This is a genomic window from Pokkaliibacter plantistimulans (genome assembly GCF_003194385.1).
Classification (GTDB): domain Bacteria; phylum Pseudomonadota; class Gammaproteobacteria; order Pseudomonadales; family Balneatricaceae; genus Pokkaliibacter; species Pokkaliibacter plantistimulans.
The window spans coordinates 1-50,591 of record NZ_LAPT01000093.1 but is presented as its reverse complement, the minus strand read 5'-3'; the positions used below and the strand labels follow the sequence as shown (position 1 = coordinate 50,591).

The window sequence follows — 50,591 nt, the reverse complement described above, 5'->3', positions numbered from 1 at the left end:
CGGTGCAGTTGGCGTCCAGTATCGGTGTGGTCTGGTTTGATCAGGCCGATGACGCCGAGCAGGTGGTGCAGCAGGCCGACAAGGCCATGTATCGGGCCAAGGAGAATGGTAAGGATCAGGTGGTGTTCTGGGGCTCCTAACAGGTCGTTGATAATCTATCTGCGTTGCCGAATACCGCGTCAAAAACAGGCTCACAGCCAAAGGCTGAACGTGCTTTAGCATGGCCCAGAAGGGGCGAGCGGAGCGAGTCAAATACTCACTTAGTTCACTTAACTCCGCTTTTTCGCCTGCTTCTTGTGCCCTTGGGTATTTCCTTGTCTCGGCTGCCTCGATAACGTTTTTCAACGACCTGCTGAACAACAGTGACAGAACGACGAGAGCACCTCTCTGCACAAAACGATGTGTAAGTATTTGTTTCAATCTCGCAATAAGCAAGTCTATCTACGGTTCAGTTGACCCTAATCGGGCGATTTTTTTTCATTTCCTCCCGCAGCGCATCAAAAATTAATACATAGCTGTTTCAATCTGCTGTCACCGCGCCCCATGCCGTTGAGTTACATCCCGCAAGCCTTATCCATATCCCTTAGCAGGCTGACGATGCTGCAACTGCTGTTCATATAGCAGGCATCGCTTGCGACGGAATGTCAGAACAGGAACACGACCCTAACTCATCAAGGAGCGTAACCCTATGAAAATCGAACTCTACGACAAAATCGCGCTGGTCACCGGCTCAACAGCGGGCATTGGCTATGCCATTGCCAGAGGGCTGGCTGCCACCGGTGCCGAAGTGGTGATCAATGGCCGCACCCAGGCTCGGGTGGATGAAGCGGTGGCCAGACTGAAAGAAGACGGCTATGGTCGGGTAACCGGAGTTGTGGCCGATGTGTCCAATGCGGATGGCTGCAGGGAGCTGATCCATCAGGTGCCGCACGCCGACATTCTGATCAACAACATGGGTATCTTCTCACCGCAGGGCTTCTTCGACATCAGCGACGAAGAATGGGAGCAGTTTTTTCAGGCCAATGTCATGAGTGCGGTGCGGCTGTCACGCTATTACGCCCAGCTCATGCAGAAGCAGCACTGGGGACGGATACAGTTTCTGTCCAGCGAGTCCGCATTGCAGATCCCGGTGGAGATGGTGCACTACGGCGTTACCAAGACCGCACTGCTGGCCGTGTCACGCGGACTGGCGGAAACCCTGAGTGGCAGCGGCGTAACTGTTAATGCAGTATTGCCCGGCCCGACCAAATCGGAAGGGGTCAGCGTATTTCTCGACAAAATGGCAGCCGAACAGGGCGTTAGTGTCGCGGAGATGGAGGCCTCCTTCATCAGGGAGCACCGCCCCACCTCGCTGATCGGGCGCTTTGCCAGCGTGGAAGAAGTCGCCAATCTGTGTGTTTATCTGGCCTCTCAGCAGGCTTCGGCCACCACCGGCGCTGCCATGCGCGTGGATGGTGGTGTAGTGCGCAGTATCGCCTGATACCTGACGTTCGGCAGGGCAGCAGGCTATTACGGGGCAGCCATACCTGCCCCATTCGTTCTCTCGGCTTTAAAGGAAAGAGGGCCGTCAACGATGTCACCACTGCAGCATGCTTCAACTCACCACCCCATCCCTGCGCGGATGAAATTCACACTGTTTTATCTGTCCCTGCTGTCGGTGACGCTGACAGCCTGCAGCAACCAGCCTCCCACCGCTTCGTCGCCCCCGTCTTTCGATGATCAGTACACAGAGCTGAAATCGGACTTCAAAGTCAGTGATGCCCGCCACTATGGCTGCGACCAGATAGACCAGCAGGTACTGCAACACGTGCTGGACAGCGGCGTCAGCGTGACCCAGCAGGATGTGGATGAGCAGTTCACCACCACCGGCTGCACTATTCATGGCTCATTGCGTCGTAATGGCCAGCCGCTGGGCTTCAGTTTTGACTATGGCGGTGTGCTGCAATTAAGCGACGGCTCGCTGCTGGCCTGTGGCGACGGCTGTTGCAACGATGCCTTCGACTATTGCTCGTGGAATCCGCACTGAGTGCGGTGTGCGCGGAGCTGTCGGCGATAACCACTCACGATGATAACAACCGCGGAAGTAGCTGATTTGCACCGCCAGCGTTCGTTTGTTACGGTACCCCGCCGCACACAGATCAATGCCACGTACGGCAGCACGGAGCACACAACACCAGGGAGACAGTGATGTTACTCGTTGACAAGGATGGTTGGGTCAATAGCCCTACCGTAGAAAAAGCCGAATACCCCGCCATCGAGCATGGCCCGATAGGCCAGATCAATGCCATTGTGCTGCACCGCACCGGTGCGCCAACCGCCCGTTCCACATTAGCCGCCTACAGTAACAAAACCGCAGGCGCTCATTTCCTGATCTCGGAAACCGGCAAGATTTATCAGACCGCCAGCCTCGGTCAGAAGTGCTGGCATGTCGGCCAGCTTCGCAGCCGTTGCGAAAAGGCGCACTCCTGTAGTGACGAGGAGGCCCGAAAAATCACGGATATACTGAACCGGAAAAATACCGGCTGGAGTAAGAAGTTTACTCTGATAAGCCGCATGGAGGCCGCAAAGCCTTACCCTCTTCGCTTCCCTAGCAACAACGACTCCATAGGCATCGAAATCACCGGCACACTGGCTGACAGTAGCCATCGGTATGAAACACCTAATGACCTGCAACTCAAGTCGGTGTACTGGCTGCTCGATGGCCTGATCAGCAAATACGGCGTTACGCTTGAAGACATCTATGCACATGGTCCTATCGCGCACAAAGACGAGAACGAGTCGGAAGGGACCAGTACCCTGACAGCCTACAAAGTCCACAAAGGCAGTCATTAATATGAAAAGCGCCTTCATAACGGGCTTTGTACTGATGGTCACAGTGGCAACTGGCTGTGCAGCATCAGGTACCGTGACCAATCAGAGCAATCCGTCGCTGCAGTTTTCCCGGATAGCAAGCGACTTCAAGGTCAGCAACAAGAATGGTTACGACTGCCCTACCCTCACCCCGGACGTGCTCCAGCACATACTTGCCCGAGGTAAAGAAGTGGATCAGACCGAACTGCACGACTACTTCTCGTATTCTGGCTGCTCGATAACAGGGTCCATGCTGCTAAACAGGCAGCAGGTTACATTCAGCTTCGACTATGCCGGGCTATTCCGACTGTCGAACGGCCTGCTGATTGCCTGCACCAGTGACTGCTGCGGCGATCCGGATTATCCCTACTGTGGCTGGGATACTGACATCGGTAATCAGGAGTAATCCCCCCATGACGGCATGGCCGTGGTGAGCCATGTCCACCACGGCCACCTCCTTTACCCGGCAACCTCCTTCACCCGACACCCTCATTTCACTTTTCACTTGCAGCCAACATCATTCCCCGCTGGAATAATGAGCAGTTTTTACGGCCTGATGATGGTTTTAGCTTATGTCCAAACGCCTGATGCCTTCTCTCACCGCGCTGCAATGCTTCGAGGCGGCGGCCCGGCATCTTAGTTTTACCCGCGCCGCGGAAGAGCTGCATCTGACGCAAAGCGCAGTCAGCAAGCAGGTGGCTCAGCTGGAGGAAATGCTCTGCCATAACCTGTTTGAGCGCATCCGCCGACGGCTGCACCTGACCCCGGCAGGTGCGCTGTATCTGTCTGAGGTGAACAAGATCCTCACGCAGGTGGATATTTCCAGCCGCTATATCCTCACCTACGGCGGCGAGTCGGAAGTGCTGCGCGTGGCCACCCAGCCGACCTTCGGTGCGCGCTGGCTGATCCCCCATCTGAAAGACTTCAACAAGCGCTATCCGAATATTCATCTGGATATTCGCAATGAGCTGGAGCCTTTTGATCTGCAACAGGCCAGAGCGGACATTGCGTTTTTCTATGGTCAGGGCACCTTGCCCGGCGCAACCTGCATTGAGCTTTTTCATGAAGAAGTCGTGCCGGTCTGTGCGCCGGAACTGCTGGCCGAACAGCCCTGCCACAATGCTGCCGACCTCAGCCAGATGACGCTGCTGCAATGTGCCTCACGGCCAGAGGCGTGGCACGAGTGGTTTCTGTCGCAGGCACTGACCGCGCACAACAGCTATCACGGCCCGCGCTTCGACACCTTCTACATGTGCATTCGTGCCGCACAGGCGGGATGCGGCGTGGCGCTGATTCCGCGCTATCTGGTGGCGGAGGAGCTGAGCGAAGGCAAACTGCTGATCCCGGTGGATCACCCCATGCCCAGCAGTGGCGCCCATTTTATCGCCCATGCCGAGCAGGCAGCAGAAGTCCCCAAGGTGAAAGCCTTTGTAGAGTGGATTCTGGCCCGCATTATCAGCGAACGCTCCGGCAAGGTCTGATGCGAAACAGGTACAATCACCCACATCTCAACTTTAAGGAATGAAGTCCGAAATATTATTCGCTTGTACGGACAGGCTGATTCGCCGTTAATAGGCTCATTCCTTCCCCGGACCTCGGGAACCTACATCCACGCAGCACCGCACCGGACACAATACCGCTGAGCGGCGCGCGAAAAAGAACGATCTGGAGATTAGCAAACCATGACTGGCGTTAACTTCAAGAACCCTGACCTGATCCGCGCTGACTTCTCCCGCGCCATGTCAGACATGTACCGTGATGAAGTGCCTCTGTACGGCACCCTGCTCGATCTGGTGGCCGAGGTTAACGACAGCGCCATGAGCAATGACCCCGGCATCGCAGAAAGCCTGCGCAAGACCGGTGAACTGGAGCGTCTGAACGTTGAGCGTCATGGTGCTATCCGTGTCGGTACGCCTGCAGAGCTGGCGACCATCGCCCGTCTGTTCGCGGTGATGGGCATGTCTCCTGTTGGCTACTATGACCTGACGCCTGCTGGTGTACCGGTGCACTCCACCGCTTTCCGTGCCGTGCACGAAGCCTCGCTGCAGATCAGCCCGTTCCGCGTATTCTGCTCACTGCTGCGTCTGGAGCTGATCGACAGCGAAGCACTGCGTGCCTTTGCCAAAACCACACTGGAAAAGCGCTCTATCTTCACTTCACGCGTGCTGGAACTGATCAGTCAGGCGGAAGCCGATGGCGGTCTGAACGATGCTGATGCCGAAGAGTTTGTGCAGCAGGCACTGGAAACTTTCCGCTGGCACAGCAGCGCCACCGTGTCACTGGACGAATACCAGCAGCTGCTGAAGCAGCACCGCCTGATTGCCGATGTGGTGGCCTTCCGTGGCCCGCACATCAACCACCTGACGCCACGTACTCTGGACATCGACAGTGTGCAGGTCGGCATGCCGAAGAAAGGCATTACTCCCAAAGCCGTTATCGAAGGCCCACCCAAGCGCAACTGCCCTATCCTGCTGCGCCAGACCAGCTTCAAGGCACTGAACGAAGCCATTACCTTTATCGGTGCCAATGGCGCCGAACAGGGCAGCCACTCTGCCCGCTTTGGTGAGATCGAACAGCGTGGCGTGGCGCTGACCCCCAAAGGTCGTGCCCTGTATGACCAGCTGCTGGATCAGGCCCGTGAAGAACTGGGCGATTTCCCCAATGAAAATAACGCTGTGGACTACATGGCGATTCTGGAACGGGTTTTCGTAGCCTTCCCCGACAGCTACAGCGAACTGCAGCAGCAGGATCTGGCCTACTTCCGCTACTTCGCCACTGAACAGGGCATGGCCGCCAGTGACAAGGCAGGTAAAGATCTGGCCGCACTGATGGCTGCAGGCTATGTGCAGATTGAGCCGCTGGTGTATGAAGACTTCCTGCCGGTCAGTGCTGCGGGCATCTTCCAGTCCAATCTGGGTGATGATGCGCAGGCTCACTACAGTGCCGACGCCAACAAGGATCAGTTTGAAGCCGATCTGAGCCGCAAGACCCTGAACGAGCTGGCGCTGTATGCCGAAACGCAGCAGCGCTCGCTGCAGGAATGTGCCGCAGCACTGGGCGTGAGCCTGTAATTTCTCACCGCCTTGCCCTTCTTGCTTTAATGAAGAAGGGCATTTTCTGTCTTTAGCGGCTTGGTTACCCCCTCTCCCTAAATCCCTCTCCCGCCAGGGGCGAGGGACTTATCCGTGCAATCCCCAGCTACTGAGTCAACCTGTCAGCTACGGTCTGAATCACAGGCGGTTTCTGGTTGGCCACTACAAGCTTGGAGGATCACACCGTGTTAGCTCCCCTTGCCCCTTGCGGGCGAGGGACTTATCCGTGCAATCCCCAGCGACTGAGTCAACCTGTCAGCTAAACCAGAAGATTGAATACTTTTCGTGAACTCCTTTGCTGGCAACGATACCCGAGCTTGATGGACACACCGTGTTAGCTCCCCTCGCCCCTTGCGGGAGAGGGGCTGGGGGAGAGGGGGAAACCAACAAACCACCCATCACACCGAACGGGTAATACCACCATCCACCCGCAGATTCTGGCCGGTGATATACCCTGCGCCTTCCGATGCCAGAAAGCTGATCACCTTGGCAATCTCTTCAGTCTTGCCGTAACGCTGCATGGGAATACGACCCCGGAACTCTTCCTTCTCCGGCAGGCTGTCGATAAAGCCCGGCAGTACGTTATTCATGCGCACGTTGTGCTCGGCATACTGATCAGCAAACAGCTTGGTAAAGGCCGCAAGGCCAGAACGGAACACACCGGAAGTAGGAAACCCAGGATCAGGCTCGAAGGCGGCGAAAGTAGAAATATTGATGATCACCCCGGACTTCTGCCTGACCATGATCGGCGCCACCAGACGGGTCGGACGAATAGCACAGAGCAGGTACACCTCCATACCGCGATGCCAGTCTTCATCGGTCAGCTCCAATACGGGTGCACGCGGCCCGTGACCGGCGCTGTTGACCAGCACATCGATGCGGCCCCAGGCGTTCATCACTTCATCCACCAGTCGCTGCAGATCCTCATTACTCTGGTTGGAGCCTGTCACACCGATTCCACCCAGCTCTTTAGCCAGCGCTTCACCCTTGCCGGACGATGACAGGATGGCCACGCGGTAGCCTTCTGCAGCCAGCTGACGGGCAGCACCGGCACCCATGCCACTGCCACCGGCTGTGACGATAGCTACTTTCTGCTCAGACATGATGAAACTCCTTAGTAAGTGATGGGCTATATAAAATCAGCATTGGGCGACACTCACCAATCACAAATTCAGCCTTTAGACAGTAGAATTCCTACTGTCACATCCACGCAAAAAGAGCACAGGGCGTCGCATGAAGAAATGGGGAACAAGACAGGGGCCGTTGCCAACGCTCAACTATCTGATTGCGCTTGAGGCCACCGCAAGGCTGGGCAGCTTTCGTGCTGCCGCGGAAGAAATGCACCTGACGCAGGGCGCCGTGGCTCAGCAAATACGCGCACTGGAAGCTGAACTCGGCTGCCAGCTGTTTGACCGGCTGCCGCGCGGGCTGGAACCCAATACCATCGGCAAGGAATACGTGCACCGCCTGCGGCTGGCCCTTGGCATCGTCGAAGAGGCCACCCGTGAGGTGCTGACGCAAGACCTGCCGCGCCACCCGGACCAGCTGATTCTCAGCACCACGCCTGCCTTCGCCAGCCGCTGGCTGATTCCGCGTATGTCACGGCTGGCACAGAGCCATCCGGCCCTTTCCATCATGATTGATGCCTCCGATATCAGCCGCCCGCTGCATGGCAAAGGCCGGGTGGATATGGCCATTCGCTGGGGCAAACCGCCTTTTGCCGCAGGCCATGCACGGTTTCTGCTGCCCGGCCGGGCGACACCGGTATGTTCACCTCACTTTCCTGACCATCAACGCTGGCAGACGCCTGCCGATCTGGCTCAGGTGCCGCTGATTTCTGACAGCCATCACAACTGGCAGCGCTGGTTTGCCGCCTATGGTGACCCTGGCACCAGAATCAACGGCCCGGCGTTCTCATTGACCAATCTAGCGCTGGAAGCCGCCGAACAGGGGCTGGGCGTGGCGCTGGTGCCGCAGCTGTTTGCTGATGCCGCCGTCCGTAACGGCAGTCTGGTGCGGGTGCTGGGAGATCAGTATCAGCTCGATACCGAGGCGGGGTTTTATATCCTGACGGGCGAGCCGATCAGAGAAGGTTCTGCAGCCAGTCAGTTTGTCGACTGGCTGCAGGGAGAGGCCCGGTTGGCCTCGGTGTAACGGCAGGCGCTTAGCGGTTTACATGGACATAAACAGACTGACCATGACGCTGGGTCGGCAGATAGAGGCGGCCCTGTTTCTCGAAATACTGCACCCCGTTGATCATCACGGCGACGGCGCCGGGCGGCAGTGTGGTCAGCACCTCTCCAAATTCACCCTGATCACGCATCATCGGCGCGCGCGGACGCTGGGGTTCATCGACCACCACATACACCGCGCGCACCGGGTCATAGAGATACCAGTTCACACTGTCATGGAAGTAGACATGATGGTTGATCTCGTGGCGCTCCATGCGGCTGATATCCAGACGCTTGTAGACATGCCCCACCGGCGGCTGATCCATAGGTGGGCGGCCCATTGGTTCCGCCGACACGGTGGCTGACGCTGCCAGCACGCTGGCTGCCAGACACAAAGGAATAATGGCTTTTTTCATATCAGAGTCCCTTTTCAGGCGGGTGCCGTTGCACCCTCGTCTGTCCATAACGCTAGGGCTTTTGCAGGTAAATACCAATTGGAGGAGTGGTTCAGGGTGTTACCCAACTGTCACCGCCCATGGCACCACGGGCCAACCCGTACACAGTTGTCCCGTGGTGTGGGCACAAGTGCTGCAGACTATTGCGCAGCGGGGCTGGCGCCGGTGGGCGTGTCGCCTTTTTCCTCTGATTTGCCTGCGGGATTGCTGGCCATCAGGGGTGGTGTCACCGCTTCCGGTTTGGCAGGTTCCTTCGGTTTGGCTGCCGGGCCGGGGGGCACAGGCGTATCAGCCGGTGCAGTGCTGCCCCCGGTGGGTTTATCACCCTGCTCTGCCTGATCCACAGTGCGGCGGATGATCTGCGGCACAAAGCGCTCGCTGAAGCCCGACACAAAAGACCAGAACAGCAGCTTGGCGATCTCCCGGCCCGACGACGGATAACTGTGCTGTATCCAGTTCATAAAGCCCGGCGCATCCGCGACCGGCGGATCAGGGTAATGCGGGAACATATCGCCCTGCACGATCTGGCCGACAAACATCAGCATCAGAATCAAGGCGAAGATGCCGCCATTGATAGGAATCAGCGTGATCGACACCCAGGACGACGACAGCACCTTCATTTCATCCAGCGTAATCTTCGGCAGGCGCTGCTGAATACTGACAAAGCCCCCCAGCAGCCCGCACATAAACACCATGATCACCAGAAAGGATTTGTCTTGCTTGACCGCCGTATCAATAAAGAAGTACAGGCTCACTCCCAAAAAAAACAGCGTCGCCATGGTGAAGATAACCAGCCGCTTGGTCAGGCTCTGCATGTAGGTCTGCCGCTCCATTGCTTCATTCATAGTGCACCCTCTCTCCGCTCCAGCCATTAACGGGTTATGCACCCAAAGTTCAAGAATGGTACAGAAAGACAGATTGCGCGAGGTGCGGTGCACAATAAATAGTCAGGTTAGAATGGAGTGAATAGTCAGGCCGGTGAGTAACGAATCAGTAGTCGCTTAAGTTTATATAGTGATAAACAACGAAGGCGCATAGGCAGACGCATACAGCGCAATAGTGCCGAACAGCCCGAACGCCACCATAAAAGCACGGTAGCGTTTCTTTCTGACCCGAAAAGCAGATAGCACAAAAACAAGGCAAAGCACGGGCAATATCCACCACCATGCAATGGTATTGAATACAAACTGGGAATAGCCGGACTGGCTTACACCGAAACTATTCCACGCTTGATTGAGACTGGTTCCAAAACCATGCTGAACAGCGTAAATAAAATAGCCCTGAACCAGAGCCAGAAGAAAAAGAATCAGGGCAATACAAAGCGACACCAGTTTAGACTTCATGCTCAGATACCAGAGAAGTCACACTTCCCGTCGTTATTTGCCTTATTAATATCTTCCAGAACAATGTCGTACTGGACTTCATCAATTCTGTCTTTAAGCTTATTTAATGAGGAAATTATTTCTGACATACCGCTACAACGGGCCTTCTCATAGCTGGATTCTTTCAGTTCTGAATCTATACTCCCAATAATATAAGCAGCCAGAACAAATTTGTTTATTCCAACAGTCACTCTATCATCTTCGCGCCAGGGCATATCTTTCATCTTCAATACAACTTTTACGCTATCACTCTTTTCGGCAAAGGTGATTAGTTTTGAAAGAGCACGCGCTCCTGCATCTGAAACAGGGTCAGCCCGATAATCGGCAATTAAACTATGCGCCTGATCGATAGAAGGTACTTCGTCAGTCGTCTGACTTTGTAAAACAACTCTTTCGATAGGCTTCTGACTTTTATCGGGCAGCTCAGTATTTGCCTGAGCATAGAAGGCAGGAGTTAGTAAAAAAAGGGTGAGTAAGAATATTCTCATAACCATGTTCTCACATAAGACAGAAGTCATTGGTTTTACTGGCTTCACGCCCGGTTACGGGCAGAAAGTGCGTGGCCAAAATTAGCGATAAAAAAGCACAAACCAAGTTCTTTGCGTCCCATTTATAAACCGCTTGTTATATGGCATTTAACACTCTAAACCATCGCGCTAACTCTTTAACCTTACGATCACTCTGAGTTAATCGTTGCTCATGCGCATTGAGCAATTTCAACATATCAATTAAACCTGTTGGATGCTCAGTTGTTTGCGCAACACCTGCAAACTGAAGAGCTAAGATACAACAAGAATCGAATGCGTATTCGTCGGTTTGCTCAAGTGCTAATTCCAAAGCTGGCAATATAGATCTAAAAGCATCTTCACAATCTACATTCACAACAGTATTATCTCGCCAGTCTGAGATAGCCCATTCATTACGACTCAAATCTTCTAAGGCTTTTGCTAGGGCGATTCTAGATTCACCGATTTTGAACATTGTCATTCCATATAACACAGAGTGCAGCGGCAGCTTATGGAGTGGCTTTTTGTGCTAGTGCTAGCGTAGCGATAAGCAAAAAAAGCCACAGAATAAACTGTCCGACTGACACGTAATATTATGCATTTTTAAATTTTTCCAACAGTTGTGCTGCCTTTACAACTATTTGCGATATAGTCTCGGCGGTGCATATAACCGAAACCTGTGAGCTGGCCTCACCGCATAATTTCGTTATTTTCCAATTCGCACCGTCCCTGAATATATAATGCAGACCATTTAATCTTTTTATTCCATCGGGCATTACTTCTTCATCAGCACTTATCATGACTGATTCATCTAATGACCAGACGCGGACTTTTGCATCATAACCCATGTCTCGAAACTTAGATTCAATTTCATCTAAATCAGTCAAGCTACACCTCATGAAGTAGAATGCCTAAATCAGATGGACCGTAGGCGTCACCTGAATTTTCTTGTTAGCTGCTTCTGCTTGCATGCGAAATTTAGCAAAATAGGCAACCATTGGATGAGAGTCTTCTTGCATTTCCTTAACTTTAGATTTCCCTAGCTTTCTGTGAAGGACACCAATAACTCTTAACAATGGGTGCTCAGACTTGATGCAATCATGAGCTGAGATATTCAATGATTCAAAGCACATAATTTTAAAATCATAACTACTGAACTCACCCGGCTCATACAGACTACCTTTAGTTCTTTCTGCATCGTTTACAGCTTTATGAGTTAAGCAATCAGTTGGGGTGAGTTCATGAAAATATGCTCCTTGCTCCCACCACGAATCAAATTCAGTAAAATTCACTTCTTGATTTCCATCAATTACAACCCAACTTCTAGCAATTTCATCTTGCCGTCTATATGCGATTGTAAAAATTTCGATTCTGCCTTTGATCGAGTCAGCGAAATTTTCTTCTATTCGTTTCTTCAGTTTTGACCATTGCATGAGATTTACTCTTGGCCACTAACGCTAAGCTAAACAGCGAGCGTTAGCTAATCCGGTGGAGGCCACACTTTTGAGGCCGGAACGTATTTGAGCAGCTTGTTATAAGGTACTTGCACCATATTAATTTGTTCTATTCATTTCCTTTGCTCGATCATAGCAAGCACCACACAACAAAGTTACACCAGCGAACTCTTCGGATTCACCATTCCATTCTCCGTCAGTGCTATTAACCTTATCCTCGCAAGCATTACACCATGAATCTGATCGCTCATTGCCTGGCTCCGATTTAGCCGACCAAAACCCTCTGGGATTTCCATCTCGCAGGCTTTGAACAATATGTTGGCAAACATACGTCGCTTGTTGTTTTCCGTGTGTAAAACATTCAACAAATTGCTCTTCTTCATCCATATCTCGAAAGCCTTATAACGCCGAGTACAGCGGCAGTTTGTGGAGTGGCGTTTTGTGCTAGCGTAGCGATTAGCACAAAAAGAGCCACGGAACAAACTGTCCGGCTGGCACGAATTGTTAGTTGCACCTTACTTAAACTGTGCTTCATATGCTGCAACATGCGCTGGGAATAGCTGACCGTATACAGTGCTTTCTATGCCAAGCACATTCACCTGAATACATTGCTCACCCATTTCTCTGGAATAATCTTCAATTCCAATTCCACCCACAGGCTCTAGAGTAATTCCAGTTTCAGTCATGATGCTTAAATTAAGATCTTTGATACCGGAATGGTCCTGCGCCTCAAACAATGACTGATACTTTGAGTATTCTTCGGTAGGTATTAGCTCACCGAAAGCAACCCCCATAGAAGGATCTCCGCTCTCTAGGAGAGTTTCTCCAATCATTTTATTCTTTGCAATTAGTTTAAACTTCATAGTCAACTAACGCCTACAACAGGGGCTGGCAAACGCGCAGCGTTTGACAGTCCCTTTGCTTGTAATTGTTATGTTTTTGCATCTCTTTTCTCTATAGCCTCGATGGCCCCTTTCGGAAGAGCCCCATAAATTTCAGAAACCTCATTTGGTTTTGAAATCATATAGTCAGTTACGAGATTTACTAGTACAAATAAACTACCCGCCATTTCTGGATTGTCAGTTTCAATTTGTCCTGGGTGTACGGCGTTATTCCCAATTACACGGACGGCATCAAGAGCTTGCTGTACCTGAACTGGAAGCCCATTTTGCACAAGCAGCCGAATATCGTCATTTATGTTTTTGCCCGCGCCTCCAAGGTGGACACATAATTTTTGTATGCCGAGGCGCAATAAAGCCGAAGCCCCGCGGGGAGATTTTGTTAAGATCGCGGCGGCTTCTTCGTAATCTTTTAGAACCTCTGGTGGCATGTCTTTATTTGGCATTGGGGCGCTACCTCTGTGCGGATAGACCATATCTTGGTAATGCCAAATTGTCAGGTCGCCGCAATGGACGCATCTGCTAACAGCAAGTGGATACTGTCCAGAGCTATTGTTGTATGGCCCAGTGGCATCTTCTCGATAGGCCCAATTTCTTTGTTGTGCATAAGCACCACAATTAGGGCAAGTAAATCCGTCTTTTCCACACTCGGGTGCTACATATTTCACGATGGATCCTCGTCAAACATAACGCCTAAAGCAACGGCGCGAAGCGTCCGATTGCCTTTTCTTGTTAAGACTTTTAGCCAAGCAACTCTTCAATTTCACGAGCTATGTCATCGTCGATTGAGCTAGATACATTAGCCATCTCTTGAGCACCTTGCGCCTTACTAAAAGAGTCAACCTCTAATTCATTAAGCTTAAAGTAACCATATGTAAACTGACCTTTTACGCTATCATTAACCGCCGTGTATTTGATCATCGTCTGAGCATTTCTAATGGTTACATCATAAGAAAGATGATCGAAGTAGCTGTCTACATTTGGATGAATAAATTTATAGTTTCCACTCAAAAACGGTTGAGTAGAGAAATCTGCTTGCCCTGATATAAACGAAATATCGTCATTTTTAATTGACATGTTGCACCTTTTGCAGGCGACACTTAAATTATCTATTCGAAACATGAACTTCTTAAATTCAGGCCTTCCTTTTGGCAAGACATGCTCAATATCTAAAACCATATTAAACTCACCATTTGAGCTTTTTCTACAGTAACAACATTGTTCTCCTTGCACATTACGATAGAAGTTTTTTATTTTTCGTTTCAACGGTATTAGGTGGCTAGAATTCCATATGTCTCCACCCTCTGATATTGCAAGCTTAATGGCATTTGTGTCCGCTTCCGTCAGATTAAGTCCATTCATAATTTATCCTTACGGGACTCAATTTTTAATGCTAAATCACGAACCCCTGAGATAGTATCTATTTGCTTTCTGCTGTAGCTAATGTTCTCAAAAGATTCTATCTTTGCCAGTACTTCATCGATTGTAGTCTTATCCTCTCCTAGGTCATTCAATACACTAATAAAGTAATTCGATAAATATCTGCTTTCAGGCGTTATTACCCCAAACATCGACCACAGCATAGATTCTAAGTCATTATATTTATGATCGAGCCGCGAGAATTTCCCAGATTCAGACTTGTAAACGGTTACCGAGTCATCAGTATTTTCTGCACCAGAAACTATAAGAGGTGAATAGTGGCGATTACAAAATTTGTTTGATAGTAAGGAAAGAGATCAAGAATCTTACCTAGATACTCTTTTTGCCAAGAGGGATGAAGGCTATTCTCAGGCTCATCAATCAGAACAATTGTTCTGTCATCAATAACTGATGAAAGATAAATCACTGAGGTTATAAATGACAATTCTCCTGAGCTAGCTCTGTTAAGTGCAATTTCCTGTTCATTCTTTCGTAAAAATATATCTATCGACTTTAATACGCCAAGCCTTCTAAGCTTTGATTCAAGTGCGATGAACCTAGAAAATAGAGACTTATTTACTTTATCGAAACTAAAATCATCAAATTCCAACCAAAGTATATCGTCTCTGTAGCCTCCATATCTCGTGCCTAGATTAAATTATTTTGAAACAAGCGATTCAATGTCATAAATTTCTTCTTCTGAAAGATCATCTGTTTCCTGTAGAATATATCGATCTAGTTTCTTTAGACCTTTAACATGAATTCCAATAGCGCTGGAGTAACCAACATAAGAAAGAATTTGAGAAACATTCTTAAGTTGAACCATATTTCCATTGGAAATATTTTCAATTGCTTTTTTTATTGTATTTTTTGATATATTTCTACCTGATCTTTCTCCAAGAAAATGGAATTGAGAACTTCTTGGTGTAAATTGATTATGAATTGAGTTGGCAATAGCAACTACTTTATGCCCACTAGACAGATATCTCCTGGCTAATTTATTGAGAAGGCGGCTCTTTCCGCTCCCATTTTCTCCAATGAAGATAGAGGTTCTGGCAGAGCCTTCAAAAACATTATCGATATAAATATCATCCATCATTTTTGGTGATCCATCATGATAGTTTCCAGAGTCTTAACGCCCAAAGCAGCGGCGCGTTTACGCGTCCGACTGCCTTTGCTTGTTAGGCTTTTTCTTCGAACTGAATTGAACTATCGTCATGGAATCCGAGACCAAGTTAAGTATTTTTTCCTGCTTTTTAGTGAGAATGTTTTCGGATACGCCCTTTAATGTATCTAGAAGACCTAGCTGATTTTCCATAAATTCAGATTCGGCAATCTTCTGTTTTATAATGCTCGCCACTTCCTTGGGCTTGTATGCCTGCCCTTCTGTAGGCTCACTACACCAAATTGGATCAGAGGTGGTGTCATCAAAATAGATATAATGTTGCTCATTGTCGTCATAAATGGACGGGCAATCACTTACGTCTGCCAGTCTTAGCAAGTCTAAATCAGGCTCTTTTTTATAGAGTTCTGTTCGATCAAAAAGCATTGGGCAAGCATAATAAACTAACGCACCATCGTTTCTATTGAGGTTATACAGAAGCTCATGTTGAGAAAAACCTGTTTTTACATTTTTTTGCGTATCAAGCGAAACTCGATAGTGGGGTCTAGAGGTAACTTGAGTCGGCGTGTGACGCATTCTTTTTTGTAACGTTTTTACTACCTTATACTGAAGGAAGTACCCAAAGAAGAAATTTGAAAGGTTGTATCCATCATTTCTAGCACTGTTCTTTAGCTTGTTGAAAAGCTCATCTTCGCTTAGCTCACTGCTAACGAAAGCTTGATCAAAGCCTACAAAGCACTCCTTTTGGGGGGAATATTTGTAGAAGTTGAACGAGCCGTTTCCAAGCCCAAATGTATCTCTAAATAGACTAAACATTGGATTATGGAAATGCATTTCTAAGACAGTTTCGTTGATACTCATTTTATTATTGCTTTCCGTTGTTTATCGTGGAGCCTAACGCCTCATTAAGCGGAAAATAACGGTTGGCTATAATCGCGAAGCGATGGCCAACTGTTATTTTTCCATTTAAATGACTTGTTATATTTTAAACTCAAACCCTAGTTCTTTTATTCTATCTTTTATCTCTTCAGGAACTTGATCTAGTTCTAGATTAATTTCATCCATAGGGTGCTCAATATGCATATAAGCATTGTTTGGTATTGAAATACTGCTTGTTCCTGAAAGATCAATGCTGCGTGTATGTGGTTTAGCATTTGGAGCTTGACCTGGTAAATTTAGCCCATCAATCATAGGAAAAATAGGAAGTTGTATTTTATCTGGGTTTAAATATTTGTCATGTTTGTTAAAAGGAATCACAAACTGAAACATGTAATTCGAAAAAGCAATTACACAAGTCATGTAAGGGTACTTTTCTTTATCCCCTACACGTTTAAATATCTGCAACCATATATGTCGAAATGGGTTCTTGCCAGGAACCATTGTCATGTGCATTTTCAATATTTTGGGATTGAACTTAGCTGGTTTATGATTGTACCTAACCCACCGAAAACATTCGCTGAAGTTTTTAAGTGCATATTCAGGTACAGCTGACAATGCTATTTTAACAAAACATTTGTAAACATTAATCGGGATATATGGTGTTGGTGATGAACTTATCCTTAAAGTTTGCTCATCTAATAACTTATATGCATCCGATTTTTCAGTTTGAATTATGACAATATCGCCGTTTATAGCCTCTATTCGATCTCCACTGCGAGACTTTGCCTTGGGAACACCTTTTTTCCCAAGAATCTGACTAGTAGTTCGTGAAATACCTAAAAAATTAGCCAAGTTGTTCTCTAAGTGCTTATCAAAATATGAGTTGCAATCATCACACTCGTCATTTGAAAAAAGATATTTATTCCCCAATAGTTCAGGTATGGCATGAGCTATTTTTTTAAATTTGACCTCTTGATTGCTTTTTCCACAATACCTACACTTTCCTTTACTTCCGAGATAGATCCTCTTATCTAAAATTAGATTTCTTTCATGCTTATAGTGCTCAAAAATCATCGGGACCTCCAGAGAAAATATAACAGTGCGTTAATGAGGTCTCCGACCTCATAACAATTATTAAAAGGTATACCTTTTAGTAAACCTTATCTAAAAAAGCAGTCACGTAAGATTTTGATTTTAAGAGAAAAATAAATTAGCCAACACTAAGGCAAGTCACTAAAAAGGTATTTTTATCGACAACAAACTATTCAAAAGAATACCTTTTCCACATTTTTCAAGGATACGGTCTTCAACATGCTGAAGTCTTCCTTCATCAGGCTTGTCTTAAACCACATGATGCTACTTCAATACAGCATTCGAACCATTGATCTCCATCTATACTGTAAAGAAATCTATAACGTCCTAGGTAAATACAACCATATATCTAAAACGTCAAATTCGAATTTAGATTGAGAACGGGGGCACAAGGAAAGAAACTGCCACAGAACCGTGCTGCTATCAGATATATGACAGTTTAAAGAGAGATAAAGTAACGCCAGCTAGCTAAGTGCTGCCTATATTAGAAAAGCGTCAGGAGCTAACCATTTAGCTCCCAACCGATTGAAACTAATACGCTTTTATACCCTTACCCCACCATCAATCTCCATAATTCGGCCGGTAAAGTAATCATTCTCAATGATATACAGCGCGGTGTTGGCGATTTCCTCCTGTTCGCCTAACCGGCCCAGCGGCGTGGCCTGCTTCAGGCGGTCGATGGCTTCGGGCTTCATCTGTGCGGTCATATCGGTGGCGATAACACCGGGGGCGATGCCGCCAACGCGGATATGGTGGCGCGACAGTTCCTTGGCCCAGGTCACCACCATGGTGGCCACGGCGGCTTTGGAGGCGGAGTAGTTGCTCTGGCCCATATTGCCGCCACGGGAAACCGACGACATGTTGATGATCACCCCACCCTCGCCCTGCTCAGCCATGATCGCCGCTGCTTCACGACCACAGAGGAAGGTGCCGATCACGTTGACACTGATCACGCTGGCGAACTGCTCCAGCGACATCTTGGCCTGCAACTGGCCTTCCTTCACTTTCACCAGCATGCCGTCACGCATGATGCCTGCATTGTTGATCAGCACATGCACGCCGCCCTGCTGCTGGCGAATGCGGGCGAAGGTGGCTTCGACTTCGGCTTCATCGGTGATATTGCAGACATAGGCGCAGGCCTCAGGTGAACCGGCTTCGGCGCACAGGCCCACGCTCTCCTGCAGGCGCTCAGGGTTGACGTCGATCAGCGCCAGCTTCGCGCCCTTTTTCGCCAGACTGATCGCCATGGCACGGCCCAGCCCCTGAGCACCGCCGGTGATGACGCAGACTTTATTGGTGATTTCCATCGTTTATTGCTCTTGTTGCATATCGGGTTATCGGTGGCCTGCGCCATGCTTCCGTTCAGCATGGCGCAGGCACGCGTCAGTTACCCACCCCCGCCTGACGCATCACGTCGGTAATTTCCGGCAGGATGCTCATATCGTCGATGGTAGAAGGTGGGGTATAGGGTTGGTTGTCGGCGATCTTGCGCAGAATGGCGCGCAGTATCTTGCCGGAGCGGGTTTTAGGCAGGCGCTGCACTACCACCGCACGCTGGAAGCAGGCCAGCGCGCCAATATCCCTGCGCACCTTGGCCACCAGTTCCGCCTGCATGGTAGCGGCATCCAGCGTGGCATCGGCCTTGAGCACCACCAGCCCCACCGGCACCTGCCCTTTCAGCTCATCAGCTACAGCAATCACGGCGCATTCGGCGACGGCAGGATGGGCTGAAACGCATTCCTCCATCTCGCCGGTAGAGAGGCGATGGCCGGAGACGTTGATCACGTCGTCCGTGCGGCCAGTGATAAAGACGTAGCCGTCCTCATCGATATAGCCGCCATCGCCGGTGTGGTAGTAGCCGGGGAAGCGGGTCAGATAGGAGTCGATATAGCGTTGGGGATTATTCCAGACGCTCTGGGTCACGCCCGGCGGCATCGGCAAGCGGGCGACGATATAGCCGTTGTCACCGGCCTCGACCGGCTCGCCCTGTTCGTCCAGCACCATCACCTGATAGCCGGGAACGGGTACACAGGTGGAGCCCAGCCGCGTGGGTTTGGGGTCGAGGCCCATCAGCGGCGCCGTCATCGGCCAGCCGGTTTCTGTCTGCCACCAGTGGTCCACCACGGGCACATGCAGACGATCTGCCAGCCAGTGATAGGTCGCCGAATCGAGCTTTTCCCCCGCCACAAACAGGGACTTGAGGCTGCTAAGGTCATAGCGCTGCATCAGCTCGCCTTCCGGGTCTTCCTTGCGGATCGCGCGGAAGGCCGTGGGTGCGGCAAACATGGCCTTGACCCGGTACTCTTCAATCACCCGCCAGAAGGTGCCTGCATCCGGCGTGCGCACCGGCTTGCCTTCAAAGAACACCACGGAACAGCCGCCCATCAGCGGACCATAGACGATATAGGAATGCCCGACCGCCCAGCCGATATCCGACACCGCCCACCAGGTTTCGCCGGGCTGCATATCGTAGACATAACGCAAACCAAAGGTGACGCCCACCGCGTGGCCGCCGTTATCACGCACGATGCCTTTCGGCATGCCGGTAGTGCCGGAGGTATAGAGGATATACAGCGGATCAGTAGCTGCGAGGCGCACCGGCTCGATGTCAGCAGGCTGACCCTGCTGGCACTGGTGCCAGTCCAGATCGCGCCCGGCCTGCATCGCTGCGGTGGCCATGGGCCGCTGCAAGACGATGACTTTTTCCGGCTTATGGGTCGCCAGCTTCAGCGCTTCATCCACCAGCGGCTTGTATTCGATCACGCGGGTAAACTCGATGCCGCAGGAGGCGGTAATCACCAGTTTGGGCGTGGCATCGTTGATGCGGATGGCCAGCTCATTCGGGGCAAAGCCACCAAATACCACCGAATGCACCGCGCCAAGGCGGGCACAGGCCAGCATGGCGACAGCGGCTTCGGGCACCATCGGCATATAGATCACCACCCGGTCGCCCTTTTCCACTCCCTGTTCGCGCATGGCCGAGGCCAGCTGGCAGACCTGCTGTTTCAGCTGGTTGAAGGTGATGGCGGTTTTGGTCTCGGTCACCGGCGAGTCGTAATAGAGTGCCACCTGCTCGCCGCGGCCCTCTTCGATATTACGATCAACGGCGAGATAGCAGGAGTTCAGCTCTCCATCCTGATACCAGCGATGGGTGCCATCGGGCATGGGGGTGAGTATCTGTTGTGGCGCCTTGTACCAGGCGACGGCTTCGGCCTGCTGCTTCCAGAACTGTTCTGGCTGGCTGATGGATTGCTGGTAGAAATCTTCGTAGCGCATGCGTAGTCCCTTCACTTCTTATTGTTGTCGCGTGAGGTCGCTCCGTCGTCGGCTATGGCATACAGACGGCGGAGCGCTGGTACTGTCTGGCTTGAGCGGCTTACTGCTTGAAGAACTGATAAATACTGGAGAAGTCCAACCGGCCATTGCCCTGCTTGGCGTGCAGGTTGAACAGGTTACGGGCCAGTGCGCCCATGGGCGTGGCTGACTGGCTGCCGAGGCTGACTTCCTGCGCCAGCCCAAGGTCTTTGACCATCAGGTCCACCATAAAGCCGCCCTGATATTCGCGACTGGCGGGGGCGTTTTCCATCACACCGGGGACGGGGTTATACAGCTCCAGCGCCCAGTTACGGCCTGAGCTGTTGACCATGATGTCAGACAGCACTTTGGGGTCGAGGCCATTCTTGATGCCAAGGTTCAGCGCTTCTGCCGTCCCGGCCATCAGGATACCGAGCATCATGTTATTGCAGACCTTGGCGACCTGCCCGGCACCGACTGAGCCGGCATGGAAGATGTTCTTGCCCATGGCCTGCAGCACGGGCAGCGCATGGGAGAAGGCTTCATCACTGCCACCAACGATAAAGGTCAGTGTGCCTGCGGCGGCGCCGGCTACCCCGCCGGACACCGGCGCATCGATAAACTGCAGCCCTTTGGATTCGGCCACCGCTGCGACCTTCTTGGCGGTATCAGCGTCGATGGTGCTGGAGTCGATCACCAGCGCACCTTTGCTGATCACATCAAACAGGCCATCGCCGCTGACGAAGAGGCTTTCCACATGCTTACCGGCGGGCAGCATGGAGATCACGATCTCTGCGCCGGTGACGGCTTCTTTGGCGCTGGCTGCCGCTCTGGCTCCGGCGTCAACCACCCTGGCCATGGCATCGGGGAAGAGGTCGAACACGGTGACGTTATGCCCGGCCTTGACCAGATTGACGGCCATCGGGCCACCCATATTGCCAAGTCCGATAAATCCGATAGTTGCCATTTTGGTGTCCTCACTTGTTGTTTTTGTTGTGGGTTAGCAGTTGTTGTGAAAGCTGGTTATGGGGATAGGTGTTGGGGTTTTCCCCCTCTCCCCCAGCCCCTCTCCCACAAGGGGCGAGGGGAGTTAGTTCTGTATTCTTGCTTCGCCTCTGAGGTATCTCTCACTCCCGCCGGGAGTTAGTTCGGCATTCTTGCTTCGCTTCTGCGTTATCTCTCAGTGCTATCGGTCAAAACACGCCGGCTGCGATGTACTCACCAGTCCCTCTCCCCTCGCGGGAGAGGGATTTAGGGAGAGGGGGAACCGCTCTACTCCCTCACTCCCTCCGTGAGTTCGTTCAGTATTCTTGCTTCGCTTCTGCGTTATCTCTCAGCGCTATCGGTCAAAACACGACGGTTGCGCCGTACTCAAAAGTCCCTCTCCCCTCGCGGGAGAGGGATTTAGGGAGAGGGGGAACCTCACTACTCTCCCAGTCCTTTCAGTGGATGCGTTTGTGCCGTCCAGGAGCTGACAAAATGGGCGTCGATCCACTCTGCTGGCACCGCTTCTACCGATGCAAACTGCCATGTCGGGTTGCCGTCTTTCTCGATCAGCAGCGCACGCACACCTTCGGCAAACTCGCCATGACTACAGCAATTGACCGAGACCACCAGCTCTTCGCGGAAGGTCTGCGCCAGCGACCAGTGCCTTGCGCGGTGCAGCTGCTCCCAGATCAGCACGGAGGATGCCGGGCTACCTTTTCGCACGCCTTTCACCGCCTGCTGCAACCAGGGGTCGTCGGTTTCCAGCGTGGCCAGCGCACTGTAGGCCGCCGCCGCGTGACCGCGATCCATCAGCTTATTGATCTGATCCAGATGCTGACGCACGGGCGACAGGGGGATGGCTTCCCGGTGTGCTTCTTCCTTGCTGCGCAGCCAGTCATCCACCAGACCTTCGTCGGCATGGCCACTGCCCTGCCATGGCAAACTGGCCATGTCTTCCAGTGTGGTTGCGCGCAGCTCGTTGGGCAGGAAGCGATCCGCCAGCCCGACAAACAGGGCATCACCGGCATTGATGGATACACCACTCAGACCGAGGAACAGGCCGACGCGACCGGGCATCTTGTTGAGGAACCAGCTGCCGCCCACATCCGGGTATAAACCGATGGCAACTTCGGGCATGGCAATGCGGGATTTTTCCGTAACGACGCGAAAGCGTGCTCCGGACATCAGCCCCAGACCACCGCCCATCACGATACCGTGCCCCCAGCAGATCAGCGGCTTGCTGAAGGTGTGGATCAGATGATCGACCTGATATTCCAGCGTGAAGAAGCGTTCAGCATAGGGGTTGCGCTGGCTGCCGCTTTCCTTGATGGACTCATAGAGACGGACGATGTTACCCCCCGCGCAGAAGGCTTTTTCCCCACTGCCCTGCAGCCACACCGCGACGATGCCGGGGTCGGCCTGCCAGCGGGGCAACTGCTCTGCCAGCAGCTCGATCATTTCCAGACTCAGGGCATTGAGCGACTTTTCCGCATTCAGGGTAGCGACACCAATGCGGTGACCGCTGTGAGTGGGGAGTTCATCGAAGATGATCGGGGTGTCTGTGCTCGTCATGGGCGGCTCCTTGGCTGTTCTGGTCGACACGTTGTTAGCGGTTTTTCCATTGTGGTGTGCGCTTTTCCAGAAAGGCATTGACGCCTTCTTGCTGGTCTTCCGTGCTGAACAGATCAAGGAAGTAATCCCGCTCCAGCGGCAAGGCCGCATTGTGGGTGCCAACCCGTGTGTGCTGAATCAGCCTCTTGCAGGCCGTGACGGCGATGGGGCTCTGCGCTGCTACCCTGGCAGCCAGTGCCAGTGCGGTTTCCCGCGCGTTGCCGTTGTCCACGACCTCTTCCACCAAGCCAATGCGCTGAGCCTGCTCGGCACTGACGCGCTCGCCGCACAGAATCATGCGCTTGGCCCAGCCTTCACCAACCAGACGGGTCAGGTTTTGCGTCCCCCCCGCACAGGGCAACAGGCCGACACTGGCCTCAGGCAGCGCCATTACGGCTTTCTGTTCGGCGATGCGGATATCGCAGGCCAGTGCGACTTCCAGCCCGCCACCCATGGCCCAGCCGTTGATAGCGGCGATGGAGACACCGCGGAAGGCGCTCAGGGTCTCGAAGGCTTCGCCAAACAGGCGGGCCATACGATAAGCGCGCTCCTTGTTACCGTCCGCAAACAGATTGAGGTCGGCCCCGGCGGAGAAGAACTTGTCGCTGTCACTGGCCAGCACCAGCGCGTACACCTCGGGGTCAGCGGCCAGCGCCAGCACCGTGTCGCGCAGTGCCAGCAGGCCTTCTTCAGTCCAGGTATTGGCGGGCGGGTTGGTCATGATCACCAGTGCGGTGTGACCCTGCATTTCCACCAGCAGTTTGTCGGTCACGGGTAAGGTTGGAGCGGTCATCGTGGCTTCCTTTTTATTGTTGTCGATCAACTCATGGAGGGGATAAGCCGGGAGGCTCAGCCCAGCTCAGCGGCCCCGTCTGCCAGCAGGCGACGGGCGATGATCACCCGCATGATTTCGTTGGTGCCTTCGAGAATCTGATGCACTCGGGTGTCGCGCACATGGCGCTCCATGGGGTATTCCTTGATATAGCCATAGCCGCCGAACAGCTGCAGGGCGTTATTGCAGACTTCAAAGCCGACATCGGTGGCAAAGCGCTTGGCCATGGCACAGTAGGTGGTGGCGTCCGGGTGCTTTTCATCAAGCTTGAAGGCGGCCATGCGCACCATCTGGCGGGCGGCGATCAGTTCGGTCGCCATGTCGGCCAGTTTGAACTGCAGGGCCTGAAAGGTGGCAATTTCCTTTCCAAACTGCTTGCGCTCATGGACGTACTGCAGTGCTTCGTTCACCGCCTGCTGAGCGGTACCGATGGAGCAGGTGGCGATATTGATGCGACCACCGTCCAGCCCCATCATGGCGAACTTGAAGCCTTCGCCCTCAGCACCCAGCAGGTTGTCTGCCGGGATACGGACATTTTCGAAGGTCACCAGCCGGGTTGGCTGGCTGTTCCAGCCCATCTTTTCTTCCAGTCGGCCGTAGACGATGCCTGCACTGTCGGCTGGCACCATAAAGGCGGAGATGCCTTTCGGGCCTTCGCCCCCGGTTCTTGCCATCACCACCAGCACATCCGTCGAGCCCGCGCCGGAGATAAACATTTTCGAGCCGTTCAGCACGTAGTCATCACCGTCGCGTTTGGCGCTGGTGCGCAGCGACGCCGCATCGGAACCGGCACCGGGTTCGGTCAGGCAGTAAGAGCCAAGCTTCTGCCCCGCAGCCATCACCGGCACCAGCTCTGCCGCCAGCTCAGGGCGCGCAAAGCGGGCAATCATCCAGGTGACCATATTGTGAATGGTGAGGTAGGCGGTGGTAGAGGTGCAGCCCATGGCCAGCTGTTCAAAGATCAGGCTGGAGTCCAGCCGCGACAGGCCAAGGCCGCCCAGCTCTTCCGGGGTGTATAGGCCGCAGAAGCCGAGTTCACCAGCCTGTTTGATCACGTCTACGGGGAAATGATGTTCTGCATCCCAGCGGGCGGCATGGGGGGCCAGCTGTTCCATGGCGAACTGACGGGCCATGTCGACGAATGCTTGTTGTTCTTCGGTGAGATTGAAATTCATAAACAGGTTCCTCTCTGTTACCTGCTTGGCGGCCGGTATGACGGCTTCTTATCTTCCTGCCAAGGCGACGGTTGACGGCGTAATATCGTTTTTATTTTTTACCTTTACGTTAACGTCACCTTGTACACCATCCTCTTCCCTGCTGTCCAGCTTTGGCCTGTTTCGGGGCCAGAGCCGGACAGCACTGAGGAATCAGTGCAGCGGGATCAGCGCAGATGAATGGAGGTATTCACGCCACCTGCCGGAATATCGGCATCAAACCAGCGGGCAGTGATGGTTTTGGTTTCGGTGTAGAAGCGCACCGCCTGCTTGCCATAGGCATGCTGGTCACCGTAGAACGAGCCTTTCCAGCCGGTGAAGGAGAAGAAAGGCAGCGGTACCGGAATCGGAATATTGATGCCCACCTGACCGACTTCGATTTCGTGCTGATACTTGCGTGCCGCAGCGCCGCTGGCCGTGAAGATGGACGTGCCATTCCCGAAGGGGCTGGCATTGATCAGGGAGATCGCTTCATCGAGGTTATCGACTTCCACACAGCTGAGCACCGGACCAAAGATTTCTTCTTTATAGATGGTCATTTCCGGCGTGACGCCACTGAACAGGGTCGGCCCGACCCAATGGCCGTTGGGATAGCCTTCCACTTCACACTGAGAACCATCCAGCAGGCAGTGCGCGCCTTCGCGTTTGCCCATTTCGATCAGGCTGAGAATACGTGACTTGGCACGGGCACTGATCTGCGGGCCGTAGGCTGCGGCCGGGTCAGAGGTCGGGCCGGGGCGCACCGATGCCATGGCTTCTTTTAGCTCGGGAATCCAGTCTTTGGCTTCACCGACGAATACCGCCACGGAGATGGCCATACAGCGCTGCCCGGCTGCTCCCACGGAGGCACCGACCAGATTGTTGATGACCTGCTGTTTGTTAGCATCCGGCATGATCACCATGTGGTTCTTGGCACCGGCAAAGGCCTGCACCCGCTTCATGTGGTCGGTGCCAGTACGATAAACGTGCTGGCCAACGGCCACCGAGCCCACGAAAGACACGGCTTTGATATCAGGATGGGTCAGCAGCGTATCCACCTGCTGCTTGCCGCCGTGTATCACCTGCAGTACGCCTTTGGGGGCGCCGGCCTCGACGAACAGCTCCGCCAGACGGGTGGGCGTCATCGGGTCCTGCTCGGAGGGCTTGAGAATAAAGGTGTTACCGCAGGCAATGGCCATGGGGAACATCCACAGCGGAATCATCGCCGGAAAGTTGAACGGGGTAATACCGGCGCACACGCCCAGCGGCTGAATAAAGGAATAGGTATCAATGGCACGGGCGACGTTTTCTGCGGTTTCGCCCATCATCAGCGAAGGGACGTTGGCCGCCTGCTCGACCACTTCGATACCACGCCATACATCGCCTTTGGCATCTTCAAAGGTCTTGCCGGTTTCTTTGGCGAGAATCTCCGCCAGCTCGTCATGATGTTCTTTCAGCAGCGCCTGATAGCGCATCATCAGGCGCGCACGCTCAGGCAGTGCCACTTCTTTCCAGGTTTTGAAAGCGGCCCTGGCACTGGCAATGGCCTCCTCCATTTCATCAGCGGTCGCACAGGGGGCGTGGCACAGCACTTCGTCGGTCGCCGGATTGGTCACGGCAATGCGCTCTGCGCTGGCACTCTGGCGGAACTCGCCATCGATAAACAGGGGCACCATGCCGTCTTTATACAGACCATTACCCTGCTGATTGACGTTGCTCATATCGGTCACCTTGGTTTGTTGTCATTATTTTCGGGTTGAAGCCGTGATCGCCGGGCGATCGGTTTGTCTCTGTTCGTGCGGTGATTTAAGCAGTTACTCAACCTTGGTGGGATTGATCAAATTGCTGCTCAGATGGACTATATTGCGACTCCTGATATGCCACCCGCTTGATAAAAATAACGAGAAACATGGATGAGCAGACCCTCTGACTGGCCCCTGCAGCCACACTCCCTGCGTTTTGTTGTGCCCGCCGCGCTGGTGGAAGACCTGCGGCACAATCCGCTGACCCGTGGGTTGTACCCGCTCGGGCTTGGGCACTATGTGCATGCAGCAGGGCACCATATGCGGCGCGAGAGCCACGATGACTATCTGCTGATTTACTGCACTCAGGGTGCCGGGGAGCTGCAGGTGGCACAGGATCGCTATAGCATCCGCGCCGGTGATCTGGTGCTGCTGCCCAAGGGCGTGCGCCATCGCTATCAGTCGGCTGATGATGACCCGTGGAGCATTTACTGGGCGCACTTTGACGGCCATATGAGCCCGCTGTTTCTCGATCAGATCGGGATCGACAGTGGCCGCTATGTGCTCAGTCTCGGTCACCACCCCAAGCTGGTGCAGGATTTTGCCACCCTGCTGCAATTGCGCCAGACCGGCTTTCACTCGCTGGCGCTGCTGCATGTGTCGAACCAGCTGAAGCAGATACTGAGCTATCTGGCCCTGCTGCGTTACCAGCTGCGTCAGCAGGCACAGCCCGGGCTTAACGTGGAAGAAGTGCATGCGTTAATGGAAGAGCGGGTGCAAAGCCAGCTTGATCTGGACACGCTGGCAGACACCGTGGGGTTGTCTAAATTCCACTTTGTTAAGAAGTACCGGGAAATGACCGGCACCACACCGATCAAGCATTTTATTCATCTGAAAATTGAACGGGCGTGCTATTTGATGGACATTACCGACCAGCCTATTCAGCAAATCAGCCACAGTCTGGGTTATGACGATGCCTACTATTTTTCCCGACTGTTCAAGAAAGTCATGGGTATTGCTCCCAGTGCCTATCGAAAACTCAACAAAGGCTGACAACTTGATAACGGGTAGCTTGCCGAGTCGAAGGGAAAGGTCTACGTTTCATATGGCTACGCAACGTAAAAACAGGTTGATGGAAGACTGGCCAATGGCTATACGACCTGAACAGTATGGGAACGCCAGCCCCCCTACTCCCCTCACGTTCGGCAGGGTTTGAGCTGATGCCTTTCACAGTGTTTAGACGCAGGCAGGTGTGTAGTCACAGGTTGAATACCGGTGCGATTGCCGATCACCAGCCGTTTACCAACTTGCCGTTTACCACCTTTTTTTATACTGACTGCGCTGCTGGCAGTACTCCACTGATGCTGGCTTTGCTGGCTTTTGTCTCCCTTTCATTTTTACCTGCATTAACTCACGCAGAATCGCGTGATGTGCGAATAGGGGTGTACCAGAATTCGCCCAAGATCATGATGGGCACAGACGAAATGCCGTCGGGTATCCTCGGTGATCTGATTGTCGAGATTGCCAGACAGGAGCACTGGCAGCTCACACCAGTCAGATGCGAATGGCAGCAGTGTCTGGAACTGCTGCAAAGTGGCGCTATCGACCTGATGCCGGATGTGGCCTTCAGCGACCAGCGCGCTGCCATTTTCGACTTCCACCATACGCCGTCGCTTTATTCCTGGTCACAGGTCTATCAGAACAGCGAAGAGCACATTCAGTCGATCATCGATCTGCACAACAAACGGATCGCTGTGATGGATGGCTCGATCCAGCAAAGCTATCTCGATGGCCTGCTGAAAAGCTTTTCCGTCAACGCCCAGCTGGTGCCAGTGCGTAATCTGGAAGAGGCGTTCGAGCTGGTGGCAGGCCACAAAGCCGATGTAGCGGTCTCCAACGCTCGATTTGGTGATTTTCAGGCGCCCAACTATCACCTCGAAGCCACCCCTATCATGTTCCAGCCCGCCAAACTGTTCTATGCCACCCCCAAGGGCAAGAATGCGGATTTGCTGCAGGCAATCGATCATTACCTCGACCTGTGGCAAGCCGATTCCAAGTCGGTCTACTACGATATCCTGCAGCGTTGGGGCGGCAAAGTACCCAGGCCACTGATCCCTGCGCAGATCTGGTGGTGGCTCTATGGTCTGATGGCCCTGTTGGTGCTGGCAGTAGGAGGCAATGCGTTGCTGCGTCGGCAGGTGCGGCAGAAAACCCGCTTTCTGCAGGCCAGTGAAGACAAGCTGGCGACGATTCTCAATACCATTGATTCCTACATCTATATCAAGGACACCCAGCTGAAGTATCAGTATGCCAACAAGAAGGTTTGTGACCTGTTTGACACCAGGCTGGAAGAGTTGCTGGGCAAAAGTGACGAAGCGTTCTTCGATGAGCAGACCTGCCTGAACCTGCACCAGAATGACCGCAAGGTACTGAGTGAAGGCAAACGTCTGGTGGCTGAAGAGGTCAACCGCAGCAATGACGGACGGCTGCGCACCTATCATTCGATCAAGATGCCACTGCGCCACGAGGACGGCAGCATCTATGCCATCTGTGGCATCTCCACCGATATTACCGACCAGAAGCAGCATCTGCAGGAAATTCACCGGCTGGCGTTCTACGACACCCTGACGCAGCTGCCCAATCGCCGTCTGCTGATCGAACGGCTGCAGACGGCCCTGAGCAGCCGGGAAGTATCCCCCCGTAGCGGCGCCCTGCTGTTTATTGATCTGGATAACTTCAAAGACCTGAACGACACCATGGGCCACGATGTGGGTGATCAGCTGCTACAACAGGTGACGCAGCGCCTGCAGGCAGAAATCAGCGCGCAGGACACCATTGCCCGCCTCGGTGGCGATGAATTCGTGATGATGCTGGATCAGCTCGACACCAACAGTGGTCGTGCCCGCTCCTATGCCGAGAGTCTGGGGCGACGTCTGCTGGCCGTGCTGTCGCGGCCCTATCAGCTCAGTGGCCATATCTGCAACACCACCGCCAGCATCGGCATCACCCTGTTTGATGACCCGAAAAGTACGGTGGAAGAGCTGCTCAAGCATGCTGATCTGGCCATGTATCAGGCCAAGGCCGCTGGCCGGAACACCCTGCGCTTCTTTACGCCTGATCTGCAGTCCGCAGCGCTGGCCCGAGCGGCGGTGGAAGCGGATATGCGTGTGGCGCTGGTATCACGCCAGTTCCTGCTGCACTACCAGCCACAGGTGGACATGGAGGGCAAACTACAGGGCGCTGAAGCCCTGATCCGCTGGCAGCATCCTTCCAAAGGGCTGATTCCCCCTGCACAGTTTATCCCCGTCGCCGAAGCGACCGGCCTGATTCTGCCGCTCGGGCAGTGGATTTTGCGCCAGGCTTGCCGCCAGCTGGTGGAGTGGTCGCAGCACCCCTATCTGTGCACCATACCGGTGGCAGTCAACGTCAGTGTGCGACAGTTCCACCACCCGGACTTTGCCTCGGACGTGCTGGAAATTCTCAGCGAAACCGGTGCTGCTCCCCATCTGCTGAAGCTGGAGATCACCGAGAGCCAGCTGATCTCCAATATGGAAAGCACCATCTACACCATGAACCGTCTGCGCCGCAAAGGGGTGCACTTCTCGCTGGATGACTTCGGTACCGGCTACTCTTCCCTGAGCTATCTGAAACGTCTGCCCCTTGCTCAGCTGAAGATCGACCGCTCCTTTGTCCGCGACCTGCTCAACGATGCCAACGATGCGGCCATCATCAAGACCATCATTGCGCTAGGGCAGACACTGGACATGCACATCATTGCCGAAGGGGTGGAGACGCTGGAGCAGCGCGACAAGCTGATCGAGCTGGGTTGCCATCTGTTCCAGGGGTATCTGTTTGGTCAGCCCGGCCCGGCAGAGGCGCTGCACCGGGAGTATCTGACCAGGGTAGAGGTGCCTTTCACACCTGACCAGTAAGCGCTTGCAGCACTTCTCGCAACACCTGCAGATGATCATCAATGCTCAGACAGTCGCCGTCTCGGGCGATAAACTGCCCGCCACTGTCTTCAATCGCGCCAATCATCATCAGGTTATCTGCCATGGTAAAGCGCTCTACCGACAGGCCGTTTTCGTCCACGCCTGCGGTGGGCTGAACCACACGCTGCTGGTAACTGCGGGCATCCAGTGAATACCCCCACAGCTGTTTGAACTGCGCCTGCATATAGCCCAGTTCAAACGCCGTCCCGCCATCCATACCAGGGCCACGAAAGGGCGTCAGGTTGGCGATGACGATATCGCACTGATCCATCAGTTTGAGATTGCCACGGTAGATGGCAAGGCCAGCCTGAAACGGTGTCAGCCCGGTTAAGTCCAGCTCCTTGTCCAACGGGAAGCGCCCCTTCAGACCAAACGCCTCACACAGTGACGTTTTCGCATCGCCCAGGGCACGAGCATTGGGGTAAAACACATCGGGGCCAGCCAGATAGACAGATCGATACATCAGTTACTTCTCAGTCAGAACAATCGGGAACAGCATTTCGATACAAATGCTGTGCCATGAATACTATCTACCCTGTGAGTCTTAATCCTTCAGACACTATCAGCAATAGCTAGCCTAAATCGTGTGCGCCCACCGACACTTTGGCATCTCAGCGGTTTACCCACCTCTTGCTCCGCAACCAGCCTATTCCTGCTGCAGTACACCTGACTGCACGACCTGAGCTTTCTCTTTATCCGTGTAAGGACGGCAGGAAATGTTATAGACATGCTGATACCACTGCGCATAGTGATAGAGCGCGCGCAATCGCCGGAAATAGATGCCGTAACCTTTAATGGTGCAGGCCGCATCCTGTTGCGGGATGTTGGCGTAAACATCCTCTTCCGGATAATACAACGCGGGTAAGAACAGACTACTTTCGATGGTGTAGTACTTGCCGTTGTTGGCTGAGGTGCTACAGGGTAACGAGGTACAGCCAGTGAACTGATAACGTTCGCCCGCCACAATTTCCTGCTTGCCTGTTGTGTACACCAGCTCTTCAAACTGGGTAGAGAAAAAGTACAGGGCACATCCACCGAGGTAGAGTAGCCAGCCACTTGCCATGCCAGCAGCCGAAATCACCACTAGTCGCCTGGGGGAAAAGATCATATCGCCATTGTGATCACATACCGGCGTACCCGCCTTCTGCTGAAAGGCACTCCAGCGCCAGCAGGATAACAGCCAGGTCAACAGCCGCCCATCACGCCAGCAACGCCACAACCACAGCGGCAAAAACAGCGTATTCAGCAGCACCTTACAGCAGGTAATAGCTGCAAAAATCAACCGCGCCAACGCACCGGGCATTGGCTGGTCTGGAAGTGGAGGCACTGTCTTCCGCTGCCTTCTATCAGAAGAGGATTGCCGTTGTTGCTGCAGAATACGCTGCGCCCGACGCAGAACTTCTGCAGCAGAAGGTGGAACATCCTTGCTCATAACTGGGTAACTCCTTGTCTGGCGAACTCTTGGCGAGCGGCCAGAGCCGCCTGCCACGCTGTTACTGGCGCCGATCATCCGGGCTAGGAGGCAATATCTGCACTTTGCGACTGTGCGCATCAAACTCGATCACCATACTGCCCTCAGCCTCCGGCGTCTGCAGCAAGGTAGTGGCAACAGCGGGTTTGATATGGGTAGTGATGTAGCCGGGCACACCACGCGCGCCAGTCGCCGGTGAATAAATGGCACGGCAGAGCTCCGCCAGAGTGGTATCGGATACGTCGATGTGGATGCGCTTGCCACCTGCATTGATCTGCTGATTGAGCTTGATGATTTCCCGCCTCGCAATCTTCTCAATAACCGGCAGGCCAAGACGGTTAAAGCAAACAATATTCTGTCGGCCATTGAAGCGATTGAGAAACTCAGGGCGATATACCGTATCCAACTCTTTCAAGGTTTCGGCCACAGCATCATCAAAGGTCAGAGCCTCATCCAGAAAGTTGGGTTGGCCGATATTAGTCGTCATCAGAATAATAGCCTCACTGAACGACACAGTAAGGCCTCGATTATCAGTCAGACGGCCGTCATCCAACACCTGCAGCAGCACGTTGAATACGTCAGGGTGGGCCTTTTCAATCTCATCAAACAATACGATGACACGAGGATTCGCACGCATGGAATTGGTCAAAATCCCTCCCGCCTCATAGCCTTCATAACCTGGAGGAGCTCCGATCAGCTTGGCAACACCATGCTTTTCCATGTATTCAGACATATCAAAACGCAGCAGAGCTTTTTCGCTGTCATACAAAGCAGAAGCCAACGCTTTAGCCAGTTCCGTTTTACCCGTACCAGAAGGCCCAAGAAACATAAAAGAAGCCTGTGGCTTTTCCGGATCCTTCAATCCTACACGCGCTACTCGCACGGCATCGGCCAACTGAGTTACCGCATGATCCTGACCATATACTCGGTTCTGCAAGGTAGCCTGCAACTTGAGTAACTTGCAGCGCTCATCCTGGTTGAGCTTATCAACAGCGATGCCGGAGATACTGCTAAACTCACGAAGCACATCGTCTGCAGATAACGCCAGACTGCGATTGAACTCCGCCGTCAACGACTCGAACTCGGCCTTATTGGCCTTAACACTGCACTGCAAGCGCTCAATATCGTTCTTTACCCGTGTAATGGCTTCCGACTCAAACCCTACCGACACCGCTGAGCCAAAGGCTCTGAATCCGGGCTTACTTTCCAGCTCAGGCTCTGTTGTTTGCCGTTCAGCCTGCTGTTTGCGTAACGTATCCAGCTCCTCCTCCAAAGCGATCAAGGTCTCCTCCCCTTCTCGCTGAGAACGATAACACTGCCGCAAGCGCTCCTGCATGTCCTGCCACGTCTGGCGAGCCTCGGCTATCTCATCCTCCAGATTGGACAGCTGCCGAAGCAATGCTTCGCGCTCATCAACACTCAGGACTTCCTGTTGCAAGGCCTGGGTTAACTGCTGCTGTGTCAGACGCATTTCATCATGACGAACTGGTTGAGCATGGACGCGCTGGCGATAACTGGCCAACGCCCGGTCCAGCAGATTGAGTGCTCGTTCCGGTTGAGCTCTGCTCAAGCTCATTTCCTGAACTCGGTATTTGCTGGTTAGCATGATCGCAGCATCCACCGCATCGGAATGGATACAGATGTGATGGTGATGCTCCAACCGCTGCGCCGCCTCGGTCACGATGTGCTGCAGGCAATGCTGCTCAGGTTCACGAATATCCAGCATGGTGTAGTATTCACGCATGTCCGAGTGGCACTTGAGCACAACCTCAAGATCCTCGTCACGCGTCTCGAAAATGGCCTGAAACTTCCCATGGCGAATTTCTCTGACCAAGGCATTGATAAAGTGCGTACAGCCGTTGTTCCGTGCCGCTTCAATGAAGTCCCGCGCATCTTCGACAATAAGTACGGTATCACGAGAACGTCCCAGAGTACGCAGCAGCTTTTGAAAGGCTTCATTGATCTGTGCACCGTCACCAGACGCAAACAGACCGTCCGTATCCAACCAGAAGAAGCGCTTGCTAAGCAGGTCGAAAGGCGCCGCAGGATCTGTTTTGGCTGCCTGCAAGCCCATGCAGATTGCAGAACATCCCACGCCCCCAGCGCCAACCAGCAATATGCTGTTGGCACGATTACGCATCAGAATGCCAGCCAGCTTGTTCAGCTCGACACTGCGGCCGACCAGTTTGAAATCAGGATGTCTGGCCAGATAATCCCGGCCACGTGTCAGAAAATGTGACATAGCTTTCTCATCCATAAGCGTCACTGCACACAAAGTGCAACGGAAGACAGCCAGGATGAAAGCATTCCATCCTGGCCAGGAGCCAGTTGGGGGTGATCAATCAGAATGGTAAAGGCGGCCTCTTGGCTCACGTGATAGTGAATTCGCAAACCTGCTATCTGATTTGCATTTCTGCGTCGGCTCAACGTTTGATCCAATAGACTTCCCGACTGGAGGTCTATCAGAAATTAAACGGATTACCGGTTGATTTGATGTCGCTGACGGGTTCTCCAGCAGTCTCCCCATCATATTTTCCTGCGGTTACATCGGCGGCCACCGCAAAGGAGTCACGTACGGTGTTCTGCACACCCCTTGCAGTATCTTCCAGGCGGCCAAGTAACTCCTTCGTTTCCTCCAGCCCCTGACGAGTAATGCTGGTGGCCGCTTCCACCACCTGGCCATATTGCTCCAGATCCTCCAGGGCTTTCGCCAGCTCGGAGTTGATCTCCTTGGAACCAAGAGCAACACGGATAACCTCCTTCTGGCCCAGGTCATTAGTGGTTTGCTGCATACGCTCCAGTGACATACGAGCCATCTCCGAAGACTCGCCCAGCGCAGCTGACGATACCGCTTGCAATACCGTGCTAAGTTGATCCGCTACACCCGCAACGCCCGAACTGTGTAGCTGACGCGTCTTGCTAATCTGTTGCTCATTGGCATCCTGCATGGACTTAATGCGATGACTGGAGGTGGTCAGTTCTGCCAGTACCGTGGTGGTGTCGACAGACGAGGTGCCCAGTGCCTTGATGTGACCTTCCAGGTCGCGCTTGGAGCGTTCACGCGCCATCTTTTCAATATCACCTTCATCGACGCTGCCAGGCTGCAGCGTTTCACGAATGTTCTCATTGGAACGTTCGGCATCCTTGGTCGCATCGTTGATGATGGCGTAAATTTCACGCATGGAGTAATTGGCTTCGCTTAGATTGGCAATCTGTCCGTTCATCTGATCAAAGTGCTGAGATACGATGCCAACGCGCGTCTCCGTAGTGTTAATAAACTCCTGAGCCGCACTGACCAAATCCCGCTGCCGCTGGATGTGCTGATCAGAGCTGATATCCAGCAGCTCGCGAAGCTTGGCCTTCTGATCACGGTATTCAGCCAGCTCGGTGTGTGCAACAAAAGCTTTGGGAGTAGCTTCAATCTGCTGCGTCAATTCCTGCAGCTCCTGTGTCAGCTCCTGTATGTCAAGTTGCAGCAGGGCGATTTTTTCCCGCGAGCTGCGACGCACATTACCGAATCCAAACCAGCCCTTGTCTTCACCAAGAATGGCAACCTGGCGACGCATTTCCTCGATACTCTGTGTTAGTCGCTCCAGCTCAGCGGACTGCTGCAGCTGTAATGCCAGCAACTCGGCCTCTTTTTCCTTGTCATTGGCGATTTCGCGGAACACATCGAAGGTAACCCCATCCATACGCAGGGTATAGACCGCATCCACAATGTCGGTAAGAGGCGTTATTTTTGACTCAAATGACAACAGGGCACGATTGATTTCATCGTAGACGGCCTTCAATTCAGAGAAGGCATCGGTATCGGTCAAGGAAATAATCTCCTTGGCCATGCGTTTGCGCTCGTGCTGAAGGTATTCCTTGAATTGATTGAACTCGTCCAATCGAGTACTGGATTCAATCTTGTCATGGGTAAACGTCAACGCCCTGGCTACCGCTTCCTTGCGCTCCGTCGGGCTGAGGTCAGGATTCAGGATGATTTTATAGAAGGTATTGGACTGTATATCTGTAAAGGGGTTTGCCAGCTCTTCAGTATGCTGAGAAGTTCGCCCGGCAGGCTTGGCAGCAACCCCTGCAGTTTGTTTGGCGCGGACTAAAACGTCTTTAATTTCACTATTTTTACTGCGCTTAGCGGCTGATGTGGACGACATCACTACCTCCCTATATCAACTCCAATGTCCAAATACATTCCTTTTCCAACACTCAGATCGCCTCGTTGACCAACATGACGACAATGCTCAACACCGGGTTGGAACATCAGGTCATTTCAGCAGCCACTCCGCTGCGAACCTGCCTGACGAATCCGCCACTCTATACACAAATACACAATTATACAAATAAATATACATTTTATGACATTGAAGCAGATTCGCTACAAACTCCAGCGCGCCACACCCTGCGCCACCAGCAGTAGCGAAAAGACCGTCAGGATGGCGCCGGTGAAGTACAGTGTGCCGCGCTCATGGCTCATCAGCCAGTTGCGTAAACGCGGGATGTTCAGCGCCCAGCCGAGAAAGCCAAACCAGCCCAGTGCCAGCACAAAAAACAGCGCCACCAGTGACAGCTTGAACTGTAATGGGCTGACCGCAGGCAGCATCCCGGCAATCACACTGAAGAAATAGACATAGGCTTTGGGGTTAAGCACGTTGGTGGCAAAGCCAGTCCACCAGCCATTGCCCAGTTGTCGGGCATTGTCACCGGTGGCCGTGGCCTCGCCCTGCGCGGGCTGAAACTGCCAGGCAGCCCGCAGGCAACTCCAGCCCAGCCAGCCGAGCCAGGCCGCTGCCAGCCAGGGCAACACGCGCATGATACCGGGCAGCACCTGCTGCAATGCACTGGCGGCAAAGGTCACGATGGCAGTATGCATCATGATGGCGGTGGAAAGACCCAGCGCCAGCAGGAACGCATGACGACGCCCTCCCAGAGTACTGGCGCGCAGCATCAGGGCGAAATCGGGGCCGGGGGCCACCAGTGCAGCAAAGTGCACGCAGCCAAGAGTGAACAGTAACGACGCGAAAGACATGGCAAATACCTGACAAGCAATTCATGAGAATCGGGATTGCCATCAGATTAGCGATTCCGAAAACAGCCAGCTTGTAAAAAAATGCAGTTCGGATAGCCATACGCCAGTGTTTGTATGGCCGGTGTACAGCTGATCGTGAACAAGTCGTCAGCGCCAGACCTGCTGCTGATAGGCGGAAGGCGTCAGGTCGTAACGGCGCTTGAAGGCATGCACCAGATGGCTCTGATCATAAAAACCAGCCTCCACCGCCGCCTCACTGACTGTCTTGCCCTGCATCAGGCTGCGGCGGGCGCAATCTACCCTTAATGCCAGCAAGTAGGCATGGGGCGTCATGCCAATGCTCTGGCGGAAGCGTCGCAAAAACTGATACTCACTCAGATTGAACAGGGCGGCGAGATCAGCCAGACGATGCTTGTTGCAGATGTCGGCCAGCAGGTAGTCCTTCAGTTGCTGGCGTTGCAGCGTACTGAACTGCTTGCTGCCCTTGCCACTTCGCTCAGACTCGCCCTGAGGTGAATCGGCATAGCGCTGAATCAGGTGAGACAGCACCAGCATCAGCTGGGTATCGGTCGCCAGCGGCTCCACACCGGGCCTCTCCATCGCCCGGTGCAGTTGCAGTAAACCGTTGTAGAGGAAGGGGTCCGCAATATCCGGCCCCCTGAAGAAAATCTTGCGGTTGGGCTGCCCCTGCAGCTCAGCGACACGCGCAATACAGTCAGCACTGACCCGCAGACAGCGAACCTGATAGTTCCCCGTGACAGCACCTTTGCCGTCATGCACATCATCCGGATTGATCAGCGACAGGCGCTGTGGTGCCAGCACATAGCGGCTGCCCTTGTGCATGAAGTCCTGCGCACCGAAATCACAGATACCGATATGGAAGTCTTCATGCACATGGGGCTCAAACTCAAACCCCTGGTAATAGGCACGCACCAGCTCAACACCCGGCAGGGTATCCATCAGCTGATGCTGGATCGCAGGCTTGGTCGAGTCAGGGAGAAGGATGCTGGTCATGAGGGCAAGAACGTCACTGCTGAAACCGGAATGGCAGACACCATGATGTATTGGCGCTTCAACAGTCTACTCCGCTCAGGCACCGTCGGCTTGTAAAAAACTGCGGTGAACGAGCCTCTTTTTCCACCTTCTGCATGGCAAAGCGTGCTTTGCTCTGCTGCCGGATACTCCCTGTCCACATCGCCCCCTGTATGCCCGAAACGCATAGCTGCTTTTGATATACGCGATTCACCATGGCCATGGTGGAAAGACTGACAGCAGATGGTCAGGCTTATTGATCAGCGAACAAAGCAGGCCTGATATTGGCGGGGAGTGACCGCGATGCGGCGTTTGAAATGACGCTGGAAGTGGCTTTGGTCGGCAAACCCCAGCGCCTGGGCAACATCCGCAATGGCCTGCCCCTGCTGCAGCAACGGCTTGGCGCGGTTGATCCGCTGATCAAGCAGAAAGGCGTGAGGTGTCTGGCCATAGGCGGCGCGAAAACTGCGAATCAGATGATAGGGGCTCAGCCCGACTTCAGCCGCCAGTTCGTCAATGGACAGGTTGTCCTGCAGCCGGTCCAGTATCACAGCCTTGGCCTGCTTCATCTGCCCGCTGTCAAACCGTGGCTCGCTGGCCAGTAGCGGCTGGAACTGCTGCTGGATAAATCCGATCAGCGTTTCTTCCGCAGCCATGGCGTCGTCTTCATTCAGCAGTGCACAAAACAGCTGATCAAAATGCTGATAGGTCGCCGGATCATCGACCATAGGCCGGACAAAGGGCACAAACTCGCCGCGGAATGCACCGAACATGCTGCGCTGCAGGTCAGCCATCCATGCGGTATCGACAAACAGCATGCGATAGGACCAGGTGGGCGCCTGCGCCGGATTACAGGAGTGAGGTTCATCAGGGTTGATCAGCACTGTACTGCCACGCTGAGTCAGCATTTCCCGATCTTTATTGACGTAATGACCGTAACCGCCGTCAACGACGCCAAACGAAAATTCAGGATGGCTGTGGGTGTCGTAACACGCCGAGAAGTAGCGGGCACTGCGCATTTCCACATAGGGCAGCACCCCATTGCGACGGAAAAACACCTCTGGCTGTTGCTGCATGCTCGCTAACCTCTGACTACCGCCTGCCTTCACAAGCTGGCCTTGATGCCCGCCAGGGCGACGGTCAGTACCAGCACTGAGCCCATCAGCACATTGAAACAGCGCTGACGCAGGGCGTTATGCAAGTGGCGGCTGATGACCTGCCCCATGGCAGCCCAGCAACCGACGGAAAAGCAGCATACCAGAAAGGACACGGTGCTGAAGACATAAAGACCGGAGGGCAAGGCCCCGGCACTGCTGACAAACAACCCAATACCGGACAGCCCGAACAACCAGGCTTTCGGGTTGAGCCACTGACACAGCGCCCCCTGCCAGATACCCGGCTGACCGTTGCAGTCGCCTTCTGCTACCGGCCCGCCTACGGGTGCCAGAATGATGCGCAAGGCCAGATAGAGCAGAAACAGCGCACCTGCCCATTGGATACCCGACTGCAACCAGCCGATACGGGCAATCACCTGATCAGCCCCTGCTCCCAGCACCAGCAGCAACAGGGCGTAGCCGAGGCTGGCACCCAGTACATGAGGAAGCGCCCGCCAGAAGCCGAAACGCGCACCGTAGCTGGTCGCCAGCATATTGACCGGGCCGGGGGTAATGGCCCCGACCAGCGCAAACATGGACATGGAAAAAATCACTGCCAGCATGAGGAAACCTTCTTATTGTCAGAACGTGTTCACGTTCCAGGAGTTCAGCTGGCAGTGTGCGTGAGGCTCAGCAGGATTTATTGAACAAAATTGCGCCTCGCTGCTGTTTCATCAGTGCTTTCTTCATCAGTGCTTTCTTCATCAGTGCTTTTCATCAGAGCAGTGTCATCAGAGCAGTGTCATCAGAGCAGTGTCATCAGCACTTTCCGTCTGAAATGCCCCTCAGCACAGGGTCATAGCACTTCAACCGCCACCGCCGTGGCCTCGCCGCCGCCGATACAGAGTGAGGCAATGCCTCTTTTAAGCCCTTTTTGCCGCAGCGCATGGATCAGGGTCACCAGAATGCGCGAGCCTGATGAACCAATAGGGTGCCCCTGTGCACAGGCACCGCCAAAGATGTTGACTCTGCTTTCATCCAGCTCCAGCTGGCGTATCGCCAGCATGGTAACCACGGCAAAAGCCTCGTTGATTTCAAACAGATCGACCGACGATTTATCCCAGCCGGCCTTCTTCAAGACTTTATCGATGGCACCGATGGGAGCCAGCGTGAACTCAGCGGGCAGCTGGGCATGAGTGCTGTGCGCCAGCAGCCGCGCCAGTGGTTGCAAGCCGCGCTGTTCGGCCTCTGCCGCTGACATCAGCAGCAACGCAGAAGCACCGTCGGAAATGGAGCTGGAATTCGCCGCAGTGACACTGCCATCTCTGGCAAACGCGGGTTTGAGGGTGGGGATCTTGTCGATGTTGGCTTTGAAGGGCTGCTCATCCTGAGTTACCTGCTCTTCGCCTTTTCGGCTCTGAATGCTGACCGGAGCCATCTCACTGTTCAGCCACCCCTGCTCTGTCGCCGTCTGGGCTTTGCGCAGGGAGTTGATGGCAAACGCATCCATCTCTTCACGGGTTACCTGAAAGCGGTCAGCCGCCTGTTGCGCAAACACGCCCATCAACCCACCTTCATAGGCATCCTCAAGGCCATCAAAGAACATATGATCAATCACCTGTTGATGGCCCATCCGCAGGCCGGCACGCGCTTTCGGCAGCAGGTAGGGGGCATTGCTCATGGACTCCATCCCGCCTGCCACCATAATGCGCGCCTCACCGGCACGAATCTGGTCCATCGCCATCATGACGGCTTTCATGCCTGAGCCACACATCTTGTTGACCGTGGTACAGCCAACATGATCGGGTAAACCGGCACCACGTGATGCCTGACGCGCCGGTGCCTGACCCAAACCTGCAGGCAGGACACAGCCCATCACAACCTCATCGACGACTTCCGCAGGCAAGCCAGAAGCCTGCAGTGCATGTCGAATGGCAACACTGCCCAGCTCCGTGGCTTTAAGCGAACTCAAACTGCCCTGGAAACCACCCATGGGAGTACGACTGGCTGCCACGACGACAATATCGGTGGTCGGGTTGATATGCTCAGTGGATGACATCGTTGTTCTCCTTATCTTGTCATTGCACCCGGATGTGTGATCGGGCCGGTGTGGGGCACTACGCTAGCAACACATCACCTTTACGTAAAGGTCAACTTAATATTTACATGTCATGCTGGCAGCCTTTTCATACTTGCTTTATAACAAAACAACATTCACTAAAAGGACAGCACCATGCGCAGCTTGACCCAATGGATGTCTCTGTATGGCGAAAGCCACCAACATCCGACAAATAAACTGATCCACTGGATGGCAGTTCCGGGTATTTTCTTCTGCGTGGTTGCCCTGTTGTGGAGCCTGCCTACCCCCTGGCAGCAAACCGAGATGAACTGGGCCACCCTGGCGACTCTGCCTGCCGCCCTGTTTTACCTGCGCCTTTCACGCCCGCTGGGCATTGCCATGTGTCTGTTTATGGGGATGTGTCTGATGTTATGCCACTGGCTGTCAGCAACCGCGCCATTGCTCTATGTGGCCACAGGCCTGTTCGTTGTGCTGTGGATTGCCCAGTTTGTTGGCCATGCGGTGGAAGGCAAACGCCCGTCCTTTTTCACGGATCTGCAGTTTCTGCTGATTGGACCCGCCTGGCTGATGCAGCGGATACTGCGGCAATTACGTATTCCCACCTGAGATCGTGAACCTGGTCCGCTGGATGCAGGTTATGCTGGGTGCGCAGCAGGCTCATCGCCGCATACGCACATCAAGCGCTCAGACAGGAATCATCAGAACTCATCATGAAAGTCGCCATACTGACCTTTGAAGGCTACAACGAACTGGACTCTTTCGTAGCGCTTGGCCTGCTCAATCGGCTGAAACCCTCAGGCTGGGAGGTTCGCCTGTGCTGCCCGCAGGCTGAAGTAACCTCCATGAATGGCGTCACCCTACACGCACAGGCGCCACTTGAATATGCAAACAGCGCGGATGTTGTGCTGTTCGGTAGCGGCATATTTACCCGCGATATTGCCAGATCACCAGATATTCTCGGCCGTTTGCAGCTCGACCCGGCCAGACAACTGATTGGCGCTCAGTGCTCAGGCACCCTGTTGCTGGCCAAACTGCAGCTGATCCCGTCGCTGACGGGCTGCACCGACACCACCACACGGCCCTGGGTAGAGGAAGCGGGTATTGCCGTGCTGGAAAAACCCCTGCATATCGATGGCAACGTCGCGACAGCCGGAGGCTGCCTGGCCTCTCAGTACCTCGCCGCCTGGGCCATGCTGCGCATGGCTGGGCTGGAGGCCGCTACTCAGGCCCTGCATTACGTCGCACCGGTTGGCGAAAAGCAGCAATACACTCAGCGTGTGCTGGATGTGGTCATGAAGGAAGCTGGCCTGTAACCGGTCAGCAGACCATCAGCTACCCCGCGCCTGCAGAAACAGGCAGAACATAATCAGAGCGATCCCTGCCCAGCCCAGCAGGGATATCTGCTCACCCACAATCACTACCGCCAGCACTGCTGCCACGACGGGTTCGAACAGCGTGAGCAGGGTCGCTTTGCTGGCGTTGACATAGCGCAGGCCAAAGCCAAACGCCAGATAGCCGATGAACATGGGTACCAGTGCCATATAAGACACCACCAGAATGTTGTGTACGCTGGCAAACAGGTGCTGCCCCGTGAGCAGCAACGAGGGAATCAGCACCGCAGCGCCAATAGCAAACATGCCACTCATGGCCGACTCCGAAGGAATGCCCTGATCAATCATAGACTTGGCCAACCACGCATAGATGGCATACGCCACCCCTGCGACCAGCCCCAGCAGGACGCCGATCATCTTTCCGAGTGCCTGGGACTGCCCCTCTGCTGCATCGGCAGCATTGCCGGATGTCAGCATCACCACGCCCACCACACCCAGAGCAAAACTGATCAGCCAGCGCCTGTTGATGGTGTTATTTCTGGTCAGCACACATTCGAGCACCACGGTTGCAAAAGGGGCCGTTGCGATGGAGATCACCGTGCCCGCCGCCACGCCTGCCAGCTTCATCGAACTGTAGAAAGCCAGCGGATAGATAGCGATGGCCATGCCACCGAGCAGCAACCGTGGCTTCACTTGCAACAACTGGGCGATGTCCTGTCGCAGCTGACTACGCGCCTGCAACGCCTGTAACAAGCCCCCTACCCCCATCGCGAAAGCACCAATGGCCAGTGGGTTGAGCTGGGATGCAAAGCTGGCTACGGTGCCCGTCGTACCCCAGAGAAATGAGGCCAATAAGACAGCCAGCACACCATGCCGTGACTGCTTTTCCAAATGAATACTGTGTGCCATTACCTGAATCCATCATCTTCATGGGTGAGTTCGTGGTGCACAGCATACTGAAAGGGAATTTATAAAAATGTGCAGATCGGACGCATCTATCGGCTTATCAGCCGCACTTTGAAAGGGTCGTGAACACGTGCTCAGGCACTATCTGGCAAATGCCCGGGGAGACATGCCAAAACAGGCGGTGAAGCGGCGGATGAATGCCGACACATCGTTATATCCCACCTGTTCTGCAATCAGCTGCACTGGCAGGTCGGTGTGAGTCAGCAGCGCCCTGGCTTTTTCCATGCGCAGCTGGGTGATGTATTGATGCACGCTGCTTCCCAACGCTTCCCTGAACAGCTTTTTGAACTGAGTAGGGCTCAAGTGCGCGGCTTCCGCCAGCTCAGCAATCTGCAGGTTGCTGGCCAGGTGACCAGTGATATGGGCCTGCACCGTTCTGATGCGCTGATCGACAGGCGCTCTGTCCCCCTGTCGCGCCAGCAGTTGCATGAACAGCTGCAGGATGGACGCTTCAAGTGCTTCATCCACCTGAAACTCCAGCTGTTTTTCGGCAAAGAACAGAAAACTCAGCATCGGTGCTGAAACAGAAAACACCGCGCTGGCGATGGAATAAAGATTGTCCGGCAGCTGCAGCAGATCGGCCACGATGAAACGGGCGGCTTCGTCAGCCCTGAAGTGGTGCTGTCTGCCACTCTGGATCACCACACACTCGCCTACCCCCACCTTACCTGCATAGCCTTCCAGCTCAATCGCGATAACACCCCGAATGGGCAGCACCAACTGATGATAATCATGGGCATGACTTTGCTGCTGCTTGGTATAGGTGCGGATACTCAGGCTGTTATCCATAGGCATGGGGCAGTCACAGGGTGATGGGCGTCAACTGCACGCCAGCCTGTCACGTCAGCGCTTTGTTTGCAAAGCGATGAAGACGACGACCAGCACTCATGCAGTGCTATTCAATAGACAGTGAGAATGATGGCAGAAGGAGGAAATTCGCTGACGCAGAATGCAAAAAACCCAGTCAACTTAAGCCAGGCTTCGACCATAAGTTGACTGGGCTCTTAGCGCTAGAGGTCAATCACCTGTTGCGCCTATTCATGCTCACTGACTACCAGAGGTTTTATTTTTATTGTTTCTAGTTTCGCTTATTGCTGTTGTTCGACGCAGACCTGATCAACTTCATCGTGTACTTATTTTTATTTTTCACGTTTACGTTGTGGTCAACGCTCAGCGGCATGGGTGCTACTATGCCGACATACTCTGTAACTGTTAACTAGACCTTGGTCTAAGCTCGCATATTCTTCCCGGATTCAATCGTACAATTCGCGCCAACAGGCAGAGTATTTGCACGTCTATGCCGGACTGCATTCACACACTGTGTGCTGCGGTAGGGGTATCTGGGTTTCAGGTACGGGGAAAAAACAGTGTCGGCGTTTTTACAGACGCCAGATAGCAAAAACCCAGAGGACTTAGGGCTTAAGTTCTCTGGGTTCTTAGCACAGCAATGTGCTCATTGATGCCGACTGCTTCCGGAGATTTTATTTTTATTTTTTCCAGCATCGCTTATTGCTTTTATCTAACGTTTACGTTCAGGTAAACGCTCAGCGGCATGAGAGATACTATGAGCCTTTTTCCGGGCAGATTTAATTAGACGTTAGTCTAAAATTTGAGCATTTAGACACACTCAGACCATAGTCTGAGACAAATTAGACACAGCAATGTTTACGTTTACGTAAACTTGAACTATCTTGCATCAACACTATTTAAGGCAATGCTATGAGTAAAACCACCTGGAGCATCAGTGAGCTCGCCAAAGAGTTCGATATCACGACGCGAAGCATCCGTTTCTATGAAGACCAGGGGCTGCTCACTCCAATGCGCAAGGGCCAGACACGCATTTACTCTAAGCAGGACCGTGTGCGCCTGAAGCTGACCCTGCGGGGTAAGCGTCTGGGCTTCTCCCTTGCGGATACCCGTGAACTGTTTGCCATTTATGACGACACGGCCACCAACAACGATAAACAACTGACCCTGATGATCAACATCGTTCATGAAAAACTGGCGACGCTGGAGCAGCAGCTGCAGGATCTGCAGATTGTTCGTTCCGAATTGCTGACAGCTGAAAAACGTTGCTGGGATTCCATGAGCCAGGAAGGTCGTCACGCTCTGGAGCAGGAACTGGACTACACCTTCCCTGCCGGGCAAGAACATGAGTCAGAGATGAGTCAGGAGCCGTGAGTCTGCGCTGACCGCAGCAGGCACGACGGCACCGCGCAATATCACTGACTGTAACATTACTGGCTGTCACTGGGTCCACCAGACAGCGCGACCTTTAATGACAATAACAATTAATGACAATAACAGTGAGGTAATGCCAGATGATCTCCACCTACAAAAGCCTGAATTTCGGTCTGGGTGAAACCATCGATATGCTGCGCGAGCAGGTCAATGCCTTTGCCCAGGCTGAGATTGCCCCACGCGCAGCGCAGATCGATCACGACAACCTGTTCCCTAACGATCTGTGGCGCAAGTTTGGAGATATGGGTCTGCTCGGCATCACGGTCAGCGAAGAATACGGTGGTGCAGAAATGGGCTATCTGGCACATATGGTGGCGATGGAAGAAATCAGCCGCGCCTCGGCCTCCGTCGGCCTGTCTTATGGCGCTCACTCCAACCTGTGCGTCAACCAGATCTACCGTAACGGCAACGCTGAACAGAAAGCCAGGTATCTGCCCAGGCTGATCAGCGGTGAACATATCGGCGCGCTGGCCATGAGCGAACCTAATGCAGGCTCCGATGTGGTCAGCATGAAACTGCGGGCGGAAAAACGCGGTGATCGCTACATCCTCAATGGCAACAAGATGTGGATCACCAACGGCCCCGATGCCCATACCTATGTGATCTACGCCAAAACCGATGTACAGGCAGGTTCAAAAGGCATCACGGCCTTCATCGTCGAGCGCGACTTCCCCGGTTTCAGCCGTGCACAAAAACTCGACAAGCTCGGCATGCGTGGTTCGAACACCTGCGAACTGGTATTCACCGACTGTGAAGTGCCGGAAGAAAACGTGCTCGGCCAGCTCAATGGTGGCGTCAGGGTATTGATGAGCGGCCTGGATTACGAACGGGCCGTACTGGCGGCGGGCCCGCTCGGCATCATGCAGGCATGTATGGATGTGGTCGTGCCCTATATCCACGACCGCAAACAGTTTGGCCAGTCCATCGGCGAGTTCCAGTTGATTCAGGGCAAAGTGGCCGATATGTACACAACCCTCAACGCCAGCAGAGCCTATGTCTATGCCGTAGGACACGCCTGTGATCGTGGCGAAACCACCCGTAAGGATGCCGCTGGCGCCATTCTTTACGCCGCTGAGAAAGCCACTCAGGTTGCTCTGGATGCCATCCAGTTGCTGGGCGGTAACGGCTACATCAACGAGTTCCCCACTGGCCGCCTGCTGCGCGATGCCAAGCTCTATGAAATTGGGGCTGGCACCTCGGAAATCCGTCGCATGCTGATCGGCCGCGAGTTGTTCAACGAGTCCAACTGATTCTGCTACGGCTGCCCTGCTTCAGAACGTATTCATCTAATGAACACGTTCCTGCAGGAGCGCAGCCGCTCGCTATCAACGACGGATTTGCTTGTGCAATCAACTTAAGGAACATCACATGGCCATCTTCACTTCCAAGATCAATCCAAGGGCAGCTGACTTTCTCCATAACGAGCAGGCCATGCGCACTCTGGTAAATGACCTGCACACCAAACTGCAGCGACTCTATCAGGGCGGCGGCGCCCGCTATCAGGAGCGTCACGTCTCGCGTGGCAAGTTGCTACCCCGTGATCGGGTGGAGCGCTTGCTGGATCAGGGCAGCCCCTTTCTGGAACTGAGCCAGTTTGCTGCCTATGAGGTGTATGACGAAGAGATTCCCTGTGCTGGCGTCATTGCCGGTATTGGCCGGATCAGCGGCGTTGAGTGCATGATCATTGCCAACGATGCCACCGTAAAGGGCGGTACCTACTATCCTATTACCGTGAAGAAGCATTTGCGGGCTCAGGCCATCGCCGAGAAAAACCATCTGCCCTGCATCTATCTGGTGGACTCAGGCGGTGCCAACCTGCCCAATCAGGATGAGGTCTTCCCTGACCGCGACCACTTCGGCCGTATTTTCTACAATCAGGCACGCATGTCAGCCAAAGGTATCCCACAGATTGCCGTGGTGATGGGCCTGTGTACCGCGGGAGGGGCTTATGTACCCGCCATGGCGGATGAATCCATTATTGTGCGTAATCAGGGCACCATCTTTCTGGCCGGCCCGCCGCTGGTCAAAGCCGCTACCGGCGAAGAAGTCAGTGCCGAAGACCTGGGCGGTGCTGACGTGCACTGCAAAATTTCCGGCGTGGCGGATCACTATGCCGAGAACGATGAGCATGCCCTGCAACTGGCACGACAGTGCATCAGTCGCCTCAATCATCAGAAGCCAGCACAACTGGATATCCGCCCTGCCCTGCCGCCACGCTATGCGGCTGAAGAGCTGTATGGCGTGGTTGGCACTGATCTGCGCAAACCCTTCGACGTCCATGAAGTAATCGCCCGGGTGGTCGATGACTCCGATTTCGACGAATTCAAACCGCTGTACGGCCCCACACTGGTGACAGGCTTTGCCCGTCTCTATGGCTATCCGGTAGGTATCGTTGCCAACAACGGCGTGCTGTTCAGTGAATCAGCACAGAAAGGGGCGCACTTCATCGAGCTGTGCGCTCAGCGCAAGATCCCCCTTATTTTTCTGCAGAACATCACCGGCTTTATGGTCGGCCGCAAGTACGAAGCCGAAGGCATTGCCAAACATGGCGCCAAAATGGTGACCGCAGTGTCCTGTGCTCAGGTGCCCAAGTTCACAGTGCTGATTGGTGGCAGTTACGGCGCAGGCAACTATGGCATGTGCGGTCGCGCCTACGACCCCAATTTCCTGTGGATGTGGCCCAACGCCCGCATCTCCGTGATGGGTGGCGAGCAGGCTGCCAACGTACTGGCACAGGTCAAGCGCGACAACATGCAGCGTAATGGCCAGTCCTGGAGCAAAGAAGAAGAGCAGACCTTCAAACAGCCCATCATCGATCAGTACGAGCATCAGGGTCACCCCTACTATGCCAGCGCCCGCCTGTGGGATGACGGCATCATTGATCCGGCACAGACACGCGAAGTACTGGGCCTGGCGCTGTCCGCCTCACTGAACAAACCCATTGAAGAAACGCGCTTCGGCGTGTTCCGCATGTAAGGAGCGGGCCATGACTGACACTTTCACGCCAGCTGCCGACCCGGCTTCGCAGGCGCTTTTGCAGCATCAGGATGAGCGCGGCGTACTGACTCTGACCCTGAACCGGCCAGACAAGCGCAATGCCTTCGATGACAGCCTGATCAGCCAGCTGACCGATGCCCTGCAGCAAGCCGACAACAACGCCGCCGTGCGTGCAGTGGTGCTGACCTCTACGGGTGAACATTTCAGTGCTGGGGCAGACCTCAACTGGATGAAGCGCATGGCAGCCTACACCCATGAGCAGAATCTCACTGATGCGCTGGCGCTGGCTGGCCTGATGAACACCCTTTACAGCCTGAGCAAACCGACCCTTGCCCTGGTACGAGGCGCGGCTTACGGCGGCGCAGTCGGGCTGGCCGCCTGCTGTGACATGGTGATCGCTGCCGACAACGCCAGCTTCTGCCTCAGTGAAGTGCGTATCGGCCTCATCCCGGCCACTATCTCGCCCTTTGTACTGCGCGCCATCGGTGAGCGTCAGGCACGGCGTTACTTTCTTACCGCAGAAATCATCACAGCCAGCAAAGCCGTGGAACTGGGATTGGCACACAGCTGTGTACCGGCTGATCAGGTGGCCGCAGAAGCAGACGCCCTGCTCAAAGCCCTGCTCGGCAATAGCCCGGCAGCCATCAGCGCTGCCAAGCACCTTATCAGCAGTGTCAGCGGCGAACCGATTGATCAGGCCTTGCTGCAGGATACCAGCCAGCGTATCGCTGATATCCGGGTGTCGGTGGAGGGTCAGGAAGGACTGAGCGCCTTCCTTGAAAAGCGAGCCCCCGCGTGGCGCCAGCATTGAGCTGACCTGTCGTCAAACACGGCAGGGTAATGTCCAAAAATAAACATTGAGCAGGTCGCTAAAAGCGTCAGCGAAGCCACGAAGCAATGAAGAAACAGGCGAAAATGCGGAGTTTAGTAAACTAAACGAGCATTTTCAGCCAGCTTTGACGCCGCATCCGGCAACCTGGATAGCATTGCAGTGACCTGTCAGAGACCTGAGCCGTCGCCTTCCCGGAACGTGCTCACGATCTCACGAGCTAGCGTCAAACAAGGCGAACAGCGTTAAGGAAGCCGGGTTTAGCGGCCCTAAATAAGCATTCCTAAGGGCTTTCCAACGCCGTTTGGCCGACGCGCAGCAGATCGTAAACACGTTCTTAGACCTTTAGCAGGCTGTTGAAAAACGTTATCGAGGCCGCCGAGACAAGGAGAAAGCAGGCGAAAAAGCGGAGTTTAGTGAACTAAATGAGCATTTGACTCGCTCCGCTCGCCCCTTCGGGGCCGTGCTAAAGCACGTTCAGCCTTTGGCTGTGAGCCTGTTTTTGACGCGGTATTCGGCAACGCAGATAGATTTTCAACGACCTGTTA

Annotated in this window: 50 protein-coding genes; 16 read left to right on the top strand and 34 right to left on the bottom strand. The window is 53.8% G+C overall.

The window, feature by feature from the left end:
* Window positions 1–2: 2 nt before the first annotated feature.
* The 7 genes from WH50_RS27295 to hglS all read left to right on the top strand — a co-directional run bounded on the left by WH50_RS27295 (window position 3) and on the right by hglS (window position 5,921).
* Complete coding sequence (locus WH50_RS27295) at window positions 3–140, top strand: diguanylate cyclase domain-containing protein (RefSeq protein ID WP_110188804.1); 138 nt, start codon at window positions 3–5, stop codon at window positions 138–140.
* Window positions 141–688: 548 nt separating this feature from the next.
* Window positions 689–1,480 (top strand): SDR family NAD(P)-dependent oxidoreductase, encoded by a 792-nt coding sequence (locus WH50_RS18530; protein WP_110188803.1) that lies wholly within the window; start codon window positions 689–691, stop codon window positions 1,478–1,480.
* Window positions 1,481–1,573: 93 nt separating this feature from the next.
* The gene (locus WH50_RS18525) at window positions 1,574–2,026 is read left to right on the top strand and encodes a hypothetical protein (protein WP_133251371.1); all 453 of its coding nucleotides are present in this window, start codon (window positions 1,574–1,576) and stop codon (window positions 2,024–2,026) included.
* A gap of 161 nt (window positions 2,027–2,187) precedes the next feature.
* The gene (locus tag WH50_RS18520; RefSeq protein ID WP_110188801.1) at window positions 2,188–2,832 is read left to right on the top strand and encodes a peptidoglycan recognition protein family protein; all 645 of its coding nucleotides are present in this window, start codon (window positions 2,188–2,190) and stop codon (window positions 2,830–2,832) included.
* A gap of 1 nt (window position 2,833) precedes the next feature.
* A complete protein-coding gene (locus WH50_RS18515; RefSeq protein ID WP_110188800.1) occupies window positions 2,834–3,256 on the top strand; it encodes a hypothetical protein in 423 nt (140 codons plus the stop codon).
* 166 nt (window positions 3,257–3,422) lie between these two features.
* Entirely contained in the window at window positions 3,423–4,331 is a 909-nt protein-coding gene (gene gcvA, locus WH50_RS18510; protein ID WP_110188799.1) for a transcriptional regulator GcvA, read from the top strand.
* Window positions 4,332–4,532: 201 nt separating this feature from the next.
* Window positions 4,533–5,921 carry a 2-oxoadipate dioxygenase/decarboxylase HglS gene (gene hglS / locus WH50_RS18505; protein ID WP_110188798.1) on the top strand — a complete coding sequence of 463 codons (1,389 nt, stop codon included), beginning with the start codon at window positions 4,533–4,535 and terminating at the stop codon, window positions 5,919–5,921.
* Between the two features lie 419 nt (window positions 5,922–6,340).
* Here hglS and WH50_RS18500 read toward each other — a convergent pair whose 3' ends face one another.
* Window positions 6,341–7,045, bottom strand: a complete 705-nt coding sequence (locus tag WH50_RS18500; RefSeq protein ID WP_110188797.1) for an SDR family oxidoreductase — start codon at window positions 7,043–7,045, stop codon at window positions 6,341–6,343.
* Between the two features lie 130 nt (window positions 7,046–7,175).
* Here WH50_RS18500 and WH50_RS18495 point away from each other — a divergent pair, with 130 nt between their 5' ends.
* The gene (locus WH50_RS18495) at window positions 7,176–8,096 is read left to right on the top strand and encodes a LysR substrate-binding domain-containing protein (protein WP_110188796.1); all 921 of its coding nucleotides are present in this window, start codon (window positions 7,176–7,178) and stop codon (window positions 8,094–8,096) included.
* 10 nt (window positions 8,097–8,106) lie between these two features.
* Here WH50_RS18495 and WH50_RS18490 read toward each other — a convergent pair whose 3' ends face one another.
* From WH50_RS18490 to WH50_RS18390, 22 genes are all read right to left on the bottom strand, one after another.
* Entirely contained in the window at window positions 8,107–8,529 is a 423-nt protein-coding gene (locus WH50_RS18490; protein ID WP_110188795.1) for a hypothetical protein, read from the bottom strand.
* A gap of 179 nt (window positions 8,530–8,708) precedes the next feature.
* Entirely contained in the window at window positions 8,709–9,413 is a 705-nt protein-coding gene (locus tag WH50_RS18485) for a hypothetical protein (RefSeq protein WP_110188794.1), read from the bottom strand.
* A 162-nt stretch (window positions 9,414–9,575) separates the two neighbouring features.
* Entirely contained in the window at window positions 9,576–9,911 is a 336-nt protein-coding gene (locus WH50_RS18480; protein WP_110188793.1) for a hypothetical protein, read from the bottom strand.
* 2 nt (window positions 9,912–9,913) lie between these two features.
* Window positions 9,914–10,438: a hypothetical protein gene (locus WH50_RS18475; protein ID WP_110188792.1), complete on the bottom strand. Its 525-nt coding sequence runs from the start codon at window positions 10,436–10,438 to the stop codon at window positions 9,914–9,916.
* Between the two features lie 136 nt (window positions 10,439–10,574).
* Window positions 10,575–10,931 (bottom strand): hypothetical protein, encoded by a 357-nt coding sequence (locus tag WH50_RS18470; RefSeq protein WP_110188791.1) that lies wholly within the window; start codon window positions 10,929–10,931, stop codon window positions 10,575–10,577.
* Between the two features lie 118 nt (window positions 10,932–11,049).
* Window positions 11,050–11,343: a hypothetical protein gene (locus WH50_RS26150; RefSeq protein ID WP_133251370.1), complete on the bottom strand. Its 294-nt coding sequence runs from the start codon at window positions 11,341–11,343 to the stop codon at window positions 11,050–11,052.
* A 24-nt stretch (window positions 11,344–11,367) separates the two neighbouring features.
* A complete protein-coding gene (locus WH50_RS18465; protein WP_110188790.1) occupies window positions 11,368–11,889 on the bottom strand; it encodes an SF0329 family protein in 522 nt (173 codons plus the stop codon).
* Between the two features lie 120 nt (window positions 11,890–12,009).
* Entirely contained in the window at window positions 12,010–12,297 is a 288-nt protein-coding gene (locus tag WH50_RS18460; RefSeq protein ID WP_133251369.1) for a hypothetical protein, read from the bottom strand.
* Between the two features lie 128 nt (window positions 12,298–12,425).
* The gene (locus WH50_RS18455) at window positions 12,426–12,773 is read right to left on the bottom strand and encodes a hypothetical protein (RefSeq protein ID WP_110188788.1); all 348 of its coding nucleotides are present in this window, start codon (window positions 12,771–12,773) and stop codon (window positions 12,426–12,428) included.
* 68 nt (window positions 12,774–12,841) lie between these two features.
* Window positions 12,842–13,477, bottom strand: coding sequence for a DUF4145 domain-containing protein (locus tag WH50_RS26995; RefSeq protein WP_110188787.1), 636 nt, complete (start codon window positions 13,475–13,477; stop codon window positions 12,842–12,844).
* 73 nt (window positions 13,478–13,550) lie between these two features.
* On the bottom strand, window positions 13,551–14,171 hold the full coding sequence (locus WH50_RS18445) for an HNH endonuclease (RefSeq protein ID WP_110188786.1): 621 nt from the start codon (window positions 14,169–14,171) through the stop codon (window positions 13,551–13,553).
* 319 nt (window positions 14,172–14,490) lie between these two features.
* Entirely contained in the window at window positions 14,491–14,838 is a 348-nt protein-coding gene (locus WH50_RS18435) for an AAA family ATPase (protein ID WP_165838477.1), read from the bottom strand.
* A gap of 48 nt (window positions 14,839–14,886) precedes the next feature.
* Entirely contained in the window at window positions 14,887–15,327 is a 441-nt protein-coding gene (locus tag WH50_RS26145; RefSeq protein ID WP_133251368.1) for an ATP-binding protein, read from the bottom strand.
* Window positions 15,328–15,384: 57 nt separating this feature from the next.
* Window positions 15,385–16,212 carry a hypothetical protein gene (locus tag WH50_RS18430; RefSeq protein ID WP_110188783.1) on the bottom strand — a complete coding sequence of 276 codons (828 nt, stop codon included), beginning with the start codon at window positions 16,210–16,212 and terminating at the stop codon, window positions 15,385–15,387.
* A 117-nt stretch (window positions 16,213–16,329) separates the two neighbouring features.
* Window positions 16,330–17,304, bottom strand: coding sequence for an HNH endonuclease (locus WH50_RS18425; RefSeq protein ID WP_110188782.1), 975 nt, complete (start codon window positions 17,302–17,304; stop codon window positions 16,330–16,332).
* Between the two features lie 560 nt (window positions 17,305–17,864).
* Window positions 17,865–18,629: an SDR family oxidoreductase gene (locus WH50_RS18420; RefSeq protein ID WP_104154287.1), complete on the bottom strand. Its 765-nt coding sequence runs from the start codon at window positions 18,627–18,629 to the stop codon at window positions 17,865–17,867.
* A 76-nt stretch (window positions 18,630–18,705) separates the two neighbouring features.
* Window positions 18,706–20,598, bottom strand: coding sequence for a propionyl-CoA synthetase (locus WH50_RS18415; protein ID WP_110188781.1), 1,893 nt, complete (start codon window positions 20,596–20,598; stop codon window positions 18,706–18,708).
* A gap of 100 nt (window positions 20,599–20,698) precedes the next feature.
* Window positions 20,699–21,583 carry a 3-hydroxyisobutyrate dehydrogenase gene (gene mmsB / locus WH50_RS18410; RefSeq protein WP_110188780.1) on the bottom strand — a complete coding sequence of 295 codons (885 nt, stop codon included), beginning with the start codon at window positions 21,581–21,583 and terminating at the stop codon, window positions 20,699–20,701.
* A gap of 458 nt (window positions 21,584–22,041) precedes the next feature.
* Window positions 22,042–23,175 (bottom strand): enoyl-CoA hydratase/isomerase family protein, encoded by a 1,134-nt coding sequence (locus tag WH50_RS18405; protein ID WP_110188779.1) that lies wholly within the window; start codon window positions 23,173–23,175, stop codon window positions 22,042–22,044.
* Between the two features lie 34 nt (window positions 23,176–23,209).
* Window positions 23,210–24,007: an enoyl-CoA hydratase gene (locus WH50_RS18400; RefSeq protein WP_110188778.1), complete on the bottom strand. Its 798-nt coding sequence runs from the start codon at window positions 24,005–24,007 to the stop codon at window positions 23,210–23,212.
* Window positions 24,008–24,063: 56 nt separating this feature from the next.
* Window positions 24,064–25,221, bottom strand: coding sequence for an acyl-CoA dehydrogenase family protein (locus WH50_RS18395; RefSeq protein WP_110188777.1), 1,158 nt, complete (start codon window positions 25,219–25,221; stop codon window positions 24,064–24,066).
* A gap of 206 nt (window positions 25,222–25,427) precedes the next feature.
* Window positions 25,428–26,960: a CoA-acylating methylmalonate-semialdehyde dehydrogenase gene (locus WH50_RS18390; RefSeq protein ID WP_243410167.1), complete on the bottom strand. Its 1,533-nt coding sequence runs from the start codon at window positions 26,958–26,960 to the stop codon at window positions 25,428–25,430.
* A 192-nt stretch (window positions 26,961–27,152) separates the two neighbouring features.
* Here WH50_RS18390 and WH50_RS18385 point away from each other — a divergent pair, with 192 nt between their 5' ends.
* Complete coding sequence (locus tag WH50_RS18385; RefSeq protein WP_110188776.1) at window positions 27,153–28,034, top strand: AraC family transcriptional regulator; 882 nt, start codon at window positions 27,153–27,155, stop codon at window positions 28,032–28,034.
* A gap of 212 nt (window positions 28,035–28,246) precedes the next feature.
* Window positions 28,247–30,913 (top strand): EAL domain-containing protein, encoded by a 2,667-nt coding sequence (locus WH50_RS18380; RefSeq protein ID WP_243410166.1) that lies wholly within the window; start codon window positions 28,247–28,249, stop codon window positions 30,911–30,913.
* Here the strand turns inward: WH50_RS18380 and WH50_RS18375 are convergent.
* From WH50_RS18375 to WH50_RS18330, 9 genes are all read right to left on the bottom strand, one after another.
* Complete coding sequence (locus tag WH50_RS18375) at window positions 30,897–31,436, bottom strand: nucleoside 2-deoxyribosyltransferase (protein WP_243410165.1); 540 nt, start codon at window positions 31,434–31,436, stop codon at window positions 30,897–30,899. The two genes, WH50_RS18380 and WH50_RS18375, sit on opposite strands and share 17 nt — an antisense overlap.
* A gap of 183 nt (window positions 31,437–31,619) precedes the next feature.
* Complete coding sequence (locus tag WH50_RS18370; protein ID WP_133251367.1) at window positions 31,620–32,405, bottom strand: hypothetical protein; 786 nt, start codon at window positions 32,403–32,405, stop codon at window positions 31,620–31,622.
* Between the two features lie 61 nt (window positions 32,406–32,466).
* Window positions 32,467–34,686, bottom strand: coding sequence for an AAA family ATPase (locus tag WH50_RS18365; RefSeq protein ID WP_165838476.1), 2,220 nt, complete (start codon window positions 34,684–34,686; stop codon window positions 32,467–32,469).
* 220 nt (window positions 34,687–34,906) lie between these two features.
* Window positions 34,907–36,601, bottom strand: a complete 1,695-nt coding sequence (locus WH50_RS18360; protein ID WP_110188772.1) for a coiled-coil domain-containing protein — start codon at window positions 36,599–36,601, stop codon at window positions 34,907–34,909.
* 221 nt (window positions 36,602–36,822) lie between these two features.
* A complete protein-coding gene (locus WH50_RS18355; RefSeq protein ID WP_110188771.1) occupies window positions 36,823–37,473 on the bottom strand; it encodes a LysE family translocator in 651 nt (216 codons plus the stop codon).
* A gap of 147 nt (window positions 37,474–37,620) precedes the next feature.
* Window positions 37,621–38,487 carry an AraC family transcriptional regulator gene (locus WH50_RS18350; protein ID WP_110188770.1) on the bottom strand — a complete coding sequence of 289 codons (867 nt, stop codon included), beginning with the start codon at window positions 38,485–38,487 and terminating at the stop codon, window positions 37,621–37,623.
* A 278-nt stretch (window positions 38,488–38,765) separates the two neighbouring features.
* Complete coding sequence (locus tag WH50_RS18345; protein ID WP_110188769.1) at window positions 38,766–39,581, bottom strand: AraC family transcriptional regulator; 816 nt, start codon at window positions 39,579–39,581, stop codon at window positions 38,766–38,768.
* Between the two features lie 29 nt (window positions 39,582–39,610).
* Complete coding sequence (locus tag WH50_RS18340) at window positions 39,611–40,222, bottom strand: LysE family translocator (protein ID WP_110188768.1); 612 nt, start codon at window positions 40,220–40,222, stop codon at window positions 39,611–39,613.
* A 233-nt stretch (window positions 40,223–40,455) separates the two neighbouring features.
* Entirely contained in the window at window positions 40,456–41,658 is a 1,203-nt protein-coding gene (locus WH50_RS18330; protein WP_110188766.1) for an acetyl-CoA C-acyltransferase, read from the bottom strand.
* 174 nt (window positions 41,659–41,832) lie between these two features.
* Between WH50_RS18330 and WH50_RS18325 the strand changes: the two genes are divergently transcribed.
* Together WH50_RS18325 and WH50_RS18320 are read left to right on the top strand one after the other, a co-directional pair.
* The gene (locus WH50_RS18325) at window positions 41,833–42,285 is read left to right on the top strand and encodes an Mpo1 family 2-hydroxy fatty acid dioxygenase (RefSeq protein WP_104155372.1); all 453 of its coding nucleotides are present in this window, start codon (window positions 41,833–41,835) and stop codon (window positions 42,283–42,285) included.
* A gap of 104 nt (window positions 42,286–42,389) precedes the next feature.
* Complete coding sequence (locus tag WH50_RS18320; RefSeq protein ID WP_110188765.1) at window positions 42,390–42,992, top strand: DJ-1/PfpI family protein; 603 nt, start codon at window positions 42,390–42,392, stop codon at window positions 42,990–42,992.
* Between the two features lie 15 nt (window positions 42,993–43,007).
* On the opposite strand, the gene WH50_RS18315 is transcribed toward WH50_RS18320, so the two are convergent.
* Both WH50_RS18315 and WH50_RS18310 read right to left on the bottom strand, forming a co-directional pair.
* Window positions 43,008–43,919 carry a DMT family transporter gene (locus WH50_RS18315; protein ID WP_110188764.1) on the bottom strand — a complete coding sequence of 304 codons (912 nt, stop codon included), beginning with the start codon at window positions 43,917–43,919 and terminating at the stop codon, window positions 43,008–43,010.
* Between the two features lie 138 nt (window positions 43,920–44,057).
* Window positions 44,058–44,771, bottom strand: a complete 714-nt coding sequence (locus WH50_RS18310) for a helix-turn-helix domain-containing protein (protein WP_243410164.1) — start codon at window positions 44,769–44,771, stop codon at window positions 44,058–44,060.
* Window positions 44,772–45,695: 924 nt separating this feature from the next.
* On the opposite strand from WH50_RS18310, the gene WH50_RS18300 reads away from it, so the two are divergent.
* From WH50_RS18300 to WH50_RS18285, 4 genes are all read left to right on the top strand, one after another.
* On the top strand, window positions 45,696–46,157 hold the full coding sequence (locus WH50_RS18300) for a MerR family transcriptional regulator (RefSeq protein ID WP_110188761.1): 462 nt from the start codon (window positions 45,696–45,698) through the stop codon (window positions 46,155–46,157).
* A 140-nt stretch (window positions 46,158–46,297) separates the two neighbouring features.
* Window positions 46,298–47,467: an isovaleryl-CoA dehydrogenase gene (locus WH50_RS18295; RefSeq protein WP_104155377.1), complete on the top strand. Its 1,170-nt coding sequence runs from the start codon at window positions 46,298–46,300 to the stop codon at window positions 47,465–47,467.
* A 118-nt stretch (window positions 47,468–47,585) separates the two neighbouring features.
* On the top strand, window positions 47,586–49,193 hold the full coding sequence (locus tag WH50_RS18290; RefSeq protein ID WP_110188760.1) for a carboxyl transferase domain-containing protein: 1,608 nt from the start codon (window positions 47,586–47,588) through the stop codon (window positions 49,191–49,193).
* Window positions 49,194–49,203: 10 nt separating this feature from the next.
* On the top strand, window positions 49,204–50,025 hold the full coding sequence (locus WH50_RS18285) for an enoyl-CoA hydratase/isomerase family protein (RefSeq protein WP_110188759.1): 822 nt from the start codon (window positions 49,204–49,206) through the stop codon (window positions 50,023–50,025).
* The last annotated feature ends 566 nt before the right edge of the window (window positions 50,026–50,591 follow it).

Coding starts and splice junctions, on each gene's coding strand:
- WH50_RS18530 (WP_110188803.1), top strand. CDS start 689: ATGAAAATCGAACTCTACGACAAAATCGCGCTGGTCACCGGCTCAACA.
- WH50_RS18525 (WP_133251371.1), top strand. CDS start 1,574: ATGTCACCACTGCAGCATGCTTCAACTCACCACCCCATCCCTGCGCGG.
- WH50_RS18520 (WP_110188801.1), top strand. CDS start 2,188: ATGTTACTCGTTGACAAGGATGGTTGGGTCAATAGCCCTACCGTAGAA.
- WH50_RS18515 (WP_110188800.1), top strand. CDS start 2,834: ATGAAAAGCGCCTTCATAACGGGCTTTGTACTGATGGTCACAGTGGCA.
- gcvA (WP_110188799.1), top strand. CDS start 3,423: ATGTCCAAACGCCTGATGCCTTCTCTCACCGCGCTGCAATGCTTCGAG.
- hglS (WP_110188798.1), top strand. CDS start 4,533: ATGACTGGCGTTAACTTCAAGAACCCTGACCTGATCCGCGCTGACTTC.
- WH50_RS18500 (WP_110188797.1), bottom strand. CDS start 7,045: ATGTCTGAGCAGAAAGTAGCTATCGTCACAGCCGGTGGCAGTGGCATG.
- WH50_RS18495 (WP_110188796.1), top strand. CDS start 7,176: ATGAAGAAATGGGGAACAAGACAGGGGCCGTTGCCAACGCTCAACTAT.
- WH50_RS18490 (WP_110188795.1), bottom strand. CDS start 8,529: ATGAAAAAAGCCATTATTCCTTTGTGTCTGGCAGCCAGCGTGCTGGCA.
- WH50_RS18485 (WP_110188794.1), bottom strand. CDS start 9,413: ATGAATGAAGCAATGGAGCGGCAGACCTACATGCAGAGCCTGACCAAG.
- WH50_RS18480 (WP_110188793.1), bottom strand. CDS start 9,911: ATGAAGTCTAAACTGGTGTCGCTTTGTATTGCCCTGATTCTTTTTCTT.
- WH50_RS18475 (WP_110188792.1), bottom strand. CDS start 10,438: ATGAGAATATTCTTACTCACCCTTTTTTTACTAACTCCTGCCTTCTAT.
- WH50_RS18470 (WP_110188791.1), bottom strand. CDS start 10,931: ATGTTCAAAATCGGTGAATCTAGAATCGCCCTAGCAAAAGCCTTAGAA.
- WH50_RS18465 (WP_110188790.1), bottom strand. CDS start 11,889: ATGCAATGGTCAAAACTGAAGAAACGAATAGAAGAAAATTTCGCTGAC.
- WH50_RS18460 (WP_133251369.1), bottom strand. CDS start 12,297: ATGGATGAAGAAGAGCAATTTGTTGAATGTTTTACACACGGAAAACAA.
- WH50_RS18455 (WP_110188788.1), bottom strand. CDS start 12,773: ATGAAGTTTAAACTAATTGCAAAGAATAAAATGATTGGAGAAACTCTC.
- WH50_RS18445 (WP_110188786.1), bottom strand. CDS start 14,171: ATGAATGGACTTAATCTGACGGAAGCGGACACAAATGCCATTAAGCTT.
- WH50_RS26145 (WP_133251368.1), bottom strand. CDS start 15,327: ATGATGGATGATATTTATATCGATAATGTTTTTGAAGGCTCTGCCAGA.
- WH50_RS18430 (WP_110188783.1), bottom strand. CDS start 16,212: ATGAGTATCAACGAAACTGTCTTAGAAATGCATTTCCATAATCCAATG.
- WH50_RS18425 (WP_110188782.1), bottom strand. CDS start 17,304: ATGATTTTTGAGCACTATAAGCATGAAAGAAATCTAATTTTAGATAAG.
- WH50_RS18420 (WP_104154287.1), bottom strand. CDS start 18,629: ATGGAAATCACCAATAAAGTCTGCGTCATCACCGGCGGTGCTCAGGGG.
- WH50_RS18415 (WP_110188781.1), bottom strand. CDS start 20,598: ATGCGCTACGAAGATTTCTACCAGCAATCCATCAGCCAGCCAGAACAG.
- mmsB (WP_110188780.1), bottom strand. CDS start 21,583: ATGGCAACTATCGGATTTATCGGACTTGGCAATATGGGTGGCCCGATG.
- WH50_RS18405 (WP_110188779.1), bottom strand. CDS start 23,175: ATGACGAGCACAGACACCCCGATCATCTTCGATGAACTCCCCACTCAC.
- WH50_RS18400 (WP_110188778.1), bottom strand. CDS start 24,007: ATGACCGCTCCAACCTTACCCGTGACCGACAAACTGCTGGTGGAAATG.
- WH50_RS18395 (WP_110188777.1), bottom strand. CDS start 25,221: ATGAATTTCAATCTCACCGAAGAACAACAAGCATTCGTCGACATGGCC.
- WH50_RS18390 (WP_243410167.1), bottom strand. CDS start 26,960: ATGAGCAACGTCAATCAGCAGGGTAATGGTCTGTATAAAGACGGCATG.
- WH50_RS18385 (WP_110188776.1), top strand. CDS start 27,153: ATGAGCAGACCCTCTGACTGGCCCCTGCAGCCACACTCCCTGCGTTTT.
- WH50_RS18375 (WP_243410165.1), bottom strand. CDS start 31,436: ATGTATCGATCTGTCTATCTGGCTGGCCCCGATGTGTTTTACCCCAAT.
- WH50_RS18370 (WP_133251367.1), bottom strand. CDS start 32,405: ATGAGCAAGGATGTTCCACCTTCTGCTGCAGAAGTTCTGCGTCGGGCG.
- WH50_RS18365 (WP_165838476.1), bottom strand. CDS start 34,686: ATGTCACATTTTCTGACACGTGGCCGGGATTATCTGGCCAGACATCCT.
- WH50_RS18360 (WP_110188772.1), bottom strand. CDS start 36,601: ATGTCGTCCACATCAGCCGCTAAGCGCAGTAAAAATAGTGAAATTAAA.
- WH50_RS18355 (WP_110188771.1), bottom strand. CDS start 37,473: ATGTCTTTCGCGTCGTTACTGTTCACTCTTGGCTGCGTGCACTTTGCT.
- WH50_RS18350 (WP_110188770.1), bottom strand. CDS start 38,487: ATGACCAGCATCCTTCTCCCTGACTCGACCAAGCCTGCGATCCAGCAT.
- WH50_RS18345 (WP_110188769.1), bottom strand. CDS start 39,581: ATGCAGCAACAGCCAGAGGTGTTTTTCCGTCGCAATGGGGTGCTGCCC.
- WH50_RS18340 (WP_110188768.1), bottom strand. CDS start 40,222: ATGCTGGCAGTGATTTTTTCCATGTCCATGTTTGCGCTGGTCGGGGCC.
- WH50_RS18330 (WP_110188766.1), bottom strand. CDS start 41,658: ATGTCATCCACTGAGCATATCAACCCGACCACCGATATTGTCGTCGTG.
- WH50_RS18325 (WP_104155372.1), top strand. CDS start 41,833: ATGCGCAGCTTGACCCAATGGATGTCTCTGTATGGCGAAAGCCACCAA.
- WH50_RS18320 (WP_110188765.1), top strand. CDS start 42,390: ATGAAAGTCGCCATACTGACCTTTGAAGGCTACAACGAACTGGACTCT.
- WH50_RS18315 (WP_110188764.1), bottom strand. CDS start 43,919: ATGGCACACAGTATTCATTTGGAAAAGCAGTCACGGCATGGTGTGCTG.
- WH50_RS18310 (WP_243410164.1), bottom strand. CDS start 44,771: ATGCCTATGGATAACAGCCTGAGTATCCGCACCTATACCAAGCAGCAG.
- WH50_RS18300 (WP_110188761.1), top strand. CDS start 45,696: ATGAGTAAAACCACCTGGAGCATCAGTGAGCTCGCCAAAGAGTTCGAT.
- WH50_RS18295 (WP_104155377.1), top strand. CDS start 46,298: ATGATCTCCACCTACAAAAGCCTGAATTTCGGTCTGGGTGAAACCATC.
- WH50_RS18290 (WP_110188760.1), top strand. CDS start 47,586: ATGGCCATCTTCACTTCCAAGATCAATCCAAGGGCAGCTGACTTTCTC.
- WH50_RS18285 (WP_110188759.1), top strand. CDS start 49,204: ATGACTGACACTTTCACGCCAGCTGCCGACCCGGCTTCGCAGGCGCTT.